Origin of the sequence: Moritella viscosa (assembly GCF_900120065.1) — a bacterium.
GTDB classification, from domain to species: domain Bacteria; phylum Pseudomonadota; class Gammaproteobacteria; order Enterobacterales; family Moritellaceae; genus Moritella; species Moritella viscosa.
The window spans coordinates 1-56,788 of record NZ_FPLG01000097.1; the positions used below are offsets into that span (position 1 = coordinate 1).

A 56,788-nucleotide genomic window follows, 5' to 3' on the forward strand; every position below is an offset into this window, starting at 1 on the left:
GTAGCAATTTATGACCCTAAACGAGAATACCAAGGTCAACTTGCAGGGCGACAAGTGCGAAGCTATGACAAGTTAAAAGACTTTGCGCGCGCATTACTGGCAGGAAGAAAAACCACGCAAGGGTTCAAGATAGCGTATCGGCCTAATGAACCCAGTGTTGCTGACTTTGATAATTATTGTCGTGTGGTTTGGGCGGCGGGTAACGGCAGACACAAAAAATTACTGAAAACGATTAACGAAGAAGTGGCGGAATATGGCAGCACGGGGGCGGGTAAAGCAACGGGTTACTTCGGTAAATTACTGCGACTTTCCCGCGCTTACGGAATTCACACAATCAACGTGTTTCAACGTGGTCAGGAAGTCAGTAAAACCATCATAGATAACTGCGAATACGCTTGTATCATGATGCAAAAAACGCCTAAATCAGCCAAATACCTTGATGAACTAACAGGTGTTCCCGTTAAAGAAATAATCGAACTACGAAAGTTTGATTATATCCTGCAGCAAGGCCGAGATTACTCGAAAGGTAAAATAAGATGGTGAAAAGTCCCGCTTGAATGCGGGTTTTTTATTCTTAAATTGAAAAATATATTCCTATCAATACTTTCCACCACTTAGCTATTAGCATAATCAGCATTTAAACCGCATTATTCGCTCTTAATGAGAGCAGTCCCGCGTTGTCGAATCACTAAGTACACTAGCCCCTTGTTTATGGTAAAATGTATTTAAAATTAGGTAGGTACAATTCTTGTAAAATAGAAAACAGGAATACAAATTCGATATAATAGACGCTTCTTTTAATATAATTTATATCTCTAAAAGGAAAATATGGAAACTATTTATACGATAGATGCTAGAGACCACTGCATGCTTGAGGTGATGAAAGACTGTTTCAAGTTAGACCATGAAGCGATTTACCGAGAAACAAATGGTATGTTTCAGGTGTTACTTCGAACTCTGAAACGTAAGTCAATTAACTATCAAGAACTGCGCGCCTGCCTTACTCCTTCTATAGATAAGAAAGAAGTTATCCTAGTTTTTGATACTCTTCAGATAGATAACTCATGGTATGGAGGGGACGTTTTTAAGAAAATATTGCCCTTACTTGATAGGCGCTCCAGTCATAGTTTTTTATGTGGGGACTACATTGATAAAGGTCTCAGTCAAGACCGATTATATCAGGAACTAGTCGCTAGTATTGAATCTCGGAATCCAAGTGAATATCGCCATGGTAGTCAGTATTTTTTAGTGTACATGAACAACGTTTCAGATGATTTGTTGAATCGACTTGATGACGGATTGAAAGAGTTCAAACCATATACTGGCCACATAGATGTTACATTTTCGTGTTTCATGAAAAGGTATGCTTCGGTTTCTTTAGTTAATTCATTTATTAAGCATAAGGGCATCGTGATTTGCAGTCATGAAGATGACCGAGATGATGCTGATAACATAAACATGCCTGGATATGCATTTGAAGAAAATAATTATAAGTGTTTTAGTGTTCAAGATTCATTGTTCGGTGTCTTTATGTCTTATAAGATCGAACGCCCTGTGTTTGAAGGTTTTAAAAGAGATACTGAATTTGCAATAAACTCAATTACGAGTAACGTTTTAGCTATTGATGATTTTGATGTGGAAATTGAGAACAGCAAACTACAGTATTTGAAAGAGAAAAAAACAGGAAGAATGAAAAAATCCCAGTTAATACAATTTGAACGAAAAGAGTTAGAAGCTCTTATTCGAAGCAAGGTGAGTGATAATTATTTGTACAATATGACTTATCTGGAGGAACACGGGACTGCTAAATTTAATGTCCTTATTGAAAAGGAAGTTAGTGACGGTATGGCTATTCGACTTATGGTAGCTTTAGAGTACATGCCAATTGATCGTAAGCTTAGGCTTATAACGATGGTGTGATGATGTAACTGTAATGGAACAGTTACATCTTAAGAGGCTTTGTAACAAGTTTTGACCTCTTAGCTTATGCTGCAGGGTTTATTTTTTAGATCTGTCAACTAAATGTTGCCCCTTACAGGGCGTTATAGGTAACAGTGTTACCCAAGGAAGAGTCGTGAACACCAGAATACCTATCCCTACGGATAATATTTACAAGTTTTATGCCTTATTTGGCCTGACTCTATTAATTTTTAGTATAGGTTCGGTTTTTTATATTACTAGCTCTAACAATAAGCTTGTTTTTGAGACTGTGATTGAATTAGATACGTTAAATCAATCAAAAGAACTTTCCCCTCTCCAAGAAACAAAAGTTCAAATTTTAGAACGAAAACTTGAAATCACTAAATCTGATACCGATTTTAGAACTTATGGTGTAGGAGGATTAGCTGGTATTGCTGTCTTATTAATATGGTATGGATTTCATCAGTGGCATACAGTTATCCAACCAATGCAGGATGAAATTACAAAACTTAGCATTTTGAAATTACAAAAAGAGTTACGTAACTTAAATTTACCTAACCGGTAAATGTTCATCTCTACTCATTACATAATATGTGTTTTGCGGGGCGGTATAAGCCCCTTAGCTTGTGGCTAAATTAGCCATCCCGATGACATATTGTAAATATGTATATGGAAACCATCTAAACAAATAGGCTTATATGATTATCACATCAAAAAACGAAGGGATGACACTTTGGGATGGTGGTATTGCCCATTTAGAAGAGCTACTTAGTTCCATTGACGCCTTAACCTCCAACGTAACGGGTGAAGCTAAATTAGGGGAACTTACAGATACGGATTGCGATAGGGGGGAGTATTTTATCGGGGTCGGGTTCTGTGCTATGCAAAGATACTTATTCGACGTTCTAGAAGATGTGAATATAAAACCTCATTTAGCTAGACAGTTAGGACCGAAAAGCTCAAAAGGAAGACCTATAGCAGAATTAATCCATTCTGCAGCTAATTATTGGAAGCACTCTCCAGAATGGCACGTTTGGCTCGATAGTTTAGGTAAACGTTCGCAAGATACCTTGGATATATTACTTCATGAGAGGAACAGCGCTGATTATCCTTTGTCAGATTTACTTGCTGATTTATGTATCGAAGACACACTGTCGTTAATTAATTGCCTGCCACATTTACTAGATTGGCGCTTAGCTGTATATGAGCATGTTAAAATGTATGAAAATCTATAGAAGAGCTAATCATGGGATATGTAGTGGTAAGTATAAATTCCTCCTTAATATAATGAGTTGAAGAATATATTAATATTCAGTTTTATTATTTTGTATAGATATAGGTGTTAGCGTGGATAAACGATATCAAGTTTTTGTAAGTTCTACATTTTTAGATTTAGAACATGAACGAGAGATTGCTGTTCAAACTTTGATGAAAATGAACTGTATTCCTTCTGGTATGGAGTTATTTCCTGCCGTAGATATAGAACAATTTGAATTTATTAAAACAGTAATTAATGATTGTGATTATTACCTTCTAATTATTGGTGGTAAATATGGCAGCATGACAGAGGAAGGCGTTAGTTATACTGAAAAAGAATATGATTATGCAATCGAAAAAGGTATTAAAGTTATTGCTTTTCTTCATAAAAACCCAGAAAAGCTACCAATGGAAGATTCAGAAGTAAGTGAAAAAACAATTGAAAAACTTAAAGCATTTAGAAAAAAAGTATCCAAAGCTAGACTTGTTGAGTTTTGGGAAAATAAAGATCAATTAGCTGGTATGGTAGCTTTGGGGATAACAAGTGTAAGTAGAATGTACCCCGCTATTGGATGGGTTCGGGCAGATAAAACATCAACGTTCGAATCATTAGAGGAAAATAATGCCTTACGGAAAAAAAATAGTGAATTAGAAGAAAAGTTAATTAAATTTAAAGAAAGTACTCCGAGCAATAGTCATAACCGAGGAAAATTAGCGACGTTAGATTCAACTTTAGAAATTAGTGTAGTTGATGTAAATGCAAATGTAATTTTAAATGAAAATGTTAGTTGGTCAGCTATTTTAAAATGCATAGCTACAATCGTTTTTAACCCGATTAGTGAATACTATGTAAGTAATGAAATAACAAACCTTTGTTTAAAACACAATGAAACTGTCACTATCCCAACTCATGCTAGGCTTTCTCCGCAAGATTTTAATACTATAAAAGTTCAATTCTATGCTTTAGGCTACATTACCATGAGAGATGAAAGAGATCCTGACGATGGTGAATATTATCTAGCTTGGGAGGCTACAGAGGAAGGAAAACGAATTATTTTAGATCTAGTCGCTATCAAAGCTTAATTAGGCTAACAGATTTAATATAATGGTATTTTTTGAATGCTCAGGTGCAGATTTTTATTGCCGTTGCCAAACTAAATGGGTGGTGACAAGAACACCTCCATCCAAAAGCTTAATGCACTCAGTTTGAGTGCATTTTTTATGTCTGAATATAATTACATTGAATTCAAGGTCAGCTTTTGTATAATGCTCGTCCGCCTCCTTTCACTTGAAAACGGCGGATACAATTTGCATGGGTTCCCTCAAGCCACTGTAAAGCCTTATAGGTCAAGGCTTGCTAATTCTTATTACCGTCTTTCCTCTCTGTTCACATACGTGTGCATCCTGATTACCGCCGCCAACCTGCCGCCAATCTCTTATAAAAACAATATCAATAATACAATCCAACTAAATGACTTTTAGACTGATTTTTATCATTAGTTTAATGGGGTAATGGAACCTGATTATCTGGTGCATCGATGATAGACACATATAACTATGCTGGACAATATAGTTACATTCAGCATTGCATAGGCTGAGCCGTTACGCTTTTCCTGCTAAACCTTGTTTGTGGTGTCCCATATAATGGTTCTTTCGATGGGGTTATTTCTGGTTGGAATTTTAGTGGCGGGTAAAAAAAATGTAAAAAAAAAGCCCTAGCTGGGCTTTTTTTATGAGAACTCTATGCTGCTTGTTTTTGGTCGGCGCTAGCTTCCAGTTCATCTAAAATATCGTGACATTCATTGATTAATATCGTAGCTTTGTCAGCTTCATTCAAAAGTTGTTTGATTAATAGTATGTTCATAAAAAGCTCCTAGTATTTAATTGTTCAATTGATTGTTCGAGTCCTTTTTTATTCTCTTGAGCGATATTATCAGCAATAGATTTGACCGCTAAAGCATATTCCCTTGCTTTCTGAGCTGTAAGCATATCTTCGGCATTGCAAACATCTGAATTAACAATACCATCGATAATTCCTGATGCTGCCAGTAATTTACTGGCAAGCTGTGCAAAACTTGGGTCTTCTAGTTTCAAAATACCAAGGTCATTATCAAACATTCTGCAGCTACTTAGCACTCTAGCTGCAACCTGCATAATACCATCATAGTGCCCTTGAATCTTGCCTTTCAACTCTTGTAAGAGTAGTTCTTCGTTCATTTCAGTTAAGCCTGTGTATGTAGGTATGTTACTAACTGAATGGCAAGCTTGAACTTGCATAATTCAGTATAGACTGATAAGTGCCCGAATAATACAGGTTATTTGGATAAAATGGTATCATTTAGAGGTATTTTGGTGTTGTTTGACGATCTATGAGTCACAATTAATCAATTGACACTAAAGGATTTAACCTTACTGCATCCTCCAAATGGTCGGGTGCAAAATGAGAATATTTCATGGTATCAATAATTGAAACGTGACCAAGTATGCGTTGCAGTACCAAAATATTACCCCCGTTCATCATAAAGTGACTCGCAAAAGTATGGCGTAAAACATGCGTCATTTGTCCGCGCGGCAATTTAATTTTTGTATTCTTAATTGCAGTTCTGAATGTTGAGTCGTTACAACTTTTAGGGAATAGCTTGCCTGTTCGCTTAGGTATGATGCTTGATAGTACCGGTGATATTGGTACCGAACGCGGCTTGTTTCCTTTGGTGCTGACGAAGGTTACAATATTTTTTGCTATATGTTCACTGCGAAGGTTGGCGGCTTCACCCCATCGGCAACCTGTACTCAAACAAATCTTGGTAATAACCAACGCATCTTTGTTGTGTGCTCTGCTGAGTGTATCGAGTAGGTTTGTTACTTGTTCAGGTTGTAAGAACCCCATTTCAGGCTGTTTATGCTTTAGCATTCTAACGCCTTCAATTGGATTACCTTTACTCCATTCACCTAATCTTGTTAATTCGTTAAACAGTGCTCGAACATAAGTTTGTTCATTGTTAACGGTCTTGGGGCTGACTTTTTCAAGGCGTAATTTGCGGTAGGCTGCAAACATTGTTTTATCAAATTTGTTGGCTAATGGATTACCCATAATTTTTGATAGTGCCAATAATTTATTTTTGCGGTTGAATCCATCGGTGAGCGTTTGGCCGTGTAGGTTGTACCAAGTTTCAATAAGATCATTCAATCGCTCAGTATCATTGAGTTCTTCTAGCCAGCCCTCGTCCTTGGCTTTTTTTCCAATATAAGCCTCAAATCGTAAAGCCTCTGATTTGGTGCTAAACCGCTTTCTAATTCTGCGACCACCGCGCCCAAATGGGTACATTTCCACAAGGTGGTAGCCGTCTTGTTGCTGTGTAATTGACATAAAGTTGGCGTTATTTCCCTTTCTTATCCATTGAATTACATTACTTTACAGTGTTACACTGTATAAATAAACAGTGGTCTTGAGAGGTTAAATGGAACAACGGTATATTCAAGCGCATCGACTCTTATTAGAAGTCGGAGAGATAGACGCTATCCCCGATTCCGTGGTGAAAGCCTTGCGTTGGCGACAATGGAAAGTCAAAGCCCATTTGTGGACTAAACAACAGTCGTTTTCGCCTCGCCACCTTCAATTGGCTCAATCAAGCGTCCGCCTTGTTGAACAAAATCATGGCGTAATAAATCTGATAGCATCGAAAAATTAACGCCTTCTTTAGGCGTTATCCACCCTAGTTCGATTGATGTCGTTAACGTTTTCTCAAACGCGGCATTTAGTAATTCTGCAGGTACGCCATCTTTTCCCATTCTAGGCGTGCTATCGCCCGGTGCAATTTGACCCACTTCTGGTTCAACATTCGATGTAGATAACCAAAGCGCATATTCTGGATGTTTTTTGGTTAAACTTAAGAATGCTTTTATAGAAACTTCAACATTTCCAAGCTCATACTTCTGATATGTACGGAATGCTACATCTAGTTTTTCAGCAAAAGCCGTTTGTGTTAACCCTTGGGTTTTGCGAATTAATTTAAATTTATCTCTTAGTTCCATTTGACTTGTACCATATTTGGGTTTAATCTTCGGTTTGTAGTCTTAGTGGTACATTCTTATCGGGATGTACCATTATTGGGCTCAACCTACTATTACACCACAGGAGTGGCAAATGACGATAGCAATTTTAATTGATGCCCCGTTTATATCTATCGAAGAATACGCTAAGCGCACAGGGTTTAGTGTTAGAGCTATTCGCGATGATATGGAATCAGGCCTTATTCCTTTTTATCAGCGAGCTCGAAAATCTAAGCGCCTTGTCAATATGGTCGCACTTGCACAAATGGCCGCGACCGCAGCTAAAAGTCCTGAGCCTTGGAATCAACCACAGCAAATAGGGGAAATTGCATGACCTCAAGTTTAGTACCTGTATCTCAACAACGCGGCTTAAAGCATTTACAAAAACTACGTGTTGAGCTGCAAACGATTGTTGATAGTAAAAAAGTGGAACGCGGTGTTGGTAAATGTGATTTGAATAGCCGTGTTTCGTTTCTTAAGCCAAAAGCAAAATCACTTGCTAAGTCGTGGGGGTTGTTATGAGAGTTAAACTTTTAAAAAATGACAATGACACAGTGTCAGTGCTGATTAGTGAGGATGGTTTTTTTAGTTCAATTATTGGCGTTGATAGCGTTATTCGTACATATAAGCAAGATGGTGTAACTGTGTGCTTTTGCTTAATGCGTAATGGTGTACTTGCTGGTTGCGTTAGTGTGGTAGCGGGTAGTTTGCAGGATGAGAATCTTAAAGGTGATTTTCGCTTGTATGGTGTACATGTTGTGCAAGGTGCTTGGTAATGCTTGATAAAAACACGTCCTGCAGCGCTGATTTATTAACGCCTTGCGTAGACCTTGATAATGTCGGTGATTTGATGGACCCGTCACGCCCAAGAGTGCAAAAAGAAACGCCTCGTACCACTGAGTCGTTAACGCCTGAGTTACGCGCTGTAGTCGCTGATTTTGTTGAAAGCTACAAACATAAATACAATGTTGATTCACCACAGGAGCGAGCGAACGACTTCGCTAGTTCTGTGCTGAATAAGTTCGATTTTCCTTACGATATAAAAAACTACCTTGATAAAGCCACTGCAAGAAAATTTAAGCAAAAGGGCTTTAAACGCGCCCTGTCATTTATTGAAAAACGTAGTAACCAAGTTGCTCAAGCATTTTCCATGCTGCCTGAGTCTTGGGATAAAGTTGATACTGAGTATAAACGTGCTCGACTTGCTGATGAGTTAGCAGGTCGCGCACGTATGCACTTAGCTGATGCGGTAAAAAATGGTTTATCACCCTTTGAACTGCTGATGGAAATAAATAAATATGTTGGTTTGTCCATGTGGGTGCCAGCATTTGAGCATTCAGCGGAGTTAAAAGATGGTGACGATGTTTACAGGTATATTCTTAATCGTGCGATAGATGATGTTTTTTGGTTACGCACTATTAATAAAGCTGTGATTATTGCATTTGAATCTGCTCGCCGTGCTGCGGGTATGGTTTCTCCTCATGTTAGCCCGTATGCCTCATTCAGTAATCGCCAGTGGTTCAAAGAGCGCCAGAAAAGACAGGCCGAATGGGTTGAAAAAATGGCACTTGAAAGCGACAACGGCGAAATGTTGGATTTAAAAGATGTTCAAAATGCCTCTATTGCTAACCCTGCTAATCGCCGTCATGAATTAATGGCGCGTATTCGTGGCTGTCAGGAATACGCCGATTCTGTCGGGTTTGTTGCGCTGTTCGTCACCTTGACGGCACCGGGCAAATATCACCGCCTCAAAAAACGCGGTAAATACTTTATTGAAAATGAAAACTGGAATGGTGCGCCGCCTGTTGTGGCTCACCGTTGGATTAGTGCGGTATGGGAAAAGTTCAGGTCTGCGGCAGGGCGTGAAACGAAGAAGCGCCCCGCGTTAGATTATTTTGGTATGCGTGTGGTTGAACCGCATGTTGATGGAACACCACATTGGCATGCTGTTTTTTTTGTTGCTCCTGCGCATGTTGATGGATTTACCAAGATGCTAATTAGTTATCAAACTAAATATGACTGCGATGAATTATATACAGAGGATGGGCGCAGGAAAGAAAGAGCGATTAAAGCCCGTGTTGATATAAAGAAAATCGACCGTAACAAAGGTGATGCAGTTGCCTATATTGCTAAATACATTTCTAAAAATATTGATGGTTTCGAACTCGAAGGGTTAAACGATTTAGACGCTAAAAAAGTGAATCTGGTTGATTCCATTGTCAACGTAACTTCATGGTCACGTGCGTATTGTTTCCGTCAATTCCAGTTCCAAAAAACACCTTCCGTCACGGTTTGGCGTGAGCTTCGCCGAATCAAAATTGCACATGAGGCCGTATGGTTTGAAAAAATCCGTGTATCGGCTGATTGCGGTTGTTTTGCTTCGTACTTTGATTTCATGGGCGGCTATCAAACACCGCAAAGCGAAAGACCTGTTGAAACTTCATATACCTTGGCAGAAAACAAATATGAGGAAACAGTTAAGAAAATTGATGGCCTAAGAGGCTATTTTTATGATGACGAAAGTGGGTGCGATAACGTGCATGTACTTACCCGCGAAAAGGTTTGGAAGATGGTCAAGAAGGCCGTTGAAGTGGAAGAGGGAACGATTGTTTCGTATCTTGCCCTTTGCTCTTTGGTGTCTAAAGGAAGCGACGTAAGTCGTTTCCCTCGGTCTAGTGTCAATAACTGTACGCAAATCGAAAATGATGAAAATAATAAAGATGAGTGTCGTTTTACCAAGTTGTTAAGACCAGATTGTGAATTCTTAGCGACTATCAGTGAGGCTGAATACTTCAATGAATGGGTTAACGGGTATCAAAATATTTAAGGGGAACTATGAATAAGTCAGAGCTGCAAACGGCGGCAGAAAATACAACAAAAACGCTAGTTGATAGCGCAGAAACATTTACTAATTCACTTATGGGTAAAGGTTTTAAACCATTAGTGAGTGCATTAATTCGGTATATCAAAATTACCAATGCACGTTTAACCAAATTGGAGGGGGGTAGTAATGGAGGCTAGCGCAGATGTTTTAGGGTATATCGAATGCAATACCTGTAATGACACCAAGGCTATTAAGCAGGGCAAAGGCAAACGCTCTAAGTTTGTGCATGGCCGTTGTAAATGTGGGCCTGATACTCGAACTGGTGTAGCCGCGCAAAATGAATTAAGCGCATTTAAACCATTAGATATTGTGAAAGCAGCTATTGCAGCAAAACAGTTGCCGCCAGCTAAACCCAATAATGAACAATCTAAACCAAATACAAATGGAATAAATGAACAATCGCAAACGGAATCTAAACCAAATACGGATATGGAATCTAAACCCAATGACGAACCAGAAAGCGAAACATTGAATCTTTCTAAGTGTGTGGGTTTAGGGAGCGTTATTGGCTTGGTATTCGGTTTAATTATTAGATAAGAATCACAAACAAAGGCAATCAAATGGAAAATTTAGACAATATCGAAGCGGAAGCGCTACCAGTTGACGAGCAAATCAGTGTACATAGCGAGATTGACGAAGGGGAATTACTTAAATCACTAGATGAAGATTTTAATCCCGATACAGTTATTGACAAAAAATCACAGAAGGACCAACTTTTAGAGCAAGGCGTAATATCGGCCACTGCCGTTCTTGGCGTTGGTGAACAAATGCTTAAGCAATTCGGACATAAGAAATTTGCATTTGATGAAGCGCAAGTTGAAAACGTAGCAAAAGCAGCCGCGCCACTGTTTGTAAAATACGGTGGTGAATTACCACCTTGGTTAGCGCAATACAAAGAAGAAATCATGTTTACCTTTGCAGCGGGTGCATTAGGTCTTGGTTCTTATTCACAAATTAAAGCGTTGAAGAAAATCGACAAGGAAAAAGAGGTAAAAGAGACTAAGCCAGAAGGTGAAGAAAAACCAGTAGAGCAGGTGGCCTAATGTTATTTACCACAAACAACTCCGATTTTTTTCTTGTCTATAATAATTTAGGCATCGGCACTGATTCAGATGTTTTAATATTCTTGTTTAATCGCAATGAAATCACCGATTACAGCGAGATATTAAGTATAAGCAGTCAGATAACTGAAAGCGAAGCTGCAGAGCTAATAAGCAAAGGGGCCTCATTACAAGCTACGAAAAATTCAATCGTGCCATTAAAAGGTGAAGCGATTACGGGGGCAGTAAATGCAACCAATCAACCCTAATAATGCACTTAAAAATGGTCATGTATTCGCTGTTGGTATGAGTGGCAGCGGTAAAACATCGGCGGCTAAGAAGTTATTTATAAAACCCGCCGACCAAGTGGCAATATTCGACCCCGTTGGAGATTATGAAGGTAAATTAGCAGGGCGCATTGTGCGTCGCTATAAAACCATCAAAGAATTTGCCACCGCGTTAATTGCTGGCCGTAAAACTGAGCAGGGTTTTAAAGTCTCGTTTCAACCTGATTTTGAAACCACACCTGCTGATTTTGATAAGTTCTGTCAAATCGTTTGGGCAGTGGGTAACGGCAAGCATAAGAAACCATTAAAAGTAATTTGTGAAGAAGTAGCTGAGCACAGTTTAAGTGCAGGTAAAGCGGTTGGCTATCATGGCAAGATATTGCGTTTAGGGCGTAAATTTAATATTCACACAATCAACTTGTTTCAACGTGGCCAAGAAGTATCTAAAACTATCATTGATAACTGCCAACGAGCCTGTGTGATGATGCAAAAAACCAACGCCAGCGCCGTTTATTTAGAGCGTATGACGGGTATTCCTGCGGGGGAAATTGATAAGCTCATTGAACTTGATTACCTACTGCAAGACGGTAAGCAATATAAAAAAGGTAAAATTCAATGGAATAATGTGACCCAAGTCAAATCTAAACGGAATCCACCAAAAAAAGTATTAGGTTAGATTGGGAATAAATATTGTTTACTTGAGCCGTCCAATTGGGACGGCTTTTTTATGGGTAAACATTAATGAAAAAATCACATCTTATTACTGCGGGTATCGCGTTTGCTGTTGCGCTCGGTGTTGTCTGGGCATCAAACAATGTTGATGCTGTTGAAGATGCAATAGGCTAAGGGAGTATATTTATGTCTGCTCCAACTAAATTAAATTCGTTTACAGGTACGGGTTATGGCGAAAAAGCAGTGCTAACACTGCCGATTGGTCCTACTTATGACGAAATCTTTATTGAAACAAATCTTAGCGCCGCGCAATTACGCCGTGTGACTATCACGCTTAATGCCGATGAAATTATCGTTCTTGACGGTGAATTTATTGACAAGCTTGAAGCGTATAAAGGTCTGGCTAAAACGGCAGGTTTCTTCACTATTCCATTAGCTGATATTTCCGCTAAAACTAAAAACGGTATGAACTACACCGGATTAGTGACAGAAGCGGGTGACAACATCACCTTAGAAATTGAAATTGCTGAAACTACGAGCGGTACACCGCCAGCGATTAAGCTGCAAGCGTGGGCGACTGTTTCAGCACGCCAAGCTGCACGTATTGTGGTACCACAAATCAAAAAACACACCATGCAAGCAAGCTCAACAGAAAATGAGTTCTTGGATATGGTTTCAAGCCCGTTATTGATGGTTCGCCGTATGCATTTTTTAAGTGGTGAGATTCACGCAATTCAAATCTTCCGCGACTTTGTGAAAGTGCATGATTCAAGTAAATCACTTGAAACAATGCGCGCCAAACGTAACCGCCGTTTTTGGCAACCTGATATCTATCATTTCGACCCTGTTATGCGTGGCTATTACATTGATGAACTCTTTGCTACGGCACACGGCAGTGAGCTGAAATTCACTGTTAAGACGAATCAGCCTGTGGGCTCTATTCCAATTCTTGTTGAGTCGGTACTGATTGTTCGTCCTGACCTTATTCGATAGGGGGCAGTTATGGCTTGGTATGACGATATGGCCGATTTTGGTTCTGGGTTACTTGATGATGTTGGTGAAGGGATGGGGAACTTGATTGATAACGCCACCAAGAAAACAGCGAAAGAAGCCTCGACCAATTCGGGAACTGTGCAGCAGCCAGCTGCGCCCGTGAAAGATAATCACGGTAATGCGGTAACAGGGAATCCGCAACCCGCGGATAAAACCTTGTTATACGTGGGCGGTGGTCTTGGCGTGGCCGTGGTGTTTATTGGCCTGATTCTCGCGTTTAAAAACTAAGGAGGTAAAAATGCCATTAATATTTTTACTGCCTGTATTAGCGGGTGGTCTCGGGTTCGGGGCTGGTTTTTGGAGCGGTTCGGGCGCAACCAAGTTATTAAAATTGGGTGCGGTGGGCGGCGGTTGTTATGTGGCTTATCAAGTCATTAAGGGGGGCAAATGATTCCGGGCATGGGTGGATTAGCAGGCGGCATTTCTGGTGGCGCTGGCGGTATGCCGATTAGTGCGGGTGGTGGTGCTTCGGGCGATTCAACCGCGACTTCAACCAGTCATTTTGGCGGAATTAAACAGGGGGCAATCAATATGGGTGGCGGTGGCCTTACGGCGCAGTTACCCATGATTGCGGTGGTTTGTGTGTTGTTATTTGTGATGGTGAAAAAATGAATATTACATTTATAAATCCAGTACGCGCAGATATCAACGCGCACTTAACCCTGCTAAAACCTGCTTTTGCTGGCATTGAACTGGCCAAAGAAGAATATCAATTCTGTTGTGACGCAGTGCGTAACAAGCAAGCGGGGTTATACCACATCAAAGGGCGTGGCGTTGATGCGCGTTTTGTTGGCATGGTTACTCAAGACAACGAGTATTTGATTTTGGCTTTAACGGGACGCGGCCTTGTGGCTGCGGCCAAACCGATTATTGAAGCGGTGAGCGGTCAGGGTTATCGGGCTATTAAGTTTCATACGATTAAATCAGGTATGACCCGTATCTTACGCCGATTTGGTTTTGTCGTTAGTGAAGCAGCCAATGACACTGTACTTACTTTAGATTTGGGGGGCTGCTAAATGGGAGGCGGTGGCACAACTCAAAGTACCAATCAAACCTACAACACCAATACCTCTGGCTCAAGTGCCATTAGTGGCGATAACCTCGGTACGGTATTAGCTGGCGTTAACGTAGGCAAGGGCGCAAGCCTTAATATGACAACCACAGACCATGGCGCAGTGAGAAGCGCTACTGAGTTAGGTAAAAAAGCCATCGAAGCCAACGCTGAAACATTTAATGAAGCGTTCGATTTCGGTAAGGAAGCGCTGAAAGAAAGCAGTAATGCAGCGCAAAAAGCCATGGCTGAAAATGGCGCGGTAAGTCGCGGCGCAATGGATAACATGCAAAAAAATAGTGCAGGCTCAATCTCTGCTGTTAAAGCAATGGCCGTGCAATCGGGAGAGAACGCCCGTGCAGCATTAGCCATGGCAGAAAATACCGCGAGCCGTAGTCAAATTGGTGCGGCGGGTGAAATGAGTAAAGTCGCTATTGCGGTCATGGTTGTGCTTGGTGTGGGCTTTGGTGTCATGGCGATTAAGGGGGCGAAATGAAAAAGCTAACCTTACAGCCAAGTGAAACTAAACGCTTTGCGGTCGGTTCGGCAAAGTGGCTGATTGTGCGTGAATCACAAGAATATTTATATATTCGCAGTGATAACGGTGAGCGTATCCGTGTTGATGCGGGTGACACATTGGATATATCGAGTTTTAAAGAACTGGAAGTATCGAACCCGCATACCACTATTATCCGCGCTGCTATCCAATTGACTAAGCACCAATTGACCACTACGCCGCCAGCACAAGTTAAGTTTGATGGTGGCGTGGCAGTAAGTGAAATTCGCAGTGTTGTGACCACTCGGGAAGAGACCGCACAACGTTTTATTAGTCGCGCTCATATAGAAATTCAACCGAACAGTAAGACCCGTTTGTTTAATGCCTCAGTCGTTCGGCTTGAGGCCATTATTCAAAATATCAGTGATACCGAAACCGAAGCCATGCTAGGTGATAAAGAGGTATCTGCTGTAGCGGGTTTACCTGTGTTAGGGGACAGAAAAGCCCCTGCGGGAATGACTATCACGGGCGGTGGTGAATTGTGGGCCTATAACAACAGTAATGCGGTATTGAAAATTGCCTTGCTGGAGGTTCACCGATGAGTCACATGATACCGCGTAGAACGGTCATCACATTTGACCCACTCACAGAGCACTTAAAAAACTTACAGCCCGATGAAGTAAACGCACTGCACATGATGCAAGGCGTTTACAGCAATCAAATTGCATTAAGCACGGCGCTGGTATCACTACAGCACCACGCTTTCAATTCAGATAACAATTTACACGGATTAGCCGATTCAGTGGCCGCAAATACATTGCCACGATTCACGCCTATTTGTAATGAAATTAAGGAAAACTTAAACAATGGATAATTTCCAAGCCATTGGGCAGTTGGTCATAAAAGCCCAGGATTTATTAGACAGCATCAAAGGCGGTGCTATCCGCGTAATGCAAACGGAGTTTGAAACGTTAAAGAACAATTCAACCACTACGTTTAATAATTTAATTAATGGGTTTAATAGCACGTTCAGCACAAAGTTAGCGGGCTATCAAAGCCAGATGAATTTAGTAACTAAGCCTGTTATGGAAACGATTAATGGTGTGAGTGTTTATTCTGTTGCAGGTAAAAAAATCTACACTATTAAGCATGTCGTAGCAAATGGCGGTTATAAGAAAGGGGCTAATATTGACCCTGCATATCCGAATGTTGCTGACCCATCTATACCTCCAACATTTTTTAATTTAATTGAATTTGCCGCAAGCTCTGGCTTTGGTGGTAGTAATGACATGTTCAGTGTTGAATTCTACCAAACCCACCGCGGTATGAATTACGGTGGTTATGTGGAGCATTTAGTTTTTACGGGGAGTAGCTCATACGACTCTGTTTCAGGTTTTCTAGAAGTGAAAAAAACGACAGCTAGCGGTGGTCTCTGTCTCTTCATTTCCCAACCAAGCGGAGACCGTGAAATACTAATTACTAAAGATATGGAAGGGCAAATTATTCCTATCAGCTTACGTGATATCGGTCAGGGGCATGATGCTGGTATCGCTCGGTTAACGCTCAAAGTTGATACTCGCTATCAAGCTGGCTCTACACGTGTTCTTTGTCTTAATGGTGAATATACATCAAGCCGTGGCCGTCCACCGTTATCGTTAGTAAATGATAGTCCTGTTAACTGGAGTGAATAAGAATGGAACACATAACGCAAGAATATACAGATAATGAACTGGTTGATATGACTCGCTGGACTGAGGTTCGCGCAATTCGTGACGCTAAGTTGAAAGCGGCAGATAAATTACTCGAAACGGTTATAGATAAAGACGGGGATAAAACTGTTTGCCGTCAGTATCGCCAAGCATTGCGCGATATCCCACAAACCTTTAACAATCCGGACGATGTTGTATGGCCTACAAAACCGCAATTATCGCAATCTTAGTATTAGGGGGAGCAAGTTACATGACATATAAAGCAACATTACCGCTTGGCGTGAAAAACAATAACCCGCTTAATATTGAATATAACAAGCGTAATGACTGGGACGGTCAGTTAAGTAATAGCGGTGAACGGTTCGCCCGTTTTAAAAATCCGGCTTTCGGTTTTAGGGCTGCGGCCAAAGTGCTGCGTTCTTATGCAAGGCAGGGATTTACCACGCTTGAGCAAATGATTAATCGCTTTGCCCCAAGCCATGAAAACGATACTAACTTGTATGCTAAAAATGTTAGCGACTGGACAGGTATCGGACAAAACCAAGTCGTTAACGTCAATGATGATGCTGAACTGGCAAAAGTCATTCACGCTATGTCACGCATGGAAGTTGGTAAATATTACGGCTTAACCATGGCGCAAAAAGGGGTAGCGATGGCATGACCAAGGCGGATTATAAAAAAATAGTGATAACAATTGTCGGCGGCGTAGCTGCTGCCTATTCAATTAAATATCTTAAACAGTGGGGACTTTTATAATGTGGACGTTATTAACAGCATTAGTGACGGGTGGGTTTAGTGCGTTTAATGCTGTACGTAAAAATAAAGCGGATGAAATTAAACAAGACGGCGTATTAAAAGCCGCAATTTCAGAAGCTAAAGCAAAACGGGCGGCAGCGGGTGACACGAACGCGGCCAAACTGGACGAAATTAGTATGAACGGTCGCGGCTGGAAGGATGAATATTTATTATTAATCACAACAGCCCCGTTAATACTTTGTTTTCTGCCTGACTATTCTCAGTTTGTTGGTCTTGGATTTGAATTATTAGAAACAGTACCAGAATATTATTGGTACGGTTTGGGGATGGTTTACATTGATACATTCGGTTTTAGACGGATGTTACGCACAGCCATGGAACAATGGGTAAATAAACGGGCGGTGCTGTAATGGATTTTCCTACGGTTTCACTGCTAAGCAGTCTTGGTATTAATCCGCTTGTCGTTTTTACATGTTGGGTAGGTTGGCAACTGGTAAAAGTAAACAAGGGGATAAGAGATAGTATTGTTGATCTCAATACCCGCGTAACGGTTCTGGAGAAGACAGATAAAACTTAAAAGCAGAATCCCCATTAAATAATGCACTCAGTTTGAGTGCTTTTTTGTGCCTGAAATATAATTTCATTGTGTTTATTGCCTATTAACATACATGACATTACTCATTGACGCCCTAATAACCTACAAAAATAGCTGTAAAATTTCAATATAGTTATTTCACCTACGACTTTAGTGATAATTCCGGTTAACATTCTGATAATATAGTAATTATTTTTATATGGTATTGGACATATGTTACAAGCAGTTAAATTGGTATTTTCAGCTGGCTCTTTTATATTCAGGCGAGTCTCAAGTAAACAACAAGCGGACGCGGTGTATAAAGTGATTGTTCCGCAGATAAAATCTATGCTTTTAGCTGGTAAAAGTATAAATGATAGTGATGTGAAAGAAGCTATAGAATTATTAAAAACGTTACCTGATATGGGGGCTAAACGTCGTAATTTTTATAGGAAATACTTAAGAAGTAAAGACGATATATTAAGATTACCAGATACGTCCAATCGAATAATGTTTGGTTATTGGTGGTGATATGACAGAGTTGAGAGCAAAATATATATTCTGGTTTTTATTGATTGGTACAGTTTTCAGTCTCGTTTATTATGCTTTTAATTTTCAAGAGGCTATGTTGGAAATGTCTAACATTTGGCTTGAGATTTATTATGGTGTAGATACCATTTTAATATTTATAGCGTTATATGCTTATTCATATAGAAGTAAGATACTTAGTTATTGTGCTGTGTCTGTTATTTTCGTCAATGCTATTTTATCTGGAACGATATCACTCTCAGAAGAGCTCGTGTTAAATTGGGATTTTTATACGAATTATGAGTTGTACACCACTTTTTTATTATACGGTATATATTACTCCTGTGTCCTTACCATTATTTATAAGTTAAGGCTGAAGCGTAAGATTGAAAAATTTTCATTATAGCTATTCATTAGAAAGCCTCCAACTGGAGGCTTTCTTGATCTTGAGAGGCAAACAACAAATAAATACGATAATAATATAAATTGAACGCACTCAATTCGAGTGCTTTTTTATATCTGAAATATAATTCAATTGAATTGCGGGTCAGCTTTTGTATAATGCTCGTCCGCCTAAGTGCGGCACAATTTGCATGGGTTCCCTTACCTTGATTGGGTAAGCTTGCCATGCACTATAATTTTTATCTTATATAATGCTCTAGTAGCACCATTTACATGGGTTCCCTCACCCCATGAATTTAAATAAAAAGGTTTATTATGCGTGAATTAACTGCAATGCAGACGCGTCAAGCGTTGATCTGTCTCTCTTGTTTTCATATTTTGGTGATCTCAGCGAGCAACTATCTAGTCCAACTTCCTATCAATATTTTTGGCTTCCATACTACCTGGGGGGCTTTTACATTTCCGTTTATTTTTCTGGCTACAGATCTAACCATTCGTGTGTTTGGTGCGGGCATGGCTAAGCGCATCATTGCGCAAGTTATGTTTCCTGCATTATTGATTTCATATATGCTATCAGTGGTGTTTTTTGAAGGCAGCTATCAAGGTGTTGCTGATTTAAGCGAGTTTAATAGTTTTGTCGGTCGTATTGCCCTCGCCAGTTTTTTGGCTTACTTATTTGGTCAGGCTCTTGATATTGTTGTTTTTAATCGTTTAAGAAAATTAAAAACATGGTGGGTTGCACCTGTATCATCAACGGTATTTGGTAATTTAATCGATACGGTTATTTTCTTCTTTGTCGCATTTTATCAAAGTGTTGATCCATTTATGGCGGCTAATTGGGGAGAAATTGCCACGGTAGATTATGGGTTTAAACTGCTGATCAGTTTAATCATCTTCTTGCCTCTTTATGGTATTTTATTAACTAAATTAGCGGGTGTTATTACCTTTGAAGCGAATGCGAACAATAACCTCTCCTCTGTAAAATTAAATTAATGTAACTTAATTTTGTAAGGGGGCGAAAGGCGCTAAACTATTCACTATCAGTGAAAAGTTTAGCGCCTTTTTTGTTTTATTACAGTAAATGTATCGGTAGTTAAGGTATAATCGCCGCGTTCTAGATTTTATGCTTTTAATTTACACGCAATTGAGGTGCCGAATGGCAACAGACGTGGGTTTATACGATGATATTCGTCCTTTTAATGATAACGAAATAGCAAGTGTTGTTGAACGCTTAGTTAACGATAACGAATTTATTACTGCGATCGCGCACTTTCAGTTTCCGCGCTTGATTAAACACTTTAGTTGGGTGATATTCCCAATGATCCGTATGGCGTTACGCCGTAAATGTCGAAAAATCACGAGTGTGAGTGAAATTCAGCACGAAGTGATCGCTTATATGGAAAAAATGATAGCGACCACAACCACTCAAGTTACCTTTGACGGTATAGAGAAGTTGGATAAAAATAAAAATTATTTATTTATTTCGAATCACCGCGATATCGCGATGGACCCAGCATTTGTAAACTGGGGATTACATCAATATGGGCATGATACAGTGCGTATTGCAATTGGTGATAATTTATTGAAAAAACCATTTGTATCCGATTTGATGCGTTTGAATAAAAGTTTTATTGTGAAACGTTCTGCGAAAGGTGTACGTGAGATGATCGCGGCATTTAAATCATTATCTGGTTATATTGCTCATTCAATTCAAACGGAACAACAGTCGATTTGGATTGCGCAAAAAGAAGGCCGTGCTAAAGATGGTAATGACCAGACTGATCCTGCGATTTTAAAAATGATGTATATGCATGGTAAAGGTCTAAAAATTAGCTTTCCTGAATACATGAAATCATTAAATATTGTGCCGGTGACTATCTCTTATGAATATGATCCAAACGATGCCGCTAAGGCGAATGAACTTTCAGAATTAGCGACTGCGGGTGAGTACAATAAAACTGAATTTGAAGATATTGATAGTATTGTTCAAGGTATTGTTGGCTTTAAAGGTCATGTGAATGTGACTTTTGGTGATGTCATTGCTGATGATCTTACCGATGCGATTGAATTGGCCGAGCGTATTGATCAGACCATCGATAATAATTATTACTTGCACGGGACTAATTTATTAGCGGCAGAGCAACTACATACCAGTACTGAGTATAAGCAGGCTGCAAGTAAAGTCACCGCTGAGCAACGCGCTAAATTTACTGCTCATTTACAATCGATACCGAGTAAGCTACATACTGTCGTGCTATCTGGGTATGCAAAATCAGTAGAGAAGCAGTTAGCAATCGCGGATTAATTAATATCGACAGTTTAAAGTGTATTGTAAGCCCAGCCTCGCTGGGCTTTTTATTTGAATTTATTTTATTTAAATAAAACCCTTGCAAACGCAAATGAGAATCGTTACTATTAGCTTGTTCTTCAGGAAATCAGTATTTGTTTCGGTAGGACAAGACATTGCTCACATTGCTTCCGGGTTAATTTTAATCCATTACTCCTTGCAGGGTAAACCGAATTTTTTCGGGCCGGTAGATCAGACTTCTTATCCCTCGATTATCGAGAAGTCTGATTGATACCGGCTTTTTTATTTCTGCAGATTTTATCATTCCAATATATTCTATACTACCGAACCATTTCCAAATTGTTCTCGATTGTCTGCACGGTTTACGCTGTCAGGTATTCTGTCTTTGTTACATTACTATTTTTGTTATTAATGACATTATGTTGGTTTTATTTAAATAAAGCCTTGCAAACGCAAATGAGAATCGTTATTATTAACTTGTTCTTCAGGAAATCAGTATTTGTTTCGGTAGGACAAGACATTGCTCACATTGCTTCCGGGTTAATTTTAATCCATTACTCCTTGCAGGGTAAACCGAATTTTTTCGGGCCGGTAGATCAGACTTCTTATCCCTCGATTATCGAGAAGTCTGATTGATACCGGCTTTTTTATTTCTGCAGATTCTATAATTTCAACTATTCTAAATTATCGAACCATTACAAAATTGTTCTCGATTGCCTGCATGCTTTACTGTGTTAGGTATTCTGTTTTTATTTATTATTATTTTTGTGATTATTAATGACACTATGTTGGTTTTATATAAATAAACCCTTGCAAACGCAAATGAGAATCGTTATTATTGGCTTGTTCTTCAGGAAATTCGTATTTGTTTCAGTAGGACAAGACATTGCTCACATTGCTTCCGGATTAATTTTAATCCATTACTCCTTGCAGGGTAAACCGAAATTTTTTTTCGGGCCGGTAGATCAAACTTCTTATCCCTCGATTATCGAGAAGTTTGGTTGATACCGGCTTTTTATTTTCTGCAACAAAGTCATTTTTTATTAACATAAATCAAACATTTTATTTATTCCATGATGTATTATTTTTAATCATCATGCCTTCTTTTTGCGCATAATATTATTTAGTTTAAGATTCTTTTCCACATAACCTAAAAGCAATATATAACTTTAGATCTTATAGTTTATATATATAAGTTATTGTTATTTAACTGTTTTAGTTGTGTGCATTAGCGATCTATATGTTTTGTTGATTTTTTTGATCGTCATTGTCAACAGAGTTATCCACAGTTAGATCAAGATCTATGATCGAGTGGTTAAGATCTGATCGCAAGATATATTTTTATCATCAACATAGCGAGAATTCACGGCTTGTGGCATGCTTAGCTTATTCATCATTTATTTCACTGAGTTTTATTTTATGTCTACGATCCCTAGCAATCCCCTCGTGCTTGTCGATGGCTCTTCGTATCTGTTCCGTGCTTATCATTCACCCCCGCATTTGACTAATGCTGACGGTATGGCGACGGGTGCTGTATATGGTGTCGTTAACATGTTAAAGAGCTTATTAACACAATTTAGTCCCAGTCATATCGCGGTTATCTTCGATGCTAAAGGCCCTACATTCCGAAATGAAATGTACCCAGATTATAAAGCGCATCGTCCACCAATGCCGGATGATCTACGTTGCCAGATCGAACCTGTGCATGAGATTGTTAAGGCATTAGGTTTACCGTTGATCTGTATTTCGGGTGTTGAAGCCGATGACGTGATCGGTACGATCGCCGCACAAGCCAGTGCCGAAGGTCGTGCTGTATTGATCAGTACCGGTGATAAAGATATGGCGCAGTTGGTTGATGAGAATGTCACGCTAATCAACACCATGACGGATACGGTATTGGATCCACAGGGTGTTAAAGATAAATTTGGTGTACCACCAGAGTTGATCATTGATCTGCTTGGGCTTATGGGTGATGCTGCCGATAATATTCCGGGTGTGCCTGGTGTTGGGGAAAAAACAGCGTTAGGTTTGCTGCAAGGATTGGGTAGCATTAAAGATATCTACAGTAACTTAGACGCTATTGCCCCTTTAGGTTTCCGTGGTTCGAAAACTCTCGCTAAAAAGATGATCGAGCATAAAGATAATGCGGAAATTTCTTATGCATTAGCGACGATCAAATTGGATGTTGAAACCGGTGTAACCCTTGATGATCTGGCCATCACAGAAACAGATACCGATGCATTAGCTGAGTTATACCAGCAGATGGGCTTTAAACGTTGGTTAGCGGCGTTAGTTGGTGGTGCTGATGCAACTAAACATGTGTATGCAGGTAAAGCCGCAAAATCGAGTTCAGCTGCAAGTGAGTCTGACAGTGGTGACCTTGTTGCACCTTGCACGATTGATCGCAGCAATTATGAAACGATTTTAACGCAAGCAGATTTTGATCGTTGGTTAGTGAAGTTACAAAAAGCTGATCTGTTTGCACTCGATACTGAAACGACTAGCCTTAATTACATGCAAGCTGAGTTAGTAGGGCTGTCATTTGCAGTTGCAGAAGGCGAAGCCGCTTATTTGCCGGTTGCCCATGACTATTTAGATGCGCCTGAACAGCTAGACCGTGATCATGTGTTAGCGTCATTAAAAGCGTTACTCGAAGACAGTAATGCAAAAAAAGTTGGTCAAAATTTAAAATACGATAAATCAGTGTTAGCAAACTACGGCATTAACCTCGCGGGTATTGCTTATGACACCATGATTGAATCGTACGTTTATAACAGTATCGCGACGCGTCATAATATGGACAGCTTAGCGGATAAATATTTAAATCATAAAACCATTAGCTTTGAAGAGATCGCCGGTAAAGGTAAAAAACAATTAACCTTTAACCAGATTGAATTAGAGCAAGCGTCACCGTATGCAGCTGAAGATGCCGATGTGACGTTACGTTTGCATAATGTACTGTGGGCGAAACTTGAAGCGGAGCCATCACTCGTTACTTTATTTAACGAGGTTGAATTACCACTCGTTAGCATTCTGTCTGGTGTTGAGCGCCAAGGTGTATTGATTGAGAAATCAAAACTCGATGCGCAAAGTGTTGAACTTGGAATTCGCATGCTGGATCTAGAAGCTAAAGCACACGAAATTGCTGAGCAACCATTTAACCTGAGTTCGCCAAAACAGCTGCAAGAAATTCTATTTGTAAAAATGGAACTACCGGTTATTAAGAAAACGCCAAAAGGCGCACCATCGACAGCTGAAGAAGTATTACAAGAACTGGCTCTTAATTATCCATTACCAAAAATTATTTTAGAGTACCGCAGTTTAAGTAAACTAAAATCAACGTATACCGATAAACTACCAACCTTGATTGAAGAAAAAACCGGACGTGTGCATACGTCTTACCATCAAGCGGTTACTGCGACTGGTCGTTTGTCTTCAAGCGATCCAAATCTACAGAATATCCCAGTACGTGCGGGTGAAGGCCGACGTATCCGTCAGGCATTTATTCCAGAAGCGGGTTACAAATATGTGGCAGTGGATTATAGCCAAATTGAATTACGTATTATGGCGCATTTATCACAAGATAAAGGGCTGCTAACGGCGTTTTCTGAAGGTAAAGATATTCACCGCGCGACGGCAGCAGAAGTATTTTCTGTTGAACTTGACGACGTCACGAGTGATCAACGTCGTAGTGCTAAAGCGATTAACTTTGGGCTTATTTATGGGATGAGTGCATTCGGTTTAGGCCGTCAGCTAAATATTCCACAAAAAGAAGCCAAGCAATACATGGCGCGCTATTTTGAACGTTACCCAGGTGTATTAACGTATATGGATGAAACGCGTAAAGTGGCTAAAGATAAGGGCTATGTTGAAACCTTATCGGGGCGTCGTTTATACCTACCTGAAATTAATGCCCGTAATAAAATGCGTCAAATGGCAGCTGAACGTGCGGCGATTAACGCACCAATGCAAGGGACAGCATCAGATATTATCAAGAAGGCTATGATTAATGTTGCTGGTTGGATTGAGACTGTAGAAGCTGACTCTATCCGTATGCTTATGCAGGTTCACGATGAATTGGTATTTGAGATCAAAGAAGAGCATGTGGATGACTACATTGTTAATATCAAAACCTTGATGGCGGCTGCGATGTCATTGGATGTACCATTACTTGCGGAAGCTGGTGTGGGTGATAACTGGGATGAAGCCCACTAATCTGGTATTAAGCATTAATTTTATTATATTTTGATTTAAAAAAAACCAGTCTCAGGACTGGTTTTGTTGTTTTTATACATAAAACAACGATGAAAGTGCGCTTTGTCACAAAAAATGTAACTAAATAACGTATTTTACTTTCTGTTGAAATAAGTTTGTCGTATATTAGCGGGGTAGGGTATGGAGGTTCGAAATTATATTTCAAACCTTTTGTTTCAAATTGAATTTATTATTCATCGCCACGTCAGTTATTGACGAGGCGTTTTTTTTGTCTAAAATTCAGCGTTTGAATTAGTCTTCGTTAACGTATTCAAAATCGCTATCGTCAAACTCTTCGTCGTCTTCACTTGGCATACCCGTCGCAGGCTCTAGATCATACCACTCGCATAGTTTGTTTTTCAGTACATCAATGCCAGTATGCTTCAACGATGAGAATGGTGCGACTGTTACGTCACCGCCAAATTCTTTTACCGCTTCTTTTACTTCTTTAACGGTTTTACTGCGAACGCCTTGTTTTAACTTATCAGCCTTCGTTAACAGTGCCATCACCGGAATATCAGAATCAATCGCCCAAAGAATTAATTGTTTATCTAAATCTTTTAATGGGTGACGAATATCCATTAATACCACAATACCTTTTAATGACTGGCGTTTTTGTAGGTATTCACCTAGGGCTTTCTGCCATTTTTTCTTTACTTCAAAAGGTACTTTAGCAAAACCATAACCTGGTAAATCGATGAGACGTTTGCCTTCTTCGATTTCGAATACGTTAATAAGTTGTGTACGGCCAGGTGTTTTACTGGTTCTCGCTAAACTTTTTTGGCGTGTTAGTGTGTTCAATGCACTTGATTTACCAGCATTAGATCGCCCAGCGAAAGCAATTTCAATGCCCGAATCGTCTGTTAGGTGGCTAATGTCTGGCGCACTAATCCTAAATGCAGCGTTTTCGAAGTGTATCTTTTTGTTATCCAATCTAATATCTCTCATTGAAATTGTGTTAAATGATTACTTTTTTTTGAAAATGTGTAAAATAGTCAAATAGAATAATAATAAGTGTAACATGTCACGCCGTGACATGGGATCGGAAGCTGAAAATAACAAGTGGAATGCTATGAAAAGTCTTGTCTTATCTTTTGCAATGTTAATCGGATTAATGGGTACCGCCCAAGCTGCAGGGGATGCAGCTGCGGGTGAAGCTATTTCTGGTACATGTGCAGCGTGTCATGGTGCTGATGGTAATAGTCCTGCAAGTATCTATCCTAAGTTAGCGGGGCAAAATGCTTCGTATATTGTTAAGCAGTTGAAAGATTTTCAGCTAGCGATGCAAACTGGTGGTGAAAAGGGTCGTAATGATCCAACCATGATGGGTATGTCTGCAATGTTAACTGAACAAAACATCCATGATCTTGCGGCGTTTTTTGCGTCGAAAACTATGAAACCTGAAGAAACACCTGAAGACGTTATCGCTGCAGGTCAGCAACTATACCGTGGTGGTGATATCGTACGTGGTATTGCTGGTTGTGCAGCATGTCATGGCCCGCGTGGTAATGGTAGTGAAACAGCTAAATTCCCGAAAATATCAGGTCAACATGCTGATTATATTAAAGCGCAGCTAGAGAAATTTAGTAGCCAAGAACGTGCAAATGACCAAAATGGTATGATGCATGATATTGCATATAAAATGAAACCTGCCGATATGGATATTATTTCTAAATATCTAGGTGGTCTTCACTAATCATTTTTGTTTAGTGAGTTCATTTTAATATCGTAAAAAACTCAGCTTCGGCTGAGTTTTTTATTTTCATCAGATCGGAATTATCTTTTTTCTTCCTCGCTTTTTTGATAGTCTGCGCTCACTTAAAGAATTGCCTCATTATGCCCTTAATAAAGACGGGTCAATTGACTATCTTTAAATAAGGCACGATACGATACCCGCTAATAAACAATGTGGCCAACAAAATTATTGTGGACCTTGTTATTAGACAGATTAAAGACAGAGAATACTATGACTCGTAAAAGAAAAGAACGCTCAGGCGGCCCGCTAGCTATTGCTAAATCAGATCGTAAAAAGCGTGAAACCAATACTCAAGCACTAGAAGCGCGTAAGCACAAACGTTTAAAAAAGCGTAAAGGTTTAACATCAGGTAATAAAACTACGGAAGCTGTAAAAGGTAAAAAAGGCACTGGGGGTTCACGTAAGTCGGGCGATCCAAGAGTGGGCAGTAAAGCTCCTATTCAATTGTTAACGACACCGACACCAGTTGCACAACCTGCGATTGTTAAAGTAAAACAGCCTAAAGCTGAAGTGAAGCCTGTTGCACCGGTATTAACGTTTGAGCAAGAGCTAGACAAACTAGAAAATGATGCACGCTTAAGTGGTCTATTACTACGTTTAGATAACAATGAAGTGCTAAATAGTGATGACCAAGCATATGTCGATGAAGGTGTAGATCGTCATGCATTCTTACTTGAAGAACTTGGTTATGCTGATGACGAAGAATTTGAAGAAGATTATGATGAAGATGAGTGGGATGAAGCGATGATGGCAGAACTTGATGCTAAAGCACTTCAAACTGATCATGAAAAATTATCAGAAGATGAATTATATGAGCGCTTCTTAGCAACAGAGAAGAAGTTAAAGAATAACGACGCTGAGGAATAATAATGCAAGCGAGTTGGATGATATTAATGGGCATCGGATGCCTGATCATTCTGGCATTATCAATGTATGCGGGACGTTTATTGTATCGTGTGAAAGCACAACAAGTGCAGTTGCTAAATCAACAAAATGAAGCAGTTGCTGCACGTAAAGTCCGCATTACTGAAAGTGTACAGATTATTGCTAAAGCGATGGGACGTGAAGAATGTGACCTGTCAGAAGGCACTATTCGTATCAGTAAATTATTGGCGGCTATACCTGCTGCAGAACCTGTTGATTGGTCTCTGCAATATCCTGATTTACATGCGTTTTATGATAAGATAAAACATATGCCAATCATGGATGCTCGCAGTGAACTCTCAAAAAAAGCACGTATGCAATTTGATTTAGACCGTTTTCGTTTTGAAGGTGAATATGCAGAACGTGTGCAAAAAGACGTAACCCGCTTAACTACGTTTGAATGTTAATAAATAACGGTGTTAATCGTTAATATTATGATGTAAGACAAACGGCATGATGTTTATTTTCGGCATACTGCCGTGATATGTCTTAGGGGATGAATATGCTAAATCAAAAATTAGTCTGGGATCAGGCTATGATCGAAAAATATAATTACAGTGGTCCAAGATATACATCTTATCCAACTGCGTTGGAATTTGATGAGTCTTTTGGTTATCAAGACTTCCGCTTTGCTTGCGAAGAAACACCTGATAAGCCGTTGTCATTGTATGTGCATATTCCTTTCTGCCATAAGCTTTGTTATTACTGCGGTTGTAACAAGGTCATTACCCGCCATCAGCATAAAGCCGATCCGTACCTTGATGTGCTTGAAGCTGAGATTAAGCAACAAGCTGCGTTTTTCAAAAACCGTAACGTATCGCAATTACATTGGGGCGGTGGCACTCCAACATTTTTAACTCAACCACAAATTCAACGTTTGATGAATGCGTTAAAAAACAGTTTTAATTTTGACGACGATGCTGAAATTTCGATTGAAGTTGACCCGCGTGAAATTGAACTCAGTACCATTGATTTATTAGCGAAAGTTGGTTTTAATCGTTTGAGTCTGGGTGTGCAAGATTTCGATAAAAAAGTGCAAGCGGCAATCAACCGTGATCAAGATGAAGACTTCATTTTTGCGCTTATCAAACGTGCTCATGAGCTAGGGTTCAAATCGACCAATATTGATTTAATTTATGGCTTACCACATCAAACCAAAGCAACTTTCCATAAAACCTTGGAGCGTGTGCTAGATTTAGACCCGGCACGTTTAACGGTATTCAATTATGCGCATTTACCAAGTTTGTTTGCTGGTCAGCGTAAAATGAAAGAAGAAGATATGCCGTCACCTTCTGATCGCTTAGCTATTTTAGAAGATGCGATCGCGTTTTTGACCGATAACGGTTATCAATTTATTGGTATGGATCATTTTGCAAAGCCTGATGATGAATTAGCGATTGCCCAGCGCGAAGGTATATTACATCGTAATTTCCAAGGTTATACCACTCAAGGTGAAACGGATTTGTTGGGGTTAGGTGTATCATCAATTAGCCAAATTGGTAATGCCTATTCGCAAAACCAAAAAGAACTTAAAATGTACTATAAGCAAGTGGGTGAGCTTGGTCATGCACAATGGCGTGGTGTGGGTCTGAATGATGATGATTCGATTCGTCGCGCGGTGATTAAACAGCTAATGTGTAATTTTGAGCTGGATATGGACAAGATTGCGGATACTTTCAAACTAGATTTTGCCACTTACTTTGCTGAAGACATGGCATTATTACAAACTTTCATTAACGATGAACTGGTTATTATTGAAGGTAATATGTTGCAGGTCGCACCGAAAGGAAAATTATTGATCCGTAATATTTGTATGTGTTTTGATGTGTACTTACGGCAACGTGCACGTCAGCAACAGTTTTCTCGCGTGATTTAATTTTATAATAGACATGCGCTAATATTAAGGCACCTTTGGGTGCTTTTTTAATGCCTGTTTGGATGTAATCGTTGTTGCTTAAGGAAAATAGTGCTCTAGGTTTTTTGACTATTAAGTTAGTATTGGTGACTTGATTTCATAGAAGTTAAATATACATAACTTAGCATCTATGTAATATTGTTCTTCGATAACATTATCTTATTTTATAAAATTATTAATGATAGACATAATTACAAAAAATGGAAATACGCCTATGAAAGCGATAGTCATTGATATTGATGATACGGTATTAGATTTTGGTTCTCGGTTACGTGAGTTTGTTAATCACCAATATGATAAAAAAGTAACTGGTAAACCCTTAGCATGGGATTTATGCGAGTGGTTAGGTGTTAAAGAAGGTCAAGATGTTACAATATTAAAAGAGTTTGCATCTAGTTGGCAGTTTGGTGCATTAGATGCGCTGCCGGGTGCATCTCGTATTTTAACTAAACTCATCCAAGAAGGTTATGATATTTTTTGTATTACCGCGTGTAGTCGAGATCCTCAGGTGGAGGCGCTGCGTCGAGCAAACATGTATCATTGTTTCGGTAATATTTTTCAAGATATCTTTTTTGTTGAGTTTGGTGAGTCTAAAGCGACTTATTTAAATAAGATTCAACAGACGCATGAGATTCATGCTTTTATTGATGATAAATATGATAATTTACTGGATGCGAAAAATGCAGGGGTTGATAACTGCATTATGATAAAACAACCGCATAATAAAGCGTTCAGAGAGAGAGTAACGAGTGCACATGACTGGTATGAAATTTCCTATATTATACAAACATGGCATGAAAAAACATGGTCGGTACAATAAGCTAGACTTAGCATTAGCGATTAAGTTCTCAGTTATGATATGTATCTGAGTTTTTTTCAATTTGTAGCTTTAATTAGTACTTATGACTTTCAGGTGAAAGTGGTACTATCTGTTTAATAGGTAACTTAAATTGTGTGGGATATGAGAAATCATGCAGCAACGACATACTGATATTATTAATCTTGTAAATGAAAAGGGACGAGCTTCTGTTGGCGAAATGTCAAATAAGCTGGGTGTTTCAGAGGTCACGATCCGTCATGACCTGAACAAGTTAGAGAAAGAAGGGTTCATCCGTCGTGTTCATGGTGGAGCTACTCCGCATAATACTGATAATGTTTCTCATCGTATTACTGTAAATTATGAGCACAAGCGTAAAATGGCTATGTGTGCAGCAAGCCTTGTTGAACATGGCGAAACAGTCATGATCGAAGGCGGTAGTGCTAATGCTTTATTGGCAAAAGAACTGGGAAAACGTAGTGATGTAACCATTATTACGCCGAGCAGCTATATTGCCCATTTAATGAAAGAAACTGATGTTAAGATTATTGTGTTAGGTGGTCTTTACCAGCATGAAAGTGAAAGCATGGTGGGTACCTTGACGCGTCTTTGCATCAAACATACTCACTTTACTAAGGCGTTCTTAGGCATTGATGGTTTGCATCCAAATACGGGTTTTACGAGCCGTAATATGATGCGTGCTGATGTCGGAGTGGCGATTTTAGAGAAAGGTGCACAAAATATTGTCATCACGGATTCTTCTAAATTCGGTCAAGTGCATAATACGCCATTATATCAATTTGATCAGGTTGATATGGTGATTACTGACGAAGATGCGTCGTTAGAATATGTACATTTATTAGAAAAACATAATATTAAAGTCGTAAAATAATCCTCCTCTACGACTAATTTAATCTATGCCAGTCAGGGCAGTTATAATATAACAATTCTGACTGGCATCAGTAACGGCTGTTATGTTATAATATAACACCTGTTTTACTGACCTCGTGTTTATACCATGTCTTTACTTTTATTTTTGAGCATCGCGACACTCTTCCTCGGCCCTTACTTATGTAAATTTGTCGGTTCTAAATCTGATCGTTTTGCTTTCTTTGATAGTTTTATCTTTGTTTCCATTGGTGGTTTGGTGTTATTCCATATCTTGCCTGAATTACTGGAAAGTGGGGGGATTGCGGTTCTCGGACTGATGCTCGTTGGCTTATTTGGCCCTGGCATGGTGGAAAAAATATTTCATAAAGTCGCAAAACAAACCCATTCTGTTACCTTAATATTAGGTGTATTAGGTCTAGTATTACACGCTCTCACCGATGGTGGTGCGCTTGCTATTGAAGATGATCAGACCGCTTATTTGTTGGCAGTCGGTGTGGTACTCCATCGTTTTCCTGTTGGTTTGACTGTGTGGTGGTTGTTACGTCCGCATTATGGCAGAGCGTTACCGTTAGCGGTATTAACGGCAATGTCAGTGGCAACTGTTGCTGGTACTTGGCTAGGTGGAGAACTGATCGCGCATGATAGTGGTAACTGGTTGATCTGGTTCCAAGCGTTAGTGATGGGCTCTATTTTACATGTCGTATTTCACCAGCCGTATAAACAGGAACATGGTGAAGAAACTCAACGTGATAAATTTGCCGCTGGTACGGGTAGCTTAATTGGTGCTATCTGTTTACTTGCAGTATTACTACCGCATTGGTTAGGTTATGCGCCGCATGATCATGGTTCGGAAGAAAGGGTGCTGGTATCACAGATAGCACCATCATCTGAGATACAGGCTGATATCAATTTAGATGACCATGCAGGGCACGATGACCATGTAGGGCACGATGACCATGTAGGGCACGATGACCATGCAGGGCACGATGACCATGTAGGGCACGATGACCATGCAGGACACGATGACCATGTAGGACACGATGACCATGCAGGGCATGTGCACGGCAGTGAAACAGCTGAAACCTTATTACGATTTGTGAGCTTGTCGTTACATGCGGCACCAGCGCTATTATTCGCTTATATCCTGACATGGCTGATTAACTTTGTGAAACCAGCATTTAATATGGTTGGGCAATTACGCAGTACTGGTTCAGTCGCTGGAGCATTAAAAGGCACGCTGATTGGTTTACCCCTACCAATCTGTATTCCAGATGCATCAAGCATGTATAAACAGTTGATTAAAGCGGGCTGCGGTTCTGCATTAGCTGTGTCATTTTTGGTAGCGTCGCCTGTGATAGGGTTTGATGCGCTACTTATTTCGCTGCCGTTATTAGGTGCTGAGTGGGTTGGTATTCGTTTAGTGATGGCGATTACTTTAGCGGTAACCTTGGGTTTATTGATTGGATTATTATTTAAGAAACATGATTTAAATACCGAAACGTGTGCGACACCTGAACAGTTAAAACAATCTACATCGCGTTTGAAGCATGCTTTTGAACATGGCTTTGCGCATTTAATTGATCATACCGCACCTTGGGTACTGTTTGGATTAATTGCAGCTGCAACATTTACCCCGACGATTGGTTGGCAGTTTTTACAGCAAGAACCTTGGTTACAAGTAGTTCTGGCGATCTTAATTGCGTTACCCTTTCATTTTTGTGCGACGGGTATTACCCCTGTATTAGCGATTATGCTTATTGCTGGTGTATCGCCTGGTGCGGTTGTTGCCTTTAGTTTAGTGGGACCAACGCTTAACTTAGATTTATACCGCTTTATTAAAGATAATCAAGGTAAGCACATTGCAATGGCTGTGGTTATGGCTATTGTCGCTGTGGCCTTGCTATTGGGTCTGGGGATTATGTATTGGGTACCTGAATTGCCTAAGCCCTGGTTAACGTTAGCACCACATTGGCAAGATGATTGGTGGCGTTATGTAAGCTTAGTTATTGTGACAGTGCTATTTGCGATAAGTATTTTACGTCGCGGTGCGCGTAGCTTTATGTTGGAATTATTACCACATAGTTTTAGAAATGCTAAACCGCACCATCATCACCATCATTAGACTTTAATATCAATCTTGTTTCTATGGGCACTACGTCGGTTGTGTAATCGACGCTCGTAAAGAGAACAATGATTTGATTGACGTTGCCGCCGCTCCTGGCGGTGACGTTGTTCCATAATAAACTCGCCTTTTACTTCTACCGTATCTATTAGACTGACTTCATTATTCATATTATCTAGATTCATTTCCATACTCGGCTCAATTGTTGTTATATCGGAATAGTTTTTGTTAATACTTACTTTTATGAGGGTGTCATCAAGCTCATAGTTTTTATATTTGCAAGGTTAAACTTGTTCTGGTTTACTAAGATTAGTATAACTAGGTGAAAATGTAATTTGAATTACTCCCACTCTTTGTATAGCAAACAGGATGTTTCTCGACAAAGCAATAAAGGTTTTTTGATGCCAAAGAAAGTGACGGATATTTTAACTCAAGATGAGCTTAATTTATTACAGGAAGTAATAGAGAGTCAGGCTGATGATGTTAGTCGTGAAGTATTTATTTCGCATATCTCAAAGAAAATGCTGAATGTATTAGCGCAATCTGATGACATTGTATTGGTAACGCAAAGCGAACAAAAGGAATTTCGTTTTCCGCTTTATCTTGTTAGTGATGGTTATAGTGATGAGCTAAAGGAGCTTGGTCCTCCTGATATTATTGACCATAAAGGTGGCGAAGGGCGTTATTGGCGCCTGTCGGATCCTAAAGGCTTAAAGATATTTGATCCGCAAGGTGAAGTATTATTGGGTGCAGTTCTGAACATATCGACGTCGGGTTTGTTTATGTTATGCAGTGCGCAGCAATTTTCGTCTATCGATTTTAACCTTAAGAAAGGTGATCGGGTGAACTTTTATTTAAAGATCCCACAACGTGGTTTTCATTTAGTTAAGGCTAATGTTGTGCGGATTGAAAATGAAAATAATAATAGCAAAGGGCTGGCGCTGAACTTTGATATTGATAATGACTTAGCTTTGATACTCCATAATTATATTATTGAAAAACATGATTCACTGAATTAGTAAGCGGTGCAGTTAACTTAAAGAATAAGTTAACTGCTTAAGTATGATTAATTAATATCGAGTTCCTTCAACTTACGGGTGAGAGTATTACGACCCCAACCCAGTAGTTTTGCTGCATCTTGTTTATGACCTTGTGTGTACTCGAGTGCGGTTTGTAACATGATTCGTTCAAAATCGGGCATTGCTTCAGCAAGGATATCACTCTGTCCTGATGCGAGTTGCTGTGCAGTCCAGGTTTTCAATTGTGTGCGCCAGTCGCCACTTTGAGCTGCGCTACCATGACTTATTAAGGGGGATTGTTCTTCAGTGATCTCAGAAGGTAAATCAGCAATGAATATTTCTTGGCCACTGGCCATCACGGTTAACCAACGACAAATGTTTTCAAGTTGGCGAACGTTACCGGACCAATGATGATTAGCTAAATAGGTTTGTGCTTCTTTACTGAGAATTTTGGTTTCGACACTTAGTTCTTTACCCGCTCTGATTAAAAAATGATTGGCGAGTTTAGGAATATCTTCTCGACGTTCATTTAACGATGGAATATGAATACGGATGACGTTCAAGCGATGGAATAAGTCTTCGCGGAAACTACCATCAGCGACTTTCTTTTCTAAGTTTTGATGCGTTGCTGCTATGATTCGTACGTCGACACTCACCGGAGAATGGCCGCCTACACGGTAAAACTGTCCATCAGAAAGCACACGCAATAATCGCGTTTGAATATCAATCGGCATATCCCCGATCTCATCTAAAAATAGGGTACCGCCATTAGCTTGTTCAAAGCGACCATTACGCACACCTGCAGCCCCCGTAAAGGCGCCTTTTTCATGACCAAAAAGTTCTGATTCAATCAAATCTTTGGGAATTGCAGCCATGTTCAAGGCAATGAATTCGTTATTTACGCGCGGGCTGTGTTTGTGTAGCGCTTGCGCAACTAATTCTTTACCTGTACCAGATTCACCATTAATTAATACGCTAATCGAAGAACGTGATAAGCGACCGATAGCGCGAAAAACTTCCTGCATGGCTGGTGCTTCACCAATAATTTCAGTCACTGGCGCCACTTTATTATTTTTACGACGGTTTTTGCTTTGCTCTTTGGCATGGGTCACTGCGCGAGTAGCCAAGGACACTGCTTCATCAATATCAAACGGCTTTGGTAGGTATTCAAATGCGCCGGCCTGATACGCATTGACTGCGCTGTCGAGATCGGAATGGGCCGTCATAATGATGATTGGGAGATCTGGGTGAATGGCATGTACTTTATTCATTAACTCTAATCCGGTCATTTCTGGCATGCGGATATCAGAAATAATGATATCTGGCTGTTCGAATTCGAGTTTATTTAATAAAGCATGCGCACCACTAAATGCAGAGGTTTCAAATTTCTGTGACTTTAATGCTTTGTCAAGAACCCAGCGGATAGAACTATCGTCATCGACAATCCAAACTGTTGCTGTTGTCATAGTTTAATCCTTTATTTTCTTAGTGGCAGATAAATGGCAAATTCGGTATGGCCTGGCCAGCTATGACACTCAATTTTACCCTTGTGTTGCTTAATCAGGTTTTGAGCAATAGAAAGGCCAAGTCCGGTGCCGCCTTCACGAGCAGTAACCATTGGGTAGAACAAGGTATCTTTAATATGCTCTGGAATACCAGGTCCGTTATCAATGATTTTTATTTCAGTACATAAGCGATATTTCTGCCCTTGGATATTCACTTGATGTGCTGTGCGCGTAATAATTTTAATGATGCCATGTTCTTTTAGTATTTGAATGGCATTACTAATGATATTAAGTAGTGCTTGTTGTAATAGGTCTGGTTCCATCTCAAAATCAGGTATTGATGGATCATAATCTCGCTCGATGATAATGCCTGGCGGTAAATCGAACTCGACTAATTGTTTTACTTTTTCAATGACGGAATGAATATTTAAAATGGTTTGTTGACCAGGCTTTTGTGGCCCTAATAAACGGTCAACTAGGGTCCGTAATCGATCGGCTTGTTCGATGATAATACCGGTAAATTCTTTTAATTCCGGCGTTGGTAGCTCTTTCTCTAACAGTTGTGCGGCGCCACGTAATCCCCCGAGTGGGTTTTTAATTTCATGGGCTAAGCCACGTACTAATTCTTGCGCAGCTTGCTGCTGTACATGTTGATAAAGTTCTTGGCTAATTTTCTTTTGTAAATCTATTTGTCTTGCTTCAATTAGAACACAGATTTCCGAGTTAAAATTCGTTAATGTTGCTGAAATTTCGACTAATAGTTGGCGATCATCAATGACTAATGATACTTCATTATCAGTAAATCCTTGCCCTGTTTTAATAATGCTTGTCAGTAACGAAAGGTCGAGTGTTGTATGTTCGATGATATCCGTGAGCTTCACATCAAGCACACGACTGGCACTGGAGCCTAATAGTTGTTCACCTGCTGGATTGAGATATTTTATATACAGATCATGATTGAGAACGAAAACTGAAGAAACTAAGTTATTCAGTAATGACTGCTGAGGTTCTGGGATCATTATCATGGCACTTCCTTATTAGGATAAACATCCCGTGACTGAACGCACCAATTTGGTGCTTACTTTAAAATATTACTGTACAGCGTGGTGAAATTAAAGCGGAAATGCTTAGTTGGCCTTAAATCTATGTAAATAAACAGTAATGAGCTCTGATGATGCAATTACCTTGCCTAAGTTGTTAATTATTTGTAACTGTAATTTATGCGTACCAATGGGTACATTTGTGACATTAAATTGGTGCTTAATTTGTTCACTATGAGTAATGCCATCAATTAATAAACGAATATTTGAACCGTATTGTAGTGTAGAACTGAGTGTCGCTGAGACTGTGATTTCGCCAGTATTACTGCGTATTGTTTGTTGATTGCGTGGTGTACTGATATGAATGCTAATTGGCGAGACTGGTTTATCATTTACTGTGGTATTTGCATGGCTTGCTTTGGGTGTGATTGATTGAGTAAGAGAATCAATGGAAGGGGGGGTAAGCTTCACATTAATTTCTTTGGCTGATGCGGGTTTACTTTCATCATCCGAAAAATGGGTAATACCTTGTTTATCAGTCCATTGATAAATAGCGGCAACACTGGCATAGCTTGTGATTGTTAATATGAATAATATTACGTGTTTCATGGCGACATCCTGTCTTTGGTTACTTGATTTGTATGGTTATTTTCACCTAATTACATTTGTTTAACAAATAAAAAACCCGCTAAGTAGCGGGTTTTTTATATTAATTTGAATTAATAAGAAATTATACGCTGTAGTACATTTCAAACTCAACTGGGTGAGTTGTCATGTTCAGTCTTTCAACTTCTTCTTCTTTTATTGCAATGTAAGCATCGATAGTATCGTCAGCCATTACATCACCAACAGTTAAGAAGTCACGGTCAGTATCTAGTGCTGATAGTGCTTCTTGTAGTGAAGAGGCAACTTGTGGAATCTCTGCTGCTTCTTCTGCTGGAAGGTCGTATAAATCTTTATCCATTGCATCACCAGGATGAATACGGTTTTTAATACCGTCAATACCAGCCATTAACATTGCAGAGAATGCTAAGTATGGGTTTGCTGCTGGATCTGGGAAACGTACTTCAATACGTGTCGCTTTTGGCGATGGTACGATTGGGATACGGATTGATGCAGAACGGTTACGCGCTGAGTAAGCTAGCATTACTGGTGCTTCAAAACCAGGAACTAAACGTTTGTACGAGTTAGTTGCTGGGTTAGCAAATGCGTTAATTGCTTTTGCGTGCTTGATGATACCACCGATGTAATAAAGTGCAGTTTCAGATAGACCGCCATACAGGTCACCAGAAAAAATGTTTTCGCCATTTTTCTGTAGTGATTGGTGACAATGCATACCTGAACCGTTATCGCCTACAAGTGGCTTAGGCATGAATGTTGCTGTTTTGCCATAAGCGTGTGCAACATTATGGATAACGTATTTAGTGATTTGCACTTCATCCGCTTTTTCAACGATTGAGTTATATAGTGCTGCAATTTCGTTTTGACCGGCTGTTGCTACTTCATGGTGATGTGCTTCAACTGTTAAGCCCATTTCTTCCATTATTAAGCACATTGCGCTACGGATGTCTTGTGCAGAGTCAACTGGTGATACTGGGAAGTAACCACCTTTAACACCTGGACGGTGACCCATATTGCCGCCTTCGTACTCTTTATCAGAGTTCCAAGAAGCTTCTTCAGCGTCAATTTTGTACATGCTACCTGACATGTCAGTTTTGTACTTAACATCATCAAATAGGAAAAACTCTGGTTCAGGACCGAAGAATACATCATCAGCGATACCGGTTGAGCGTAAATATGCAAGTGCACGTTTTGCTACTGAACGAGGGTCACGGCTATAACCTTGCATTGTTGCAGGCTCTAGTACGTCACAACGAAGGTTCAGTGTTGTTGCTTCTGTGAACGGGTCAAGTACGGCTGTTGCCGGATCTGGCATTAAAATCATGTCAGATTCGTTGATGCCTTTCCAACCTTCAATTGATGAACCATCAAACATTTTACCTTCTTCAAAGAAGCCGGCATTAACTTGATGATGTGGTAGAGAAACGTGCTGCTCTTTACCTTTAGTATCTGTAAAACGTAAATCTACAAATTTAACGTCTTGTTCTTTAATTAGAGCTAATACGCTTTCTGCTGACATAAAAAATAACCTCCGGTGTCATCAATATGATGGCTTCATTTAAAATGGCTGACTGTAAACAATCATAATTTTAATAATGCCATATATGTGCCAACTATTTAAGTTGTTGATTTTAATGTTTTAATGTACTCGTTATTCCTTGCCTTAACCTATTGTTGCACGAACACTGTGCGTTGGCTGCACTTTTTTGGTGCAAAGATTATAGCGGTAAATAAACGCATACATTTACTATTACTAACTTCGATATTATGGTTTATTTTCAGGGATTACCAGTAAAATCGTATTCAAATATAGTTGATAAAATGTATCACCTGTAAGACAGATTACTCACGGTGTGATACGGCTTATATTTATTTATATTTTGTGTGCTAAAAGCCCATTCAGTGGCTATCGCTCGATTTTTAAATAAAATAAATTACAATCATTTTACTCTGCGCCAAAATTTTGTTAGGTAGATCACAGCGGGGCGGTTACAATACCGCCTAATTTTTACCCATATAAAATATATAGAGGCATCACAGTGCTAGATAAACTACGCAACATTGCGATTATCGCTCACGTTGACCACGGCAAAACGACTTTAGTTGACAAATTATTAGAACAGTCAGGTACGTTAGAAACACGTGGTGGTAATGAAGAACGTGTAATGGATTCCAACGATCTTGAAAAAGAACGTGGTATTACAATTCTTGCAAAAAACACTGCAATTACTTGGAAAGATTACCGTATCAACATCGTAGATACTCCAGGACACGCCGATTTCGGTGGTGAAGTTGAACGTATTATGTCTATGGTAGACAGTGTTTGTTTAATCGTTGATGCAGTTGATGGCCCAATGCCACAAACGCGTTTCGTAACACAAAAAGCATTCGCACACGGTCTTAAGCCAATTGTTGTTATCAATAAAATTGATAAGCCTGGTGCTCGTCCTGAATGGGTAATGGATCAAATCTTTGATTTGTTTGATAACCTAGGCGCAACTGATGAACAGCTTGACTTTAAAGTTGTTTACGCTTCAGCTCTAAATGGTTGGGCTAACGCTGAATCAGAAGAAGCAACAGAAAACATGGAACCTTTATTCCAAGCTATCGTTGATGGTGTTGCTGCACCAGAAGGCGATCGTGACGGTGATTTCCAAATGCAAATCTCACAACTTGATCACAACGCATATGTTGGCGTGATCGGTGTTGGTCGTATAACGCGTGGTTCTGTTAAAGTAAATCAACAAGTTACTATTGTTGGTTCTGACGGTAAAGAGCGTAAAGGTAAAGTTGGCCAAGTATTAGGTTACTTAGGTCTTGAGCGTCATGATGTTGAACTTGCACAAGCGGGCGATATTATTGCAATCACTGGTTTAGGCGAACTTAAAATTTCTGACACTATCTGTGCACAGAACAATGTAGAAGCGCTTCCACCGTTATCAGTTGATGAACCAACTGTAACAATGACGTTCCAAGTAAATAACTCACCATTCTGTGGTAAAGAAGGTAAATTTGTTACATCACGTAACATCCTTGACCGTCTGAACAAAGAGCTAGTACATAACGTTGCACTTAAAGTAGAAGAAACTGCTGATCCAGATAAATTTAAAGTATCAGGTCGTGGTGAATTACATTTAGGTATCTTAATTGAAAACATGCGTCGTGAAGGTTTCGAGCTAGCAGTATCTCGTCCTGAAGTTATCGAACGTATGATTGATGGTAAGCTACATGAACCAATGGAAACATTGACTGTTGATTGTGAAGAGCAACATCAAGGTTCTATCATGGAACAGTTAGGTATCCGTAAAGCGGAACTAACTAACATGACTCCAGATGGTAAAGGTCGTATTCGTTTAGACTTCATCATCCCAAGCCGTGGTTTAATCGGTTTCCAAACTGAATTCTTAACAATGACATCTGGTTCTGGTCTTCTATACCATAGCTTCGATCATTACGGTCTACATAAAGGCGGTACAATTGGTCAACGTCAGAATGGTGTATTAATTTGTAACCAAACTGGTAAAGCTGTTACTTACTCTTTATTCTTCTTACAAGATCGTGGTCGTCTGTTCTTAGGTCACGCTACAGAAGTATACGAAGGTCAAATTGTTGGTATTCATAACCGTGCTAACGATTTAACAGTTAACTGTATTCGTGGTAAGCAGCTTACTAACGTACGTTCTTCTGGTACTGATGAAGCACAAACGCTTTCACCAGCGATCATCTTGACTCTTGAGCAAGCGCTTGAATTCATCGATATTGATGAATTAGTAGAAGTTACACCAAAAAGCATTCGTATCCGTAAGAAACTTCTTTCAGAAAACGAACGTAAACGTGCTAGCCGTCCAGCTAAATAATAATAGTTAATTAAGGTTATTATTTAATAATCTTGGCGCTATTATAAAAAAAGGTGATACTTAGGTATCACCTTTTTTTTACCTTAAAATTACCAGAGAGGGAACCTGTGGTTAAGTCATCTTATCAACATCCGTTACTGCTATTGTTGGCAAAAACTAAAACCGTGTTGTGGTTGTTCTTGTCAAATTGCTTTGCATTTTTGCGCTATTTAGGTCAACGCGTGAATGATGACCGGATCACGGTTAACGCCAGTTCGTTGGCGTATACAACGTTACTTTCTCTCGTCCCATTAATCACTGTCGTTTTTTCTGTGATGTCGGCTTTTCCTATTTTTGAAAGTTGGCAGCAAAGTGTTGAAGCATTTTTATATACCAATTTAGTGCCACATGCTACGGGGACGATTCAAGAATACCTACAGGATTTTGTTACCAATACAGGGAAAATGACCTCCATTGGCTCTGGTGCGTTATTTATGGTGGCATTGCTGTTAATTAATACCATTGATAAGCATATTAATCATATTTGGCGATGCAAAATTGAACGTAGTTTCTTTTTATCATTTGCAGTGTATTGGTTGATATTAACTTTTGGTCCATTATTTATTGCCATTAGTTTAGGTATTTCGTCTTATTTATTATCCTTATCGTTTGTTTCTGATGTGACAGAAGTGACTGGGATTGTTAGCCTGTTAAAGCTGGTGCCTGCCTTGCTGGGTACATTGGGTTTATTTGTGATGTATGTGGTTATTCCTCATCGTCACGTTCCGTTACTTTATGCATTTATTGGCGCCTCGATTAGTGCTTTGTTATTTGAAGGTATCAAACGGATTTTTACTTGGTATTTAGTACAATTTCCCTCTTATGAAGTGATTTATGGCGCATTAGCAACTATACCTATCTTATTAGTTTGGATTTACCTATGCTGGTTGATTGTCCTACTTGGGGCTGAAATTACAGCGTCATTAACAGAATTTGATGAGCATAAAAAAGCACAGGTTAAATTGCAAAAACAGTCACAAAATCAACAGCAAAAACATCTATCTATGGATGACAGTTCTGGCTAAGTAAGGCAAAGTTAATATTGCAAGTGGGTTAACATTGCTGCGCTAATGTTAGGTTCAACTATCAACCTTTAGTGTCTTTTGTTGTGGATAAGAGGTTGATATTGCTATGATTGGACTGTACCCAGCCATCCAGCATTATGCTGAACATTATTTATCTGTAAGTCCACTACACAGTATTTATATTGAGGAAGTGGGGAATCCTAATGGTATACCACTATTATTTCTGCATGACGGTCCCGGTAAAGGGGTTCTAGAAGATGATAGACGTTTATTCGACCCTAAGCTATACCGAATAATTTTGTTTGACCAACGTGGCTGTGGGCGCTCTAAACCGTATGCCTGTATTGAAGACAATACCACCCAAGATTTATTGCAGGATATTAGTGCTATCTTAACGTTGCTAGGTATTCGCCGTTGCGTATTATTCGGTGAAGGGTGGGGGGCTACGTTAGCGCTGTTGTATAGCTTGAGCCATCGAGATAAGGTACAAGGCTTAATACTACACAGCTTATTTTTAGCGCGTAATCAGGATTTAACGTGGCAATTTTCAGCGTCGGGTGGTGCCGCACAGTTATTTCCTGATCATTTTAAGCAACTGGTTAGCCGTGCTAATGGAAGAGATTATGGTGCCTTACTCTCTGCATATAGTCAGTTATTAGTCAGCGATAATGAAATAGAAAAAATGGCGGCGGCAAAAGCTTGGGTAGAGTGGCAAGCGCAAATTGGTAATCCACATCCTGAGTTCCGCAGTAAAGTTGATCTGATTGATGCTGATGTGGCGTTAAGTATGTCGACGCTACAATGTCATTATTTTTCGAAAAATTGTTTTATTTCTGACAATTATATTTTTAAGTGTCTAGACTCATTATCACATTTACCGATAATTATGGTGCATGGGCGCTTTGATATATCTAATCCGTTGGGGCCTGCGTACGAATTATGTCAGCACCTCTCATTAGCTAAGCTGCTTATTGTGCCTCATGCGGGTCATTTTGATTGTGAACCAGGCATGATAGATGCGTTACGAAAAGCGACAGAACTCATGGCTGAGATTATTGCGTTTGAGTTTGTAAGTGATTAATTTCAGGAGTTTCGGTATTATCAATAACATTAAATTTTAATAATGATTATTGAGGAATGGCATGATCGCATTGATCCAGCGTGTGCGCAAAGCAGATGTAACCGTTGAAGACGAAGTTATTGGTAAAATAGGCCAAGGCTTAGTGGTGTTATTGGGCATCGAGAAAGGTGATACCGAGGCGAAAGCCAAGCGTTTATGTGAAAAATTATTAGCGTATCGTGTTTTTAGTGATACAGACGATAAAATGAATTTAAATGTTCAACAAGTCAATGGCGAACTGTTAGTGGTATCGCAATTTACCTTAGCGGCAGACACTAATTCTGGTACAAGGCCGAGCTTTTCTACTGCTGCTGCTCCCGCTGATGCTAATCATTTATATGAATATTTTGTTGGTCAATGTCATCAAAAAGAAATAACGACAGAGACTGGGCGCTTTGCTGCAGATATGCAAGTGTCGTTAGTCAATGATGGACCGGTTACTTTTTGGCTGCAAGTGTAGACAGCAACCATGAGTGATAATAGACAAGGAGAGAATATGTTTCACGTGCATATACCTGAAACGGAACAAGAGTTAGAAGATTATTATCATTTACGCTGGTCGCTATTAAGAGCACCATTACAACGTCCGCGTGGTAGCGAAAAAGATATCTATGATGAGCACAGCGAGCATCGTATGATCTTGAATAATGCAGGCACACCCATTGCTTGTGGTCGGATTTATACCGCGGGTGCGGATGAATCTCAGATTCACTATATGGCGGTTGATCCTAGTCACCGTAAGCAGGGTTTAGGCAGTTTACTGATTTCGGCTTTAGAAGATGAAGCCTACAAGGCTGGTAGTGAACGGATTGTCATGAATGCGCGTGTCGAAGCTGTGCCATTTTATGAAAAATGCGGTTTTTCTTTAGTGGGCAGTGGCCAAGTTAGTGAAGGTGTTCGTCATCGTCAGATGATTAAAGAAGTGAACGCCATGGATAAGATTTTACGACATCCAGATTGGTGTGCAGAACTACAACAAGAATGGGCAACTAAGATCCCGATTAGCCAACACATGGGCATTAATATTCGTCAGTACAGTGGTTGGCGATTTGAAACGGCGGCGCCATTAAATGCGAATGTAAATGTTCACGATACTATGTTTGCTGGCAGTATTTATAGCCAAGCGACGCTAACAGGCTGGGGATTAGTCTGGTTAATGTTAAAAGAACAGGGCTTACTGGGAAATATCGTACTGTCTAAAGGTAACATTCATTATAAACGCCCCATTAATTTGGAGCCCTTTGCGGTCGCACATAAATACAGGATGAAGGGCAGTTTTCTGGAATTATTAGAAGGACGTAACGCCAAGTTAGATATTGATGTTGACGTTTACAGTGGACCTAAATTAGCTGCAGTTTTTAGTGCTACCTTTGTGGTGATACCTGTCGGTGCATAATGTTTGACCGTTTATAAAATGGCAAATTAAGCGTTAGAATAAATGTCTTTGTCTGCCATCCAACGTTGGGTGATTGCATGGGCATTATTAGGATGCTGTTGCAGTAAGTGGCGAGCAATATTTTGAACCAAAGGGATAAGTTGTTGGTCGCGTACTAAATCTGCGACTTTCAAGTCGGCAATACCGGTTTGTTTACTGCCGAGCATTTCGCCTGGGCCACGGATCTCGAGGTCTCGCTGTGCAATTTTGAACCCATCTGTGGTTTCTCGTAATACTGATAAACGCTTACTGCCAGTATCGGAAAGCGGTGCGTGATAAAGTAATACGCAGTGACTGGCGACTTTTCCACGGCCGACACGACCACGTAGCTGATGTAATTGTGCGAGGCCTAAACGTTCTGGGTTTTCGATAATCATCAAACTTGCATTAGGCACATCAACACCGACTTCAATAACCGTGGTTGCGACTAATAAATCCAATTGTTTGTTTTTAAAAGCTTCCATGACGTATTGTTTTTCAATGGCTTTCATCCGGCCATGTACTAAACCAATACGTAAATCGGGTAATTTTTTCTGTAAATCATTAGCGGTATCTTCAGCTGCTTGGGCCTCTAACACCTCTGATTCTTCAATGAGAGTACATACCCAATAGACTTGACGGTCTTCATTCTTAACGGCTAATTCCACTCGTTCGATGATTTTTTCTCGTTTACTATCTGGCATCACCACTGTGGTGATCGGAGTACGTCCAGGCGGTAATTCGTCAATAACCGAGGTATTTAAATCAGCATAAGCGGTCATGGCTAAGGTTCGTGGAATTGGGGTTGCAGTCATAAATAATTGGTGCGGGTATAAACCACTGACCGCACCTTTCTCACGTAGAGCAAGGCGTTGCTCGACACCAAAGCGGTGCTGCTCATCAATAATCACTAAGGTTAAATTTAAAAATTTGACCGCGTCTTGAAAAATGGCATGGGTGCCGACAATCATCTGCGTTTCGCCACTCGCAATGGATTCTAACTCTGCTTCCCGGGCTTTACCTTTTTGTTTACCGGATAACCAACCGACTTTGATACCCAGTTGATTGAACCAGCCTTTGAAATTAAGCGCATGTTGCTCGGCTAATATCTCAGTTGGTGCCATCAATGCCACCTGATAGCCACTACCTATTGCCTGTAACGCCGCTAGCGCTGCAACTAGAGTTTTTCCTGACCCTACGTCACCTTGCACTAAACGCATCATAGGATAGCCTTTCTGGAGGTCCTGTTGGATTTCACCGACAACACGTTGTTGAGCATTAGTTGGGGTAAAAGGTAGTTGAGCTAAAAATTTGTCGGTGATTTTTTTACTGGGTTGCAATTGAACTGCTGGATGTTGCTGCATTTTTTTGCGTAATTGCAGCATGCTGATGTTTTGTGCCAGTAGCTCTTCAATAATAAGGCGTTGCTGTGCTGGGTGTTGACCCTGCTCCAGTAATTCAAGCGAGACATCGGGTGTTGGTCGATGTAACAGTTGAATGGCATGGTTTAACTCGATTTGTCCGGTATATAGGCCTTTTGGTAGCAACTCTTGCAATGTCGTCTGAGTAAGGTGCTGCAGTGCTTGGTCAGTCAGGTTACGCAAGGTTAGCTGCTTTAAGCCATCTGTTGAAGGATATATTGGCGTCAGCGTTTCTTCACTCATCTCTGAGCCGGTAGTATGAGCGAGTTTATATTCAGGGTGGACAATTTCATAACCAAAGCGACCACGGCGAAATTCGCCAAATGCAGTGATGGTTTTACCTACATTGAAACTGTTTTTTTGTCCGGCATTAAAATGAAAAAACAGCAAGGTGATGATACCTGTGCCATCGTTGACTTTACAAGACATGATTTTGCGTTTACCGAACGTGACATCGCAACTGACGATCTCGCCTTCGATAGTACCGTGTAGACCGGGTAAGAGATCTTGAATCGGATAGATGGTCGTACGATCCTGATATCGGCTTGGCAGATGAAAAAGCAGATCCTGAACCGTGATTAAGTTCAGTTTTGCTAATTTTTCGGCCATTTTGGCCCCAACACCTTTTAATTCGATAACCGGGATCTTATCTAGTCGCATAATCACTCTCGAATCCACTGTACATATACACATATATTATCAGAAGATTTATACTCAAGCTACTACGATATAGATTACGCTAGCTTTGCATTTTGGTATCAAATGCAAAGCTTAATTAAAGCTGTCTTAGTTTGAACTACGCAGTGCATCCCACCACGATTTGTCTGCAACAATTTGACCTTCTTCATCTAATTCTGGGTAAGCCAAACCTTTACGTTTACATGCTTTTGCATAGATAGGGTGGCCGCCTTCAAAGTAGATTTTGTGCTGTTCTTCAGCGGATAGTTTGCTTTCGCCTTGATACATGCCTGCATTGTCACGTTGACGCTGTGCTTCATATAAGATCGTCGCAGTTGCTACTGATACGTTTAATGATTGCACCATACCAACCATAGGGATGATGATATCTTGATCGGCAAGTGCTAATGCTTCTGCACTGATACCAGTCTTTTCTTGACCCATTAAAATCGCAGTTGGTTTGGTATAGTCAATTTCACGGAAATCAACGGCAGTATCAGAAAGGTTAGTTGCCAGCACTTGCATGCCTTGGGCTTTTAATTCTTTGATTGCTGCAGCAATGTTATCGTGAGAGTGTACTTTCACCCAGTTTTGGCTGCCTGTTGCAGTGCCGCCAGACACTTTTGTTGGACGTACTGACCATACCGCGTGAACATTGTTGACACCAACTGCATCGCAAGTTCTTACTACGGCTGCAAGATTATGTGGTTTATGCACAGATTCCATACAAACAGTAAGATCTGGTTGGCGATGTTGGAGCATTTTAGTAATGCGTTCGAGACGTTCTGGGGTCATGGTCTTACTCTATCAGATTTAATTGGCGAGGTATTATACCCAAATCACGGGCTAATGCGAGTATCGGAACTTAGCTTAGGCGAGTCTGGGTCGTTGAATAGTGTTTATATAACGAAGCAGTCCTTTATAACTGCTTCGTTATTAGCAAATTAGCACGTTGTGATATATACGTTCACATTCTTCATTGAATGCTTAGTTATAACTGCGTGATATTTTTAGTACGTCTTGCAGGGTGCGTATCTTCTTCATTACATCGGCCACATGTTTACGATTTTTGGCGGTAATGAGAATATCAACGTTATAAACTCGGGCATCTTTTTCATCGGTAACAATGTTATGAATATTGGCGCCTGTCGATGCCACTGTATTGGTTAATTTTGCTAATACGCCTTGATGATTAACCACTTGAATACGGATCTCGGTTTTAAACTCTTTGCTTGGATCAATATTGTCATCCCATTCCACAGGGATATAGCGGTCCGGTTCATTTTGATAACCGTGAATATTACGACAGGTTTCAATGTGCACAACTAAACCTTTGCCAGGGCTTAAATGGGCAACAATTGGATCACCTGGAATGGGATGACAACAGTTAGCAAAACTAACGAGCATGCCTTCCGCGCCTTTAATTGGCATTTTAGCTTCTTCCGAGCGTGGTGAAAGATCTGTTAGTTCATCTACTCGACCTTGTAGACGGCGGGCAATCACTATGCTCATCATGTTACCTAAACCGATCTCGATAAGCAGGGCATCTAAGTTTTCACACTTGGTATCTTCGAGTACTTGGTTTAAGTTTTTGACGTCAAGGTCATCAACTTTAACACCATTTAATGCGTGATTTAATAAACGGCGACCAAGGATAATTGAATCTTCGGTACGCATATTTTTTAATTGCTGACGAACACGAGCGCGCGCTCTGCCTGTCACAATAAAGTTTAGCCATGCGGCATTTGGTCGCGCACCTGGCGCGGTAATAATTTCAACGGTTTGACCATTTTTCAATGGTTGGCTTAGCGCATGTGGCTGGCGATTAACACGGGCACCAACACAAGTATGACCAACATCTGTATGGATTGAATAAGCGACGTCTACCGGTGTAGCACCACGTGGTAGCTCGATAATTCTTCCTTTTGGTGTGAAAACATAAATTTCATCTGGGAACAGATCTGTTTTTACACTTTCAATAAATTCAAATGACGAACCAGCACTTTGCTGTAATTCGAGTAGGCTTTGCATCCACTTCTGTGCACGTAATTGTGCATTGGTATTAATTTTGTCTGCGCCTTGTTTGTATGACCAATGTGCAGCAACACCACGGTCAGCCATAAGGTCCATATCTTTAGTGCGGATTTGGATCTCAAGCGGTACCCCGTGTGGACCCACTAATGAGGTATGTAAAGACTGATAACCATTGGTTTTTGGAATCGCAATATAATCTTTAAAGCGGGTTATCTTTGGTTTGTATAAACTGTGCATTTGACCCAGTACACGATAGCAAGTGTCGAGATCGTCAACTATGATTCTAAATGCATAAATATCAACAACTTCATGAAACTGTACGCGTTTTTTCTTCATCTTGTTGTAAATACTAAAGATGAGTTTTTCACGACCATCTGTTTTTGCTGGGACGCCAGCTTCGACTAAACGACCTTCAATTTCTTGACGGATATTAGACATCACTTCTTTGCGATTACCACGTGCTGATTTTACCGATTCAGTCAGAATTCGGTAACGCATCGGGTACATGGCTTCTAGCCCTAATTCCTCTAATTCATTTTTAATATTATGAATACCAAGGCGGTTAGCTATAGGCGCAAAAATTTCCAAGGTTTCACTGGCGATACGACGGCGTTTGTCAGGTCTTAATGCACCAAGGGTTCGCATGTTATGGGTACGATCGGCCAATTTGATTAAGATAACGCGAATGTCTTGTACCATCGCCATGAACATTTTACGGAAATTTTCTGCTTGTGCTTCTTTGCGATCGCGGAATTTAAGCTTATCAAGTTTAGAAACACCTTCCACTAATTCAGCAACTGTGTCACCAAATAACGACGCGAGGTCTTCTTGGGTTTTTTCTGTATCTTCAATCACATCATGGAGCAGTGCCGCCATAATTGTTTTATGATCAAGACGCATATCGGCAAGAATTTCAGCAACGGCAACAGGGTGAATAATATAAGGTTCACCCGTACTTCTCTTTTGAGGCAGATGCGCTTCTCGCGCGACTAAATAAGCACGTTCAATGAGTTTGACTTGTTCAACCGATAGGTAGGTTGATGTCGTTGCTTTTAAATTTGCGAATATATGCAAGTACTGCCTCGTCACTAAAAAATTGATATAAATAAGATGATAATATTAGCAAGATAATCAAAAGTGGAACTAATTGCACCTTTAAATTTACATCTTCGTAATATTTATGCCAACTCAACCTAGAATCAGCAGTTTGGGGATTTTTAGTTTAAACATATATAAATACCCATAAAGGCTATTTTAGGGCAGATCATAGGTATTAAAAAAGGTGCAATATGCACCTTTTTTATAAAATCATCGGAAAAGATGATTAGGTATTAGCCACGGCCTTCAGCGATTGCTGCTACTGCTGCAATTTGCTGTGCTTCGTGCTCTTGCTGCTCTTGACGGTCGCCAGCATCCATTAATTCGTTGCTAATTAGACCCGCTTCAATTTCACGAAGGGCGATTACAGTCGGTTTATCATTCTCTGGTGCTACTAGAGGATCTTTACCATGAATCTGTAATTGACGAGCGCGACGTGCCGCCATTAATATTAGGTCGAAACGGTTACCAACCTGTTGTACAGCATCTTCTACGGTTACGCGTGCCATGCAGGAACTCCCAGTGAATTAAGTCTAAAAAATGACGAGAAACTATACTTTATTTTTGCTTACTTAACCAGCAAATCTTTCATAATTACGCTGTTTTTTGCTGCTTGCTTTGTTGAACCGAGTCTTTCGGCACGTACAATCGCGTGAAGATCTTCTAATGCAGTCGCAAAATCATCATTAATAATGAGGTAATCATATTCATTATAGTGTGACATTTCAGCTTCTGCTTCAGCCATTCTACTTGCAATAATTTCATCACTGTCTTGTCCACGACTGTTTAAACGACGTTCTAATTCTTCACGGCTTGGAGGCAGGATAAAAATACCACGCGCATCTGAAATTTGTTCTTTGATTTGACGTGCACCTTGCCAATCAATATCGAGGAAGATATCAATGCCGCGAGCAAGTGTTTTTTCAATCGTTACGCGCGATGTGCCGTAGTAATTACCGAATACTTCAGCCCATTCAAAAAATTCATTGTTTTCGATTTGTTGTTTGAAGTCTGCGACCGGAATGTAATGGTAATGGATGCCGTCAACTTCACCAGGGCGAATTTCTCGAGTCGTGTGAGATACAGACACTTTCATATCGCTGCTTGGGTTCGCATCTAGAAGTGCTTTGATAAGACTTGATTTTCCTGCTCCACTTGGAGCGGATACAATAAATAGAGTGCCTTTACGTGCCATGGTGAGCCTTTGATGAGCTTTAAAAGCGGCCCAAGATAGCATAAATACAAGGGGAAATTAAACTGCTTTCATGCTTTACTCAGTAACAACGCACAAAAAAGTACTGGAAACTGTTAGTAAAACAACTTAATGGGTGTGTGGGGTCGATGAAAGATTAATTAAGGCAATGCCGACAGCGATAAATAACATGTCGATCCAAACTAAAGAAATAACCACCCCATAATGATGCCTGCTCACGATTTAATATAGAGCATTTTTAAGATTAAAAACCGCCTTCACACCGCAAATTCGATATGAAGGCGTCGCCATTAGTTGTTAATCTATGACTTGTCGAAGGTATGATGACCAACGATATTTTTAATGACGTTATCGAGTTGTTCGCCGTGGTTGTCCATTAATGTTTGAATGTTTTTGGCATCTTCTAAGGTATTAAACGCATTGCTGAGAGGGTGTGTCGATAGGGATTCAGTTGCAAGTATTTGCTGTTGCTTATTATTAGTTTCAGCCGTTTCTGTATGTGATGTCTTCTTCACGGAAATGGATGAGTTTGCAGTGACCGTAATCGCGTTGGCTTGAGTGTTCTCGTTGCTATTAGGGATGCTATTTTCTTTATCGGTAAAGTGCCATTGACCTTGGCTATCCTGCCAGCGATAAAGCGTCACTGATTTGGGATTATCATTGGTGTCGCTAAACAGTCCGAATTCGAGACCAGTAATATCTATTCTTACTTGTTCAAAGGCGCGGACAACATCTTGGAGTATGACGGTAGAGTTCAGTAATTTTTGACCATTAGGTTTGCTAATAAAAAACAGTGAAATGATGGCGCAGAGCATTAGTGAAATCAGTAGTTTATAAAACATCGCTATCACAATCCTTGTTTAGCTGTTGTTTACATTAGCATTGTGATTTACACCAATTGCAAAAGACAGCGAACCACTGGTTTAATACAATTGGGGAAGAACACATTTATTTAGTTAAAAATTGGCTAAATTAAGCAAATTTCTTTTCTAAGTGCGCAATAATATCACTTGATTCATACATCCATTGTACTTGACCATTTTCTTCAATACGTAAGCAAGGAACTTTACGTTTACCGCCTTGTTGCTCGAGTTCGTTACCAAACGTTGCATCATTTTTTGCGTCACGTACGGTGATATCTAAGTTTAAACGCTTCATACTACGACGTACTTTTACACAAAATGGGCAGGCTTCGAATTGGTACAGCGACATGCTATTAACCTCACTATCAACCTTTGCTTGTTCGTCAGCAGGGCGTTTCATGCTTTTTGGTGAGAAGATGAAATTAAGCGTTAAGATAAGACGGCCGAGTAGCCAGCGAATAACTTTCATGAATATGGTCCTGTTAATAGGGCTAATAATGGAGTGTAATGCTAGCATATTCGTTCGAATAAATACCACATAATAAACATTGGATATATTTTATGTGGTATTTATTTTTTGATAGCAATTAAGTGCTAGCCATTCTTTAATGCCGCGGAACGAGCAAGGATCGCGAGCGTGGTGCCGTTATGAAGTAGTGCACTCATCGCAGGGCTTAGCATTCCGAGCGCTGCTGCTAACATAATACCGCTGTTAACATATTCAGCAGCTTTGATGTTTGAATTGATCATCGACATTGCAATTTGTGCTAATTGGCGTGCTTCAGCGACACCATAAAGCGTATCTTTTAATAACACAACATCAGCGGCTTGCCTTGCTAATTCAGTGCCTTTACACATAGCAATACCTACATCCGCAGCCGTTAATGCGGGTGCATCATTGACGCCATCCCCAATAAACATCACTGTTTTACCAGCTTGTTTAAGTTGTTCAATAATATTGGCTTTACTTTCAGGCGTGGCTTCGGCATAAACTCGATCAAGCTTAAGTTCATCTGCGAGGGTTTGAGCTTTATAAGCACGATCGCCTGAGATCATCACTAATTCTTTGATACCTAAATGACGTAACTTATTCAGTGTTTTTTCTACATCTTCACGTAAATGATCACGTAAGCCGAGCATCCCGATTAGTTTACCTTGATGGGAAATAAACACTAAATGACGTCCTATTTCTTCAAGTTCACGAATTTGTGTTTCAAAGGGTGTGAAGTCAACATTTTCATGCACTTCAAGGAAGTGGCGGCTGCCCATTACAAGGCAATGTCCGTTGAGGGTACTTTTAAGGCCATGAGCAATGACATATTCCACCTCCCCGTGTTCGATATGCGGAAGTTTATTGTGTTTTGCTGCATTGACCACGGACTGTGATAATGGGTGATTACTGTGTTCTTCTACAGATGCTGCAATTGCCAATAAGTCACGGGCATCGTTGTTTTGACAAAATGGCACAACATCTGTCACTTCCATGTCGCCATAAGTTAAGGTGCCGGTTTTATCAAATACGCAAGTATCGACCTTGACGATCTTCTCAATTGCACTTCCGCCTTTGAGTAAAATCCCGTTTTGTGCTGCGCGGTACATTATTGATTTAAATGTTACAGGCGTACTTAATTTTAGTGCACAGGAATAATCGACAAGAAATACTGAGGCCACGCGATTAATATCTTGGGTTAGGGCGAATACTGCAGCACCTATTCCTAAGGTTATCTTAACACGGCGATCTGCCATGTTTTGAGTGACTTGCTGAGTTTCACTTTTTTCGCTTAGCGAATCGTAAATTAACTGTGCTATTTTAGCCGTTGTAGCCTCACTTCCGACTTTTTCGACTCGTACTTTTATCGTGCCTTCGTATACGCTGGTGCCTGAATAAACGATAGCATCAATTTCACGCCGTACAGGTACGTTCTCACCCGTTAGAGCAGATTGATTGATAAGTGCAGCACCTGCTATAACTACGCCGTCGACAGGGATTGAGTCGCCAGGTGTAAGTTCGATAATATCATCGGCCTTAAGTTCATCTGAGTTAACTTGGATTTTGCCTGATTCGTCAATACGCCACACGACAGATTGTTGAGGATGCATGAGTTCAGCCAGTAGTTGATCACTGTTTCGGCAGGTTTTCTGTTCCATGTACTCGCCTAAACTAATTAAGCTTTGCGTGACCATCGCTGTTTTATAGTCCCCACGCCAGACGGATAAACCGACGGCAATTGCATCTAGAACCTCAACTGAAATACGTTTTTCTTTGATTTCATTAATGCCTTCAAAGAGCGTCGGTGCAACAAGTGTTGCGGTTGTTAAAGCGCCCCATTTATTTGGTAATAAAGCGGTTGAAAGAGTACCAATAACATTCATAGCAATATCACCACGTGTGTATTGATGCTCTATTTCAGTTTGCTCTGCTTGAGTGAAATCAAGTTGTGACAAGCGCGCTTCAAGGGTCTCTACATGCAATAATTGCGTATCATAATGGACGACGATGGAAGCCGCAGCCTGGTTGATTCGCACGTCACGAATCCCTTGAATAGCTAATAAGCTTTGTTTGATCCACTCTTCAATATCAGGAAAGTGAATCAGTGCCGCCACTTTGAAACGTATTCGCCCTGACAGGTGGTGCTTAACGACCAAGTCGATCATTTTTCGCCTTTATTTAAGTTACGGTAGTAATCTAGTTCTGCTTGTGTATCTTCTAGACGTTCTTTTAATTCTTCTACTTCACCACGTACAGCTGACCATGCCTTTTCGCCTGTTGAGCTAACACCCTGTTGGAATTTTTTATTAGATAATAAATAAGCAACGGCTGCACCAGCTGCAAGACCCATGGCAAAGTGGGTTTTACTGTTTTGTTGCTTATAACTAGGTGCCTGTTTTATTTCACCTTGCGGATAACCGTAATATGGTGAATAAGGTGGTTTATTATTCATGTTTTTTCCTTTCCGACATTTGATCTATCATGTATAAGCCAGCGGCGCCTACACTCAATATTGTGAGCAAAGATAATGCTGGCCGACCCGCCATATTTTCAGCTATATAGGTAGATGTTCCACTGATAGCCCCCGCCTTAATTGCCGATTTTGCAGCATTCATCGCGACATCATTGGTTGCTAATATCCCATTTTGATGATCACGCCATTGGCCAGCTAATGAAGCGCCACCGCCTGCCATTGCACCAATGAGCATCGCTCGGTGGTTTGCGCTTAATTTGTCTGATGAATTACTCATAATTTAACTATTAGCTTTAGGTTGTTCTTCTTGATGGCGTTCTACTGATTCTTGAAATCCTTGTTTACCAGCAGCATATGTATCACGGAAAATTTCGCTATTTGCTGTCACGTTATCTTTTACCGATGCGGCGGTTTGTGTTGCTGTATCTTTAACGTTTGAACCACCTGATTTAAGCATATCGCCAGCGCCTGCAACTAAATCGACTAATTTACCACGTACGTTTTCGTTGCTTAGTAATAGGGCTGCTGCCGCGCCAACCATAGCGCCTTTCCAAAATTCTTTATCATTCATACCAAAGTTTCCTAATAAGTCTTTAAACATTCCAACTTCTTCACCGAGCGCGCCTTCAAGCATCGCTTGGGCTTGTTCAATGAAAGCATTGTTTTCTTCTTGTTGCTGAGCAGGGGGGTCTTGTTGTGGATGCATACTTGGATGCATACCTGGGTGCATACCTGAGTGCATACCTGGGTGCATACCTGAGTGCATACCTGAGTGCATACTTGGGTGCATACTTGGGTGCATACTTGGGTGCATACCTGGGTGCATACCTGGGTGCATACCTGGGTGCATACCTGGGTGCATACCTGGATGCATACCTGGATGCATACTTGGGTGGTTATAACCGTATACAGGCATCATGTAAGGTGAATATCCACCATTAGTCGCATAAGGATCTGATTGCTCGGTGTTCTGTGTATAAGGGATATCGTGTGAACCGTATTTAGGACCATCACTCATCATTTACTCCATCCATCTTAAGACTTGCAGCAATATTCAAATAAGCTTGTTGCACGTCGATCTCTGATTCTGAAAACAGCTGGTTGATAAATTCTGGTTTGATGATGCCAGCATCGTATTCAACCAGAATGCTACCCGTATCGCTGTTTATTTTATAATTTTTAAACGCAGGTATATCAGCTAACGCTTGCTCA

The 56,788-nt window shown here is 40.1% G+C and carries 65 protein-coding genes (1 of these 65 cut by a window edge); 43 read left to right on the forward strand and 22 right to left on the reverse strand.

The genetic code is table 11. The annotated features are described in order from the left end of the window. The 5 genes from BT797_RS14105 to BT797_RS14125 all read left to right on the forward strand — a co-directional run. A partial coding sequence (locus BT797_RS14105; RefSeq protein ID WP_075472491.1) for an ATP-binding protein occupies window positions 1–543 on the forward strand: 543 nt, incomplete at its 5' end. Between the two features lie 285 nt (window positions 544–828). Then, window positions 829–1,920 (forward strand): hypothetical protein, encoded by a 1,092-nt coding sequence (locus tag BT797_RS14110; protein WP_211705503.1) that lies wholly within the window; start codon window positions 829–831, stop codon window positions 1,918–1,920. Window positions 1,921–2,074: 154 nt separating this feature from the next. Further along, entirely contained in the window at window positions 2,075–2,485 is a 411-nt protein-coding gene (locus tag BT797_RS14115) for a hypothetical protein (protein ID WP_075472493.1), read from the forward strand. A 133-nt stretch (window positions 2,486–2,618) separates the two neighbouring features. Continuing rightward, window positions 2,619–3,155 (forward strand): hypothetical protein, encoded by a 537-nt coding sequence (locus BT797_RS14120; protein ID WP_075472495.1) that lies wholly within the window; start codon window positions 2,619–2,621, stop codon window positions 3,153–3,155. Between the two features lie 112 nt (window positions 3,156–3,267). Beyond that, on the forward strand, window positions 3,268–4,260 hold the full coding sequence (locus BT797_RS14125; RefSeq protein WP_075472497.1) for a DUF4062 domain-containing protein: 993 nt from the start codon (window positions 3,268–3,270) through the stop codon (window positions 4,258–4,260). A 658-nt stretch (window positions 4,261–4,918) separates the two neighbouring features. Here the strand turns inward: BT797_RS14125 and BT797_RS24590 are convergent. The 4 genes from BT797_RS24590 to BT797_RS14140 form a co-directional block, all read right to left on the reverse strand. Further along, window positions 4,919–5,041: a hypothetical protein gene (locus BT797_RS24590; RefSeq protein WP_280173725.1), complete on the reverse strand. Its 123-nt coding sequence runs from the start codon at window positions 5,039–5,041 to the stop codon at window positions 4,919–4,921. Then, window positions 5,038–5,394 (reverse strand): hypothetical protein, encoded by a 357-nt coding sequence (locus BT797_RS14130; protein WP_075472499.1) that lies wholly within the window; start codon window positions 5,392–5,394, stop codon window positions 5,038–5,040. The genes BT797_RS24590 and BT797_RS14130 overlap by 4 nt, the downstream gene beginning before the upstream one ends. Window positions 5,395–5,557: 163 nt before the next feature. After that, a complete protein-coding gene (locus BT797_RS14135) occupies window positions 5,558–6,544 on the reverse strand; it encodes a phage integrase (RefSeq protein WP_075472501.1) in 987 nt (328 codons plus the stop codon). A 215-nt stretch (window positions 6,545–6,759) separates the two neighbouring features. Next, the gene (locus tag BT797_RS14140; RefSeq protein WP_075472503.1) at window positions 6,760–7,209 is read right to left on the reverse strand and encodes a helix-turn-helix domain-containing protein; all 450 of its coding nucleotides are present in this window, start codon (window positions 7,207–7,209) and stop codon (window positions 6,760–6,762) included. Window positions 7,210–7,321: 112 nt separating this feature from the next. Here BT797_RS14140 and BT797_RS14145 point away from each other — a divergent pair, with 112 nt between their 5' ends. The 25 genes from BT797_RS14145 (at window position 7,322) to polA (ending at window position 25,202) form a co-directional block, all read left to right on the forward strand. Then, window positions 7,322–7,561 (forward strand): hypothetical protein, encoded by a 240-nt coding sequence (locus BT797_RS14145; RefSeq protein ID WP_082293712.1) that lies wholly within the window; start codon window positions 7,322–7,324, stop codon window positions 7,559–7,561. Further along, window positions 7,558–7,749: a hypothetical protein gene (locus tag BT797_RS14150; RefSeq protein WP_075472505.1), complete on the forward strand. Its 192-nt coding sequence runs from the start codon at window positions 7,558–7,560 to the stop codon at window positions 7,747–7,749. The genes BT797_RS14145 and BT797_RS14150 overlap by 4 nt, the downstream gene beginning before the upstream one ends. Beyond that, window positions 7,746–8,003 carry a hypothetical protein gene (locus BT797_RS14155; protein WP_075472507.1) on the forward strand — a complete coding sequence of 86 codons (258 nt, stop codon included), beginning with the start codon at window positions 7,746–7,748 and terminating at the stop codon, window positions 8,001–8,003. Before BT797_RS14150 ends, BT797_RS14155 begins: the two co-directional genes overlap by 4 nt. Beyond that, window positions 8,003–10,054 carry a replication endonuclease gene (locus BT797_RS14160; RefSeq protein ID WP_075472509.1) on the forward strand — a complete coding sequence of 684 codons (2,052 nt, stop codon included), beginning with the start codon at window positions 8,003–8,005 and terminating at the stop codon, window positions 10,052–10,054. The genes BT797_RS14155 and BT797_RS14160 overlap by 1 nt, the downstream gene beginning before the upstream one ends. A gap of 8 nt (window positions 10,055–10,062) precedes the next feature. Then, window positions 10,063–10,248, forward strand: coding sequence for a hypothetical protein (locus BT797_RS14165; protein ID WP_075472511.1), 186 nt, complete (start codon window positions 10,063–10,065; stop codon window positions 10,246–10,248). Beyond that, the gene (locus BT797_RS14170) at window positions 10,238–10,648 is read left to right on the forward strand and encodes a hypothetical protein (RefSeq protein WP_075472513.1); all 411 of its coding nucleotides are present in this window, start codon (window positions 10,238–10,240) and stop codon (window positions 10,646–10,648) included. Before BT797_RS14165 ends, BT797_RS14170 begins: the two co-directional genes overlap by 11 nt. A gap of 23 nt (window positions 10,649–10,671) precedes the next feature. Continuing rightward, on the forward strand, window positions 10,672–11,154 hold the full coding sequence (locus BT797_RS14175) for a hypothetical protein (RefSeq protein ID WP_075472515.1): 483 nt from the start codon (window positions 10,672–10,674) through the stop codon (window positions 11,152–11,154). Further along, entirely contained in the window at window positions 11,154–11,420 is a 267-nt protein-coding gene (locus BT797_RS14180; protein ID WP_075472517.1) for a hypothetical protein, read from the forward strand. Before BT797_RS14175 ends, BT797_RS14180 begins: the two co-directional genes overlap by 1 nt. Next, the gene (locus tag BT797_RS14185) at window positions 11,401–12,114 is read left to right on the forward strand and encodes an ATP-binding protein (RefSeq protein WP_075472519.1); all 714 of its coding nucleotides are present in this window, start codon (window positions 11,401–11,403) and stop codon (window positions 12,112–12,114) included. Before BT797_RS14180 ends, BT797_RS14185 begins: the two co-directional genes overlap by 20 nt. A gap of 182 nt (window positions 12,115–12,296) precedes the next feature. Further along, window positions 12,297–13,103, forward strand: a complete 807-nt coding sequence (locus BT797_RS14190; RefSeq protein WP_075472521.1) for a major capsid protein P2 — start codon at window positions 12,297–12,299, stop codon at window positions 13,101–13,103. Between the two features lie 9 nt (window positions 13,104–13,112). After that, complete coding sequence (locus BT797_RS14195; protein ID WP_075472523.1) at window positions 13,113–13,391, forward strand: hypothetical protein; 279 nt, start codon at window positions 13,113–13,115, stop codon at window positions 13,389–13,391. Window positions 13,392–13,401: 10 nt separating this feature from the next. Beyond that, window positions 13,402–13,554: a hypothetical protein gene (locus tag BT797_RS23850; RefSeq protein ID WP_170860763.1), complete on the forward strand. Its 153-nt coding sequence runs from the start codon at window positions 13,402–13,404 to the stop codon at window positions 13,552–13,554. After that, window positions 13,551–13,775 carry a hypothetical protein gene (locus BT797_RS14200; protein ID WP_075472525.1) on the forward strand — a complete coding sequence of 75 codons (225 nt, stop codon included), beginning with the start codon at window positions 13,551–13,553 and terminating at the stop codon, window positions 13,773–13,775. The genes BT797_RS23850 and BT797_RS14200 overlap by 4 nt, the downstream gene beginning before the upstream one ends. Further along, entirely contained in the window at window positions 13,772–14,179 is a 408-nt protein-coding gene (locus BT797_RS14205) for a hypothetical protein (protein ID WP_075472527.1), read from the forward strand. The genes BT797_RS14200 and BT797_RS14205 overlap by 4 nt, the downstream gene beginning before the upstream one ends. Beyond that, the gene (locus tag BT797_RS14210; protein WP_075472528.1) at window positions 14,180–14,710 is read left to right on the forward strand and encodes a hypothetical protein; all 531 of its coding nucleotides are present in this window, start codon (window positions 14,180–14,182) and stop codon (window positions 14,708–14,710) included. Continuing rightward, on the forward strand, window positions 14,707–15,312 hold the full coding sequence (locus tag BT797_RS14215; RefSeq protein ID WP_075472530.1) for a hypothetical protein: 606 nt from the start codon (window positions 14,707–14,709) through the stop codon (window positions 15,310–15,312). Before BT797_RS14210 ends, BT797_RS14215 begins: the two co-directional genes overlap by 4 nt. After that, a complete protein-coding gene (locus tag BT797_RS14220; protein ID WP_075472532.1) occupies window positions 15,309–15,584 on the forward strand; it encodes a hypothetical protein in 276 nt (91 codons plus the stop codon). The genes BT797_RS14215 and BT797_RS14220 overlap by 4 nt, the downstream gene beginning before the upstream one ends. After that, the gene (locus BT797_RS14225) at window positions 15,577–16,401 is read left to right on the forward strand and encodes a hypothetical protein (protein WP_075472534.1); all 825 of its coding nucleotides are present in this window, start codon (window positions 15,577–15,579) and stop codon (window positions 16,399–16,401) included. The genes BT797_RS14220 and BT797_RS14225 overlap by 8 nt, the downstream gene beginning before the upstream one ends. 2 nt (window positions 16,402–16,403) lie before the next feature. After that, window positions 16,404–16,649: a phage tail assembly chaperone gene (locus BT797_RS14230; protein WP_075472536.1), complete on the forward strand. Its 246-nt coding sequence runs from the start codon at window positions 16,404–16,406 to the stop codon at window positions 16,647–16,649. 20 nt (window positions 16,650–16,669) lie between these two features. After that, complete coding sequence (locus BT797_RS14235) at window positions 16,670–17,080, forward strand: virion protein (RefSeq protein ID WP_075472538.1); 411 nt, start codon at window positions 16,670–16,672, stop codon at window positions 17,078–17,080. A gap of 94 nt (window positions 17,081–17,174) precedes the next feature. Further along, window positions 17,175–17,585, forward strand: a complete 411-nt coding sequence (locus BT797_RS14240; RefSeq protein ID WP_075472540.1) for a hypothetical protein — start codon at window positions 17,175–17,177, stop codon at window positions 17,583–17,585. A 398-nt stretch (window positions 17,586–17,983) separates the two neighbouring features. Then, window positions 17,984–18,280, forward strand: a complete 297-nt coding sequence (locus BT797_RS14245) for a hypothetical protein (protein WP_075472542.1) — start codon at window positions 17,984–17,986, stop codon at window positions 18,278–18,280. Window positions 18,281–18,994: 714 nt separating this feature from the next. Then, window positions 18,995–19,672, forward strand: coding sequence for a 7-cyano-7-deazaguanine/7-aminomethyl-7-deazaguanine transporter (locus BT797_RS14255; RefSeq protein WP_075472546.1), 678 nt, complete (start codon window positions 18,995–18,997; stop codon window positions 19,670–19,672). A 163-nt stretch (window positions 19,673–19,835) separates the two neighbouring features. Next, window positions 19,836–20,984, forward strand: a complete 1,149-nt coding sequence (locus BT797_RS14260; RefSeq protein WP_075472548.1) for a 1-acyl-sn-glycerol-3-phosphate acyltransferase — start codon at window positions 19,836–19,838, stop codon at window positions 20,982–20,984. 1,422 nt (window positions 20,985–22,406) lie between these two features. Next, window positions 22,407–25,202, forward strand: coding sequence for a DNA polymerase I (gene polA, locus BT797_RS14265; RefSeq protein WP_075472612.1), 2,796 nt, complete (start codon window positions 22,407–22,409; stop codon window positions 25,200–25,202). 291 nt (window positions 25,203–25,493) lie between these two features. On the opposite strand, the gene yihA is transcribed toward polA, so the two are convergent. Further along, entirely contained in the window at window positions 25,494–26,174 is a 681-nt protein-coding gene (gene yihA / locus BT797_RS14270) for a ribosome biogenesis GTP-binding protein YihA/YsxC (protein WP_244534198.1), read from the reverse strand. A 139-nt stretch (window positions 26,175–26,313) separates the two neighbouring features. On the opposite strand from yihA, the gene BT797_RS14275 reads away from it, so the two are divergent. The 7 genes from BT797_RS14275 (at window position 26,314) to BT797_RS14305 (ending at window position 33,666) form a co-directional block, all read left to right on the forward strand. Continuing rightward, a complete protein-coding gene (locus BT797_RS14275) occupies window positions 26,314–26,937 on the forward strand; it encodes a c-type cytochrome (protein WP_211705506.1) in 624 nt (207 codons plus the stop codon). 270 nt (window positions 26,938–27,207) lie between these two features. Then, the gene (gene yihI, locus BT797_RS14280; protein ID WP_075472614.1) at window positions 27,208–27,864 is read left to right on the forward strand and encodes a Der GTPase-activating protein YihI; all 657 of its coding nucleotides are present in this window, start codon (window positions 27,208–27,210) and stop codon (window positions 27,862–27,864) included. A gap of 2 nt (window positions 27,865–27,866) precedes the next feature. Further along, window positions 27,867–28,328 (forward strand): DUF2489 domain-containing protein, encoded by a 462-nt coding sequence (locus BT797_RS14285; protein ID WP_075472550.1) that lies wholly within the window; start codon window positions 27,867–27,869, stop codon window positions 28,326–28,328. Between the two features lie 95 nt (window positions 28,329–28,423). After that, window positions 28,424–29,797 carry an oxygen-independent coproporphyrinogen III oxidase gene (gene hemN / locus BT797_RS14290; RefSeq protein WP_075472552.1) on the forward strand — a complete coding sequence of 458 codons (1,374 nt, stop codon included), beginning with the start codon at window positions 28,424–28,426 and terminating at the stop codon, window positions 29,795–29,797. 253 nt (window positions 29,798–30,050) lie between these two features. Further along, complete coding sequence (locus BT797_RS14295) at window positions 30,051–30,656, forward strand: 5' nucleotidase, NT5C type (protein WP_045108586.1); 606 nt, start codon at window positions 30,051–30,053, stop codon at window positions 30,654–30,656. A 151-nt stretch (window positions 30,657–30,807) separates the two neighbouring features. Further along, complete coding sequence (locus BT797_RS14300) at window positions 30,808–31,545, forward strand: DeoR/GlpR family DNA-binding transcription regulator (protein WP_045108587.1); 738 nt, start codon at window positions 30,808–30,810, stop codon at window positions 31,543–31,545. A gap of 126 nt (window positions 31,546–31,671) precedes the next feature. Next, on the forward strand, window positions 31,672–33,666 hold the full coding sequence (locus tag BT797_RS14305) for a permease (RefSeq protein WP_075472554.1): 1,995 nt from the start codon (window positions 31,672–31,674) through the stop codon (window positions 33,664–33,666). On the opposite strand, the gene BT797_RS14310 is transcribed toward BT797_RS14305, so the two are convergent. Next, the gene (locus BT797_RS14310; protein WP_075472556.1) at window positions 33,663–33,857 is read right to left on the reverse strand and encodes a hypothetical protein; all 195 of its coding nucleotides are present in this window, start codon (window positions 33,855–33,857) and stop codon (window positions 33,663–33,665) included. The two genes, BT797_RS14305 and BT797_RS14310, sit on opposite strands and share 4 nt — an antisense overlap. Before the next feature lie 210 nt (window positions 33,858–34,067). Between BT797_RS14310 and BT797_RS14315 the strand changes: the two genes are divergently transcribed. Then, entirely contained in the window at window positions 34,068–34,685 is a 618-nt protein-coding gene (locus BT797_RS14315) for a PilZ domain-containing protein (protein ID WP_045108589.1), read from the forward strand. Between the two features lie 47 nt (window positions 34,686–34,732). On the opposite strand, the gene glnG is transcribed toward BT797_RS14315, so the two are convergent. The 4 genes from glnG to glnA all read right to left on the reverse strand — a co-directional run bounded on the left by glnG (window position 34,733) and on the right by glnA (window position 39,370). Beyond that, window positions 34,733–36,151 carry a nitrogen regulation protein NR(I) gene (glnG, locus tag BT797_RS14320; protein ID WP_075472558.1) on the reverse strand — a complete coding sequence of 473 codons (1,419 nt, stop codon included), beginning with the start codon at window positions 36,149–36,151 and terminating at the stop codon, window positions 34,733–34,735. Between the two features lie 11 nt (window positions 36,152–36,162). Beyond that, entirely contained in the window at window positions 36,163–37,215 is a 1,053-nt protein-coding gene (glnL, locus tag BT797_RS14325; RefSeq protein ID WP_045108591.1) for a nitrogen regulation protein NR(II), read from the reverse strand. Between the two features lie 102 nt (window positions 37,216–37,317). Continuing rightward, the gene (locus BT797_RS14330; RefSeq protein WP_075472560.1) at window positions 37,318–37,839 is read right to left on the reverse strand and encodes a DUF4124 domain-containing protein; all 522 of its coding nucleotides are present in this window, start codon (window positions 37,837–37,839) and stop codon (window positions 37,318–37,320) included. 121 nt (window positions 37,840–37,960) lie between these two features. Beyond that, window positions 37,961–39,370: a glutamate--ammonia ligase gene (glnA, locus tag BT797_RS14335; protein ID WP_045108593.1), complete on the reverse strand. Its 1,410-nt coding sequence runs from the start codon at window positions 39,368–39,370 to the stop codon at window positions 37,961–37,963. A 520-nt stretch (window positions 39,371–39,890) separates the two neighbouring features. On the opposite strand from glnA, the gene typA reads away from it, so the two are divergent. From typA to BT797_RS14360, 5 genes are all read left to right on the forward strand, one after another. Next, window positions 39,891–41,708 (forward strand): translational GTPase TypA, encoded by a 1,818-nt coding sequence (gene typA, locus BT797_RS14340; RefSeq protein WP_045108594.1) that lies wholly within the window; start codon window positions 39,891–39,893, stop codon window positions 41,706–41,708. A gap of 107 nt (window positions 41,709–41,815) precedes the next feature. After that, the gene (locus BT797_RS14345) at window positions 41,816–42,772 is read left to right on the forward strand and encodes a virulence factor BrkB family protein (RefSeq protein WP_045108595.1); all 957 of its coding nucleotides are present in this window, start codon (window positions 41,816–41,818) and stop codon (window positions 42,770–42,772) included. A gap of 106 nt (window positions 42,773–42,878) precedes the next feature. Then, window positions 42,879–43,853: a prolyl aminopeptidase gene (gene pip, locus BT797_RS14350; protein WP_075472562.1), complete on the forward strand. Its 975-nt coding sequence runs from the start codon at window positions 42,879–42,881 to the stop codon at window positions 43,851–43,853. A gap of 61 nt (window positions 43,854–43,914) precedes the next feature. Next, complete coding sequence (dtd, locus tag BT797_RS14355) at window positions 43,915–44,352, forward strand: D-aminoacyl-tRNA deacylase (protein ID WP_045108597.1); 438 nt, start codon at window positions 43,915–43,917, stop codon at window positions 44,350–44,352. A 36-nt stretch (window positions 44,353–44,388) separates the two neighbouring features. Next, complete coding sequence (locus tag BT797_RS14360) at window positions 44,389–45,288, forward strand: bifunctional GNAT family N-acetyltransferase/hotdog fold thioesterase (protein ID WP_045108598.1); 900 nt, start codon at window positions 44,389–44,391, stop codon at window positions 45,286–45,288. A gap of 26 nt (window positions 45,289–45,314) precedes the next feature. On the opposite strand, the gene recG is transcribed toward BT797_RS14360, so the two are convergent. From recG to BT797_RS14420, 12 genes are all read right to left on the reverse strand, one after another. Next, window positions 45,315–47,387 carry an ATP-dependent DNA helicase RecG gene (recG, locus tag BT797_RS14365; protein WP_045112348.1) on the reverse strand — a complete coding sequence of 691 codons (2,073 nt, stop codon included), beginning with the start codon at window positions 47,385–47,387 and terminating at the stop codon, window positions 45,315–45,317. A gap of 126 nt (window positions 47,388–47,513) precedes the next feature. Further along, window positions 47,514–48,200 (reverse strand): tRNA (guanosine(18)-2'-O)-methyltransferase TrmH, encoded by a 687-nt coding sequence (trmH, locus tag BT797_RS14370; protein WP_045108599.1) that lies wholly within the window; start codon window positions 48,198–48,200, stop codon window positions 47,514–47,516. Between the two features lie 192 nt (window positions 48,201–48,392). Then, complete coding sequence (gene spoT / locus BT797_RS14375; protein ID WP_075472564.1) at window positions 48,393–50,513, reverse strand: bifunctional GTP diphosphokinase/guanosine-3',5'-bis pyrophosphate 3'-pyrophosphohydrolase; 2,121 nt, start codon at window positions 50,511–50,513, stop codon at window positions 48,393–48,395. Window positions 50,514–50,770: 257 nt separating this feature from the next. Then, on the reverse strand, window positions 50,771–51,046 hold the full coding sequence (gene rpoZ, locus BT797_RS14380) for a DNA-directed RNA polymerase subunit omega (RefSeq protein WP_045108601.1): 276 nt from the start codon (window positions 51,044–51,046) through the stop codon (window positions 50,771–50,773). 59 nt (window positions 51,047–51,105) lie between these two features. Beyond that, complete coding sequence (gmk, locus tag BT797_RS14385) at window positions 51,106–51,732, reverse strand: guanylate kinase (RefSeq protein ID WP_045108602.1); 627 nt, start codon at window positions 51,730–51,732, stop codon at window positions 51,106–51,108. Between the two features lie 320 nt (window positions 51,733–52,052). Continuing rightward, window positions 52,053–52,592, reverse strand: coding sequence for a hypothetical protein (locus BT797_RS14390; RefSeq protein ID WP_075472566.1), 540 nt, complete (start codon window positions 52,590–52,592; stop codon window positions 52,053–52,055). Between the two features lie 130 nt (window positions 52,593–52,722). Then, window positions 52,723–53,082: a glutathione S-transferase N-terminal domain-containing protein gene (locus BT797_RS14395; RefSeq protein ID WP_045108604.1), complete on the reverse strand. Its 360-nt coding sequence runs from the start codon at window positions 53,080–53,082 to the stop codon at window positions 52,723–52,725. A 125-nt stretch (window positions 53,083–53,207) separates the two neighbouring features. Further along, window positions 53,208–55,268 carry a heavy metal translocating P-type ATPase gene (locus BT797_RS14400; RefSeq protein WP_075472568.1) on the reverse strand — a complete coding sequence of 687 codons (2,061 nt, stop codon included), beginning with the start codon at window positions 55,266–55,268 and terminating at the stop codon, window positions 53,208–53,210. Beyond that, window positions 55,265–55,555 carry a YtxH domain-containing protein gene (locus BT797_RS14405; protein ID WP_045108606.1) on the reverse strand — a complete coding sequence of 97 codons (291 nt, stop codon included), beginning with the start codon at window positions 55,553–55,555 and terminating at the stop codon, window positions 55,265–55,267. The genes BT797_RS14400 and BT797_RS14405 overlap by 4 nt, the downstream gene beginning before the upstream one ends. Then, window positions 55,548–55,853: a magnetosome protein MamC family protein gene (locus BT797_RS14410; protein WP_075472570.1), complete on the reverse strand. Its 306-nt coding sequence runs from the start codon at window positions 55,851–55,853 to the stop codon at window positions 55,548–55,550. Before BT797_RS14410 ends, BT797_RS14405 begins: the two co-directional genes overlap by 8 nt. 3 nt (window positions 55,854–55,856) lie before the next feature. Beyond that, window positions 55,857–56,597, reverse strand: a complete 741-nt coding sequence (locus BT797_RS24125) for a YtxH domain-containing protein (protein WP_211705508.1) — start codon at window positions 56,595–56,597, stop codon at window positions 55,857–55,859. Further along, window positions 56,587–56,788: the 3' portion of an HMA2 domain-containing protein gene (locus tag BT797_RS14420; RefSeq protein ID WP_211705510.1), read on the reverse strand. 137 nt of this gene lie beyond the right edge of the window; only the last 202 of its 339 coding nucleotides appear in the window; its start codon lies beyond the right edge, outside the window — the gene reads right to left on this strand; the stop codon is at window positions 56,587–56,589. The genes BT797_RS24125 and BT797_RS14420 overlap by 11 nt, the downstream gene beginning before the upstream one ends.

Excerpts from the sequence above, each read along its gene's own strand:
- BT797_RS14400 (WP_075472568.1), bottom strand. The coding sequence starts at position 55,268 with ATGATCGACTTGGTCGTTAAGCACCACCTGTCAGGGCGAATACGTTTC.
- BT797_RS14120 (WP_075472495.1), top strand. The coding sequence starts at position 2,619 with ATGATTATCACATCAAAAAACGAAGGGATGACACTTTGGGATGGTGGT.
- BT797_RS14405 (WP_045108606.1), bottom strand. The coding sequence starts at position 55,555 with ATGAATAATAAACCACCTTATTCACCATATTACGGTTATCCGCAAGGT.
- BT797_RS14170 (WP_075472513.1), top strand. The coding sequence starts at position 10,238 with ATGGAGGCTAGCGCAGATGTTTTAGGGTATATCGAATGCAATACCTGT.
- glnL (WP_045108591.1), bottom strand. The coding sequence starts at position 37,215 with ATGATAATGATCCCAGAACCTCAGCAGTCATTACTGAATAACTTAGTT.
- BT797_RS14230 (WP_075472536.1), top strand. The coding sequence starts at position 16,404 with ATGGAACACATAACGCAAGAATATACAGATAATGAACTGGTTGATATG.
- BT797_RS14205 (WP_075472527.1), top strand. The coding sequence starts at position 13,772 with ATGAATATTACATTTATAAATCCAGTACGCGCAGATATCAACGCGCAC.
- glnG (WP_075472558.1), bottom strand. The coding sequence starts at position 36,151 with ATGACAACAGCAACAGTTTGGATTGTCGATGACGATAGTTCTATCCGC.
- BT797_RS14200 (WP_075472525.1), top strand. The coding sequence starts at position 13,551 with ATGATTCCGGGCATGGGTGGATTAGCAGGCGGCATTTCTGGTGGCGCT.
- BT797_RS14315 (WP_045108589.1), top strand. The coding sequence starts at position 34,068 with ATGCCAAAGAAAGTGACGGATATTTTAACTCAAGATGAGCTTAATTTA.
- BT797_RS14330 (WP_075472560.1), bottom strand. The coding sequence starts at position 37,839 with ATGAAACACGTAATATTATTCATATTAACAATCACAAGCTATGCCAGT.
- BT797_RS14195 (WP_075472523.1), top strand. The coding sequence starts at position 13,113 with ATGGCTTGGTATGACGATATGGCCGATTTTGGTTCTGGGTTACTTGAT.
- hemN (WP_075472552.1), top strand. The coding sequence starts at position 28,424 with ATGCTAAATCAAAAATTAGTCTGGGATCAGGCTATGATCGAAAAATAT.
- BT797_RS14410 (WP_075472570.1), bottom strand. The coding sequence starts at position 55,853 with ATGAGTAATTCATCAGACAAATTAAGCGCAAACCACCGAGCGATGCTC.
- BT797_RS14175 (WP_075472515.1), top strand. The coding sequence starts at position 10,672 with ATGGAAAATTTAGACAATATCGAAGCGGAAGCGCTACCAGTTGACGAG.
- BT797_RS14150 (WP_075472505.1), top strand. The coding sequence starts at position 7,558 with ATGACCTCAAGTTTAGTACCTGTATCTCAACAACGCGGCTTAAAGCAT.
- BT797_RS14235 (WP_075472538.1), top strand. The coding sequence starts at position 16,670 with ATGACATATAAAGCAACATTACCGCTTGGCGTGAAAAACAATAACCCG.
- recG (WP_045112348.1), bottom strand. The coding sequence starts at position 47,387 with ATGCGACTAGATAAGATCCCGGTTATCGAATTAAAAGGTGTTGGGGCC.
- BT797_RS14225 (WP_075472534.1), top strand. The coding sequence starts at position 15,577 with ATGGATAATTTCCAAGCCATTGGGCAGTTGGTCATAAAAGCCCAGGAT.
- BT797_RS14140 (WP_075472503.1), bottom strand. The coding sequence starts at position 7,209 with ATGGAACTAAGAGATAAATTTAAATTAATTCGCAAAACCCAAGGGTTA.
- BT797_RS14295 (WP_045108586.1), top strand. The coding sequence starts at position 30,051 with ATGAAAGCGATAGTCATTGATATTGATGATACGGTATTAGATTTTGGT.
- BT797_RS14275 (WP_211705506.1), top strand. The coding sequence starts at position 26,314 with ATGAAAAGTCTTGTCTTATCTTTTGCAATGTTAATCGGATTAATGGGT.
- BT797_RS14210 (WP_075472528.1), top strand. The coding sequence starts at position 14,180 with ATGGGAGGCGGTGGCACAACTCAAAGTACCAATCAAACCTACAACACC.
- BT797_RS14305 (WP_075472554.1), top strand. The coding sequence starts at position 31,672 with ATGTCTTTACTTTTATTTTTGAGCATCGCGACACTCTTCCTCGGCCCT.
- BT797_RS14190 (WP_075472521.1), top strand. The coding sequence starts at position 12,297 with ATGTCTGCTCCAACTAAATTAAATTCGTTTACAGGTACGGGTTATGGC.
- BT797_RS14240 (WP_075472540.1), top strand. The coding sequence starts at position 17,175 with ATGTGGACGTTATTAACAGCATTAGTGACGGGTGGGTTTAGTGCGTTT.
- BT797_RS14310 (WP_075472556.1), bottom strand. The coding sequence starts at position 33,857 with ATGGAAATGAATCTAGATAATATGAATAATGAAGTCAGTCTAATAGAT.
- BT797_RS14135 (WP_075472501.1), bottom strand. The coding sequence starts at position 6,544 with ATGTCAATTACACAGCAACAAGACGGCTACCACCTTGTGGAAATGTAC.
- BT797_RS14260 (WP_075472548.1), top strand. The coding sequence starts at position 19,836 with ATGGCAACAGACGTGGGTTTATACGATGATATTCGTCCTTTTAATGAT.
- BT797_RS24590 (WP_280173725.1), bottom strand. The coding sequence starts at position 5,041 with ATGAACATACTATTAATCAAACAACTTTTGAATGAAGCTGACAAAGCT.
- glnA (WP_045108593.1), bottom strand. The coding sequence starts at position 39,370 with ATGTCAGCAGAAAGCGTATTAGCTCTAATTAAAGAACAAGACGTTAAA.
- pip (WP_075472562.1), top strand. The coding sequence starts at position 42,879 with ATGATTGGACTGTACCCAGCCATCCAGCATTATGCTGAACATTATTTA.
- BT797_RS14145 (WP_082293712.1), top strand. The coding sequence starts at position 7,322 with ATGACGATAGCAATTTTAATTGATGCCCCGTTTATATCTATCGAAGAA.
- BT797_RS14300 (WP_045108587.1), top strand. The coding sequence starts at position 30,808 with ATGCAGCAACGACATACTGATATTATTAATCTTGTAAATGAAAAGGGA.
- yihI (WP_075472614.1), top strand. The coding sequence starts at position 27,208 with ATGACTCGTAAAAGAAAAGAACGCTCAGGCGGCCCGCTAGCTATTGCT.
- BT797_RS14220 (WP_075472532.1), top strand. The coding sequence starts at position 15,309 with ATGAGTCACATGATACCGCGTAGAACGGTCATCACATTTGACCCACTC.
- BT797_RS14110 (WP_211705503.1), top strand. The coding sequence starts at position 829 with ATGGAAACTATTTATACGATAGATGCTAGAGACCACTGCATGCTTGAG.
- BT797_RS14130 (WP_075472499.1), bottom strand. The coding sequence starts at position 5,394 with ATGAACGAAGAACTACTCTTACAAGAGTTGAAAGGCAAGATTCAAGGG.
- BT797_RS14395 (WP_045108604.1), bottom strand. The coding sequence starts at position 53,082 with ATGAAAGTTATTCGCTGGCTACTCGGCCGTCTTATCTTAACGCTTAAT.
- BT797_RS14160 (WP_075472509.1), top strand. The coding sequence starts at position 8,003 with ATGCTTGATAAAAACACGTCCTGCAGCGCTGATTTATTAACGCCTTGC.
- rpoZ (WP_045108601.1), bottom strand. The coding sequence starts at position 51,046 with ATGGCACGCGTAACCGTAGAAGATGCTGTACAACAGGTTGGTAACCGT.
- BT797_RS14215 (WP_075472530.1), top strand. The coding sequence starts at position 14,707 with ATGAAAAAGCTAACCTTACAGCCAAGTGAAACTAAACGCTTTGCGGTC.
- BT797_RS14360 (WP_045108598.1), top strand. The coding sequence starts at position 44,389 with ATGTTTCACGTGCATATACCTGAAACGGAACAAGAGTTAGAAGATTAT.
- BT797_RS14390 (WP_075472566.1), bottom strand. The coding sequence starts at position 52,592 with ATGTTTTATAAACTACTGATTTCACTAATGCTCTGCGCCATCATTTCA.
- BT797_RS14185 (WP_075472519.1), top strand. The coding sequence starts at position 11,401 with ATGCAACCAATCAACCCTAATAATGCACTTAAAAATGGTCATGTATTC.
- gmk (WP_045108602.1), bottom strand. The coding sequence starts at position 51,732 with ATGGCACGTAAAGGCACTCTATTTATTGTATCCGCTCCAAGTGGAGCA.
- BT797_RS14165 (WP_075472511.1), top strand. The coding sequence starts at position 10,063 with ATGAATAAGTCAGAGCTGCAAACGGCGGCAGAAAATACAACAAAAACG.
- BT797_RS14255 (WP_075472546.1), top strand. The coding sequence starts at position 18,995 with ATGCGTGAATTAACTGCAATGCAGACGCGTCAAGCGTTGATCTGTCTC.
- BT797_RS24125 (WP_211705508.1), bottom strand. The coding sequence starts at position 56,597 with ATGATGAGTGATGGTCCTAAATACGGTTCACACGATATCCCTTATACA.
- BT797_RS14155 (WP_075472507.1), top strand. The coding sequence starts at position 7,746 with ATGAGAGTTAAACTTTTAAAAAATGACAATGACACAGTGTCAGTGCTG.
- BT797_RS14285 (WP_075472550.1), top strand. The coding sequence starts at position 27,867 with ATGCAAGCGAGTTGGATGATATTAATGGGCATCGGATGCCTGATCATT.
- polA (WP_075472612.1), top strand. The coding sequence starts at position 22,407 with ATGTCTACGATCCCTAGCAATCCCCTCGTGCTTGTCGATGGCTCTTCG.
- BT797_RS14180 (WP_075472517.1), top strand. The coding sequence starts at position 11,154 with ATGTTATTTACCACAAACAACTCCGATTTTTTTCTTGTCTATAATAAT.
- dtd (WP_045108597.1), top strand. The coding sequence starts at position 43,915 with ATGATCGCATTGATCCAGCGTGTGCGCAAAGCAGATGTAACCGTTGAA.
- trmH (WP_045108599.1), bottom strand. The coding sequence starts at position 48,200 with ATGACCCCAGAACGTCTCGAACGCATTACTAAAATGCTCCAACATCGC.
- BT797_RS14245 (WP_075472542.1), top strand. The coding sequence starts at position 17,984 with ATGTTACAAGCAGTTAAATTGGTATTTTCAGCTGGCTCTTTTATATTC.
- BT797_RS23850 (WP_170860763.1), top strand. The coding sequence starts at position 13,402 with ATGCCATTAATATTTTTACTGCCTGTATTAGCGGGTGGTCTCGGGTTC.